The sequence below is a fragment of the [Flexibacter] sp. ATCC 35103 genome (assembly GCF_001975985.1).
Lineage (GTDB): Bacteria > Bacteroidota > Bacteroidia > Flavobacteriales > Flavobacteriaceae > Flavobacterium.
Window position 1 is genome coordinate 230,687 of sequence record NZ_MTQF01000010.1, and the last position, 57,671, is coordinate 288,357.

49 protein-coding genes (2 of these 49 running past the window's edge) are annotated in these 57,671 nt (G+C 31.4%); 27 read left to right on the forward strand and 22 right to left on the reverse strand.

From position 1 onward, the window contains the following. On the forward strand, window positions 1-729 hold the 3' portion of the coding sequence (gene arsB, locus BXU01_RS19550; protein WP_083694845.1) for an ACR3 family arsenite efflux transporter. The gene continues 342 nt to the left of window position 1, outside the view; the window shows 729 of its 1,071 coding nt (coding positions 343-1,071); the start codon falls outside the window, past its left edge; the stop codon is at window positions 727-729. A 505-nt stretch (window positions 730-1,234) separates the two neighbouring features. On the opposite strand, the gene ccsA is transcribed toward arsB, so the two are convergent. After that, window positions 1,235-4,447, reverse strand: a complete 3,213-nt coding sequence (gene ccsA, locus BXU01_RS19555; protein ID WP_083694846.1) for a cytochrome c biogenesis protein CcsA — start codon at window positions 4,445-4,447, stop codon at window positions 1,235-1,237. A 375-nt stretch (window positions 4,448-4,822) separates the two neighbouring features. Here ccsA and BXU01_RS19560 point away from each other — a divergent pair, with 375 nt between their 5' ends. The 12 genes from BXU01_RS19560 (at window position 4,823) to BXU01_RS19615 (ending at window position 18,151) form a co-directional block, all read left to right on the forward strand. Next, entirely contained in the window at window positions 4,823-5,584 is a 762-nt protein-coding gene (locus BXU01_RS19560) for a Rossmann-like and DUF2520 domain-containing protein (protein ID WP_083694847.1), read from the forward strand. Further along, window positions 5,568-6,095 carry an HAD family hydrolase gene (locus tag BXU01_RS19565; RefSeq protein ID WP_083694848.1) on the forward strand — a complete coding sequence of 176 codons (528 nt, stop codon included), beginning with the start codon at window positions 5,568-5,570 and terminating at the stop codon, window positions 6,093-6,095. Before BXU01_RS19560 ends, BXU01_RS19565 begins: the two co-directional genes overlap by 17 nt. A 111-nt stretch (window positions 6,096-6,206) precedes the next feature. After that, window positions 6,207-7,133 (forward strand): geranylgeranylglycerol-phosphate geranylgeranyltransferase, encoded by a 927-nt coding sequence (locus BXU01_RS19570; RefSeq protein ID WP_083694849.1) that lies wholly within the window; start codon window positions 6,207-6,209, stop codon window positions 7,131-7,133. Then, window positions 7,126-7,710 carry a Maf-like protein gene (locus BXU01_RS19575; RefSeq protein ID WP_083694850.1) on the forward strand — a complete coding sequence of 195 codons (585 nt, stop codon included), beginning with the start codon at window positions 7,126-7,128 and terminating at the stop codon, window positions 7,708-7,710. The genes BXU01_RS19570 and BXU01_RS19575 overlap by 8 nt, the downstream gene beginning before the upstream one ends. Before the next feature lie 10 nt (window positions 7,711-7,720). Continuing rightward, on the forward strand, window positions 7,721-8,251 hold the full coding sequence (locus BXU01_RS19580) for a mechanosensitive ion channel domain-containing protein (RefSeq protein ID WP_083694851.1): 531 nt from the start codon (window positions 7,721-7,723) through the stop codon (window positions 8,249-8,251). Between the two features lie 112 nt (window positions 8,252-8,363). Then, window positions 8,364-9,464, forward strand: coding sequence for an AI-2E family transporter (locus BXU01_RS19585; protein WP_083694852.1), 1,101 nt, complete (start codon window positions 8,364-8,366; stop codon window positions 9,462-9,464). 85 nt (window positions 9,465-9,549) lie between these two features. Then, complete coding sequence (locus BXU01_RS19590; RefSeq protein WP_083694853.1) at window positions 9,550-11,379, forward strand: hypothetical protein; 1,830 nt, start codon at window positions 9,550-9,552, stop codon at window positions 11,377-11,379. A 192-nt stretch (window positions 11,380-11,571) separates the two neighbouring features. Further along, complete coding sequence (locus BXU01_RS19595) at window positions 11,572-12,090, forward strand: hypothetical protein (RefSeq protein WP_083694854.1); 519 nt, start codon at window positions 11,572-11,574, stop codon at window positions 12,088-12,090. A 170-nt stretch (window positions 12,091-12,260) separates the two neighbouring features. Beyond that, a complete protein-coding gene (locus BXU01_RS19600; protein ID WP_083694855.1) occupies window positions 12,261-14,792 on the forward strand; it encodes a PIG-L family deacetylase in 2,532 nt (843 codons plus the stop codon). Between the two features lie 123 nt (window positions 14,793-14,915). Beyond that, complete coding sequence (locus BXU01_RS19605; RefSeq protein WP_083694856.1) at window positions 14,916-16,640, forward strand: sodium:solute symporter; 1,725 nt, start codon at window positions 14,916-14,918, stop codon at window positions 16,638-16,640. Between the two features lie 30 nt (window positions 16,641-16,670). Then, window positions 16,671-17,039, forward strand: coding sequence for a DUF805 domain-containing protein (locus BXU01_RS19610; protein ID WP_083694857.1), 369 nt, complete (start codon window positions 16,671-16,673; stop codon window positions 17,037-17,039). 482 nt (window positions 17,040-17,521) lie between these two features. After that, window positions 17,522-18,151 (forward strand): MCP four helix bundle domain-containing protein, encoded by a 630-nt coding sequence (locus BXU01_RS19615; protein ID WP_083694858.1) that lies wholly within the window; start codon window positions 17,522-17,524, stop codon window positions 18,149-18,151. Between the two features lie 6 nt (window positions 18,152-18,157). Here the strand turns inward: BXU01_RS19615 and BXU01_RS19620 are convergent, their stop codons facing one another. The 7 genes from BXU01_RS19620 to BXU01_RS19650 form a co-directional block, all read right to left on the reverse strand. Continuing rightward, complete coding sequence (locus BXU01_RS19620) at window positions 18,158-18,571, reverse strand: nuclear transport factor 2 family protein (RefSeq protein ID WP_056253655.1); 414 nt, start codon at window positions 18,569-18,571, stop codon at window positions 18,158-18,160. 2 nt (window positions 18,572-18,573) lie between these two features. Next, on the reverse strand, window positions 18,574-19,098 hold the full coding sequence (locus BXU01_RS19625) for a TetR/AcrR family transcriptional regulator (RefSeq protein ID WP_083694859.1): 525 nt from the start codon (window positions 19,096-19,098) through the stop codon (window positions 18,574-18,576). Window positions 19,099-19,407: 309 nt separating this feature from the next. Continuing rightward, window positions 19,408-20,250 carry a DUF2911 domain-containing protein gene (locus BXU01_RS19630; RefSeq protein WP_083694860.1) on the reverse strand — a complete coding sequence of 281 codons (843 nt, stop codon included), beginning with the start codon at window positions 20,248-20,250 and terminating at the stop codon, window positions 19,408-19,410. A gap of 70 nt (window positions 20,251-20,320) precedes the next feature. Continuing rightward, the gene (locus BXU01_RS19635; protein ID WP_083694861.1) at window positions 20,321-20,983 is read right to left on the reverse strand and encodes an HAD family phosphatase; all 663 of its coding nucleotides are present in this window, start codon (window positions 20,981-20,983) and stop codon (window positions 20,321-20,323) included. 125 nt (window positions 20,984-21,108) lie between these two features. Next, window positions 21,109-21,825 carry a ThiF family adenylyltransferase gene (locus tag BXU01_RS19640; protein ID WP_083694862.1) on the reverse strand — a complete coding sequence of 239 codons (717 nt, stop codon included), beginning with the start codon at window positions 21,823-21,825 and terminating at the stop codon, window positions 21,109-21,111. Window positions 21,826-21,993: 168 nt separating this feature from the next. After that, window positions 21,994-22,662 carry a TatD family hydrolase gene (locus BXU01_RS19645; RefSeq protein WP_083694863.1) on the reverse strand — a complete coding sequence of 223 codons (669 nt, stop codon included), beginning with the start codon at window positions 22,660-22,662 and terminating at the stop codon, window positions 21,994-21,996. Beyond that, window positions 22,662-23,261 carry a DUF1684 domain-containing protein gene (locus BXU01_RS19650; RefSeq protein WP_083694864.1) on the reverse strand — a complete coding sequence of 200 codons (600 nt, stop codon included), beginning with the start codon at window positions 23,259-23,261 and terminating at the stop codon, window positions 22,662-22,664. Before BXU01_RS19650 ends, BXU01_RS19645 begins: the two co-directional genes overlap by 1 nt. Window positions 23,262-23,358: 97 nt before the next feature. Here BXU01_RS19650 and BXU01_RS19655 point away from each other — a divergent pair, with 97 nt between their 5' ends. From BXU01_RS19655 to BXU01_RS19690, 8 genes are all read left to right on the forward strand, one after another. After that, window positions 23,359-24,576, forward strand: coding sequence for an MFS transporter (locus tag BXU01_RS19655; protein WP_083694865.1), 1,218 nt, complete (start codon window positions 23,359-23,361; stop codon window positions 24,574-24,576). 344 nt (window positions 24,577-24,920) lie between these two features. After that, complete coding sequence (locus BXU01_RS19660; protein WP_055092021.1) at window positions 24,921-25,289, forward strand: BlaI/MecI/CopY family transcriptional regulator; 369 nt, start codon at window positions 24,921-24,923, stop codon at window positions 25,287-25,289. A gap of 5 nt (window positions 25,290-25,294) precedes the next feature. Then, window positions 25,295-26,875 carry a M56 family metallopeptidase gene (locus tag BXU01_RS19665; protein WP_083694866.1) on the forward strand — a complete coding sequence of 527 codons (1,581 nt, stop codon included), beginning with the start codon at window positions 25,295-25,297 and terminating at the stop codon, window positions 26,873-26,875. Window positions 26,876-26,906: 31 nt separating this feature from the next. Beyond that, on the forward strand, window positions 26,907-27,275 hold the full coding sequence (locus BXU01_RS19670) for a BlaI/MecI/CopY family transcriptional regulator (protein ID WP_083694867.1): 369 nt from the start codon (window positions 26,907-26,909) through the stop codon (window positions 27,273-27,275). A 5-nt stretch (window positions 27,276-27,280) separates the two neighbouring features. Then, window positions 27,281-29,065, forward strand: a complete 1,785-nt coding sequence (locus tag BXU01_RS19675) for a M56 family metallopeptidase (RefSeq protein ID WP_083694868.1) — start codon at window positions 27,281-27,283, stop codon at window positions 29,063-29,065. Window positions 29,066-29,083: 18 nt separating this feature from the next. Beyond that, the gene (locus tag BXU01_RS19680; protein WP_083694869.1) at window positions 29,084-30,529 is read left to right on the forward strand and encodes a serine hydrolase domain-containing protein; all 1,446 of its coding nucleotides are present in this window, start codon (window positions 29,084-29,086) and stop codon (window positions 30,527-30,529) included. 152 nt (window positions 30,530-30,681) lie between these two features. Continuing rightward, a complete protein-coding gene (locus BXU01_RS19685; RefSeq protein WP_055092010.1) occupies window positions 30,682-30,822 on the forward strand; it encodes a hypothetical protein in 141 nt (46 codons plus the stop codon). A 103-nt stretch (window positions 30,823-30,925) separates the two neighbouring features. Then, entirely contained in the window at window positions 30,926-31,771 is an 846-nt protein-coding gene (locus tag BXU01_RS19690) for a DMT family transporter (RefSeq protein ID WP_083694870.1), read from the forward strand. Between the two features lie 76 nt (window positions 31,772-31,847). Here the strand turns inward: BXU01_RS19690 and BXU01_RS19695 are convergent, their stop codons facing one another. Next, window positions 31,848-32,402, reverse strand: coding sequence for a fasciclin domain-containing protein (locus BXU01_RS19695; protein ID WP_083694871.1), 555 nt, complete (start codon window positions 32,400-32,402; stop codon window positions 31,848-31,850). Between the two features lie 212 nt (window positions 32,403-32,614). Between BXU01_RS19695 and BXU01_RS19700 the strand changes: the two genes are divergently transcribed. The 3 genes from BXU01_RS19700 to BXU01_RS19710 are packed head-to-tail and all read left to right on the forward strand — an operon-like array spanning window position 32,615 to window position 34,235. Continuing rightward, window positions 32,615-33,142: a biopolymer transporter ExbD gene (locus BXU01_RS19700; RefSeq protein ID WP_083694872.1), complete on the forward strand. Its 528-nt coding sequence runs from the start codon at window positions 32,615-32,617 to the stop codon at window positions 33,140-33,142. Between the two features lie 30 nt (window positions 33,143-33,172). Beyond that, window positions 33,173-33,697, forward strand: a complete 525-nt coding sequence (locus BXU01_RS19705; protein WP_083694873.1) for a biopolymer transporter ExbD — start codon at window positions 33,173-33,175, stop codon at window positions 33,695-33,697. 13 nt (window positions 33,698-33,710) lie between these two features. Then, window positions 33,711-34,235: a biopolymer transporter ExbD gene (locus BXU01_RS19710; protein ID WP_083694874.1), complete on the forward strand. Its 525-nt coding sequence runs from the start codon at window positions 33,711-33,713 to the stop codon at window positions 34,233-34,235. Window positions 34,236-34,433: 198 nt separating this feature from the next. Here BXU01_RS19710 and BXU01_RS19715 read toward each other — a convergent pair whose 3' ends face one another. From BXU01_RS19715 to BXU01_RS19735, 5 genes are all read right to left on the reverse strand, one after another. Continuing rightward, entirely contained in the window at window positions 34,434-37,181 is a 2,748-nt protein-coding gene (locus tag BXU01_RS19715) for a leucine-rich repeat domain-containing protein (RefSeq protein WP_083694875.1), read from the reverse strand. 136 nt (window positions 37,182-37,317) lie between these two features. Beyond that, window positions 37,318-39,906, reverse strand: coding sequence for a T9SS type A sorting domain-containing protein (locus tag BXU01_RS19720; protein WP_083694876.1), 2,589 nt, complete (start codon window positions 39,904-39,906; stop codon window positions 37,318-37,320). A 138-nt stretch (window positions 39,907-40,044) separates the two neighbouring features. Continuing rightward, on the reverse strand, window positions 40,045-43,725 hold the full coding sequence (locus tag BXU01_RS19725; RefSeq protein ID WP_255373804.1) for a T9SS type A sorting domain-containing protein: 3,681 nt from the start codon (window positions 43,723-43,725) through the stop codon (window positions 40,045-40,047). A 138-nt stretch (window positions 43,726-43,863) separates the two neighbouring features. Continuing rightward, window positions 43,864-45,642 (reverse strand): 30S ribosomal protein S1, encoded by a 1,779-nt coding sequence (gene rpsA / locus BXU01_RS19730; protein ID WP_041518144.1) that lies wholly within the window; start codon window positions 45,640-45,642, stop codon window positions 43,864-43,866. A gap of 464 nt (window positions 45,643-46,106) precedes the next feature. After that, window positions 46,107-46,943, reverse strand: coding sequence for a hypothetical protein (locus BXU01_RS19735; RefSeq protein ID WP_083694877.1), 837 nt, complete (start codon window positions 46,941-46,943; stop codon window positions 46,107-46,109). A gap of 125 nt (window positions 46,944-47,068) precedes the next feature. Between BXU01_RS19735 and BXU01_RS19740 the strand changes: the two genes are divergently transcribed. After that, window positions 47,069-47,578 carry a hypothetical protein gene (locus BXU01_RS19740; RefSeq protein WP_083694908.1) on the forward strand — a complete coding sequence of 170 codons (510 nt, stop codon included), beginning with the start codon at window positions 47,069-47,071 and terminating at the stop codon, window positions 47,576-47,578. A gap of 13 nt (window positions 47,579-47,591) precedes the next feature. Here the strand turns inward: BXU01_RS19740 and BXU01_RS19745 are convergent, their stop codons facing one another. The 8 genes from BXU01_RS19745 to BXU01_RS19780 all read right to left on the reverse strand — a co-directional run bounded on the left by BXU01_RS19745 (window position 47,592) and on the right by BXU01_RS19780 (window position 56,615). Continuing rightward, entirely contained in the window at window positions 47,592-48,311 is a 720-nt protein-coding gene (locus tag BXU01_RS19745; RefSeq protein WP_083694878.1) for a hypothetical protein, read from the reverse strand. 102 nt (window positions 48,312-48,413) lie between these two features. Then, on the reverse strand, window positions 48,414-49,790 hold the full coding sequence (locus BXU01_RS19750) for a nucleoside permease (protein ID WP_083694879.1): 1,377 nt from the start codon (window positions 49,788-49,790) through the stop codon (window positions 48,414-48,416). Between the two features lie 70 nt (window positions 49,791-49,860). Further along, the gene (cmk, locus tag BXU01_RS19755; protein WP_083694880.1) at window positions 49,861-50,553 is read right to left on the reverse strand and encodes a (d)CMP kinase; all 693 of its coding nucleotides are present in this window, start codon (window positions 50,551-50,553) and stop codon (window positions 49,861-49,863) included. A 36-nt stretch (window positions 50,554-50,589) separates the two neighbouring features. Beyond that, window positions 50,590-51,192, reverse strand: coding sequence for a murein L,D-transpeptidase catalytic domain-containing protein (locus tag BXU01_RS19760; RefSeq protein WP_083694881.1), 603 nt, complete (start codon window positions 51,190-51,192; stop codon window positions 50,590-50,592). 108 nt (window positions 51,193-51,300) lie between these two features. Then, the gene (locus BXU01_RS19765) at window positions 51,301-51,903 is read right to left on the reverse strand and encodes a murein L,D-transpeptidase catalytic domain-containing protein (protein WP_083694882.1); all 603 of its coding nucleotides are present in this window, start codon (window positions 51,901-51,903) and stop codon (window positions 51,301-51,303) included. A 4-nt stretch (window positions 51,904-51,907) separates the two neighbouring features. After that, window positions 51,908-52,927 carry a type IX secretion system protein PorQ gene (porQ, locus tag BXU01_RS19770; RefSeq protein ID WP_083694883.1) on the reverse strand — a complete coding sequence of 340 codons (1,020 nt, stop codon included), beginning with the start codon at window positions 52,925-52,927 and terminating at the stop codon, window positions 51,908-51,910. 218 nt (window positions 52,928-53,145) lie between these two features. Next, window positions 53,146-55,599, reverse strand: coding sequence for an endopeptidase La (gene lon, locus BXU01_RS19775; protein ID WP_083694884.1), 2,454 nt, complete (start codon window positions 55,597-55,599; stop codon window positions 53,146-53,148). 257 nt (window positions 55,600-55,856) lie between these two features. Continuing rightward, window positions 55,857-56,615, reverse strand: coding sequence for a hypothetical protein (locus BXU01_RS19780; protein WP_083694885.1), 759 nt, complete (start codon window positions 56,613-56,615; stop codon window positions 55,857-55,859). 195 nt (window positions 56,616-56,810) lie between these two features. Here BXU01_RS19780 and BXU01_RS19785 point away from each other — a divergent pair, with 195 nt between their 5' ends. Further along, a complete protein-coding gene (locus BXU01_RS19785; RefSeq protein ID WP_083694886.1) occupies window positions 56,811-57,365 on the forward strand; it encodes an RNA polymerase sigma factor in 555 nt (184 codons plus the stop codon). Beyond that, window positions 57,362-57,671: the 5' portion of an anti-sigma factor gene (locus BXU01_RS19790; RefSeq protein WP_083694887.1), read on the forward strand. Its footprint extends 230 nt past the window's final position; the window shows 310 of its 540 coding nt (coding positions 1-310); the start codon lies at window positions 57,362-57,364; its stop codon lies beyond the right edge, outside the window. The genes BXU01_RS19785 and BXU01_RS19790 overlap by 4 nt, the downstream gene beginning before the upstream one ends.

A 57,671-nucleotide genomic window follows, 5' to 3' on the forward strand; every position in this document is an offset into this window, starting at 1 on the left:
TATCCTGAATATATGATTGGCTTGATCCTGATAGGTTTGGCACGTTGTATTGCAATGGTTATGGTCTGGAATGATCTTGCTGACGGAAATCGCGAATATGCTGCTGGTCTTATTGCGTTGAACAGTATATTTCAGGTTTTGCTTTACAGCGTTTATGCTTATATTTTTATCACGGTTTTACCTCCTTATTTTGGATATTCGGGTTTTACGGTCAATATCAGCATGATTCAGATTGCTGAAAGTGTTGCTGTTTATTTGGGAATTCCGTTTGCATTAGGAATTATATCCAGATATGGTTTGATAAAACTCAAAGGCGAAGAATGGTTTCAGCATACATACATTCCGTTCATTTCTCCTGTTACTTTGATTGCTTTGCTATTTACCATTGTTCTGATGTTTAGTTTAAAAGGGGAATTAATCGTTCAGATTCCTATGGATGTGGTTAGAATCGCAATTCCGCTTGCAATTTATTTCGGGTTAATGTTTGTGATTAGTTTTTTTACCGGAAAATATTTTGGTGCTGATTATTCTAAAAGTACTTCGATTGCTTTTACTGCTACTGGCAATAATTTTGAATTAGCAATTGCTGTTTCAATTGGTGTTTTTGGCATTAACAGCGGACAAGCTTTTACGGGCGTTATTGGTCCGTTGGTCGAAGTTCCTGCTTTGATTGCTTTGGTAAATGTGGCTTTCTGGTTTCGAAAGAGATATTTTTCTTTAAGTTGCTAAGATGCTAAGTTTTAGAATTTAATTCTTCTTATCAATTATTAGCCCAACATTTCAACCTTGGTTTTATCGTTACAATTTATCGTTATATATAAATCATTGATGTGTAGCATTGATTATCTGCTATTATTGGGTGCCATTGATTGTGTGTCATTGATTGTGTGTCATTGATTGCGTGTCATTGATTGCGTCCCAACGGTTGAAACCGTTGGCTATGTTTTATACTGAGTCATGTTTTAAATTTTTATTTCATCTTTTTCTTATATCTTTATTTTGATAGAATTATCTTGAAAACGAGTGCCCTGGCCCTGATAGAAGTGGAAATCCTTTTGTGCAGGTCCCGAGGCTTTGGGAGGCGCAAAAGATTGGAACTTACAGCATGAAATAGCTCCTAATTCTTTGATTAATTTGAATCCTAAAAAAAATTAAACTTCTAAATATATTGCATAAAAAAAGGTTCAACGTGATGTTGAACCTTTTTTGTGAATTAATAAAAACACTTTAGTTATTATTTTTTCTTTTTATAATACTTGCGGTATTTTGGATATGTCAGAATTCCGATAAGGGAAATTGTTCCTAATGAATACCAGATCCAGCTTAATGAATGTGCTTCTCCGCTTGCATATGAATGCAGACCAACCAAATGGAAGTTTACTCCGTAATAAGTAAACAAAATTGAAATAAAAGCGTACATACTCATTAAATTAAAGAACCATTGTCCTCTTAATGAAGGAACAAAACGAGCATGAATTACAAAGGCATAAACCATAATCGAAATTAAAGCCCAGGTTTCTTTCGGATCCCATCCCCAGTAACGTCCCCAACTTTCGTTAGCCCATTGTCCTCCAAGGAAGTTACCAATTGTTAACATAATTAAACCAATTGTTAGGGCCATTTCGTTGATATAGGTAATTTCTTTGATATTTAAGTCCATTTTGGCTTTGTTCTTTTCGTTGGTAAAAAAGATCAAAATCAATCCAACAAAACCTAGAATCATTCCAAGCGCAAAAGGACCATAACTTGCCACAATTACCGCTACGTGAATCATTAACCAATATGAATTAAGAACCGGTTGCAGGTTTGCGATTTCCGGATCGATCCAGTTTGCGTTTGCTGCCATGAAGATCATTGATGTTACAAAAGCTGCCGATGCAACAGTAAGTTTTGACTTTTTATCAAAAGCAAGACCAAAGAACATGGTTGCCCAGGCTACATAAACAATTGCTTCGTAAGCATTACTCCATGGTGCGTGACCTGAAATATACCAACGGGCGATTAAGGCAACGGTATGAAATGCAAATATTACTCCTATTAATATATGAAAACCATTTACAGTTATACGAAGCCATTTTTTATCAAAGAAGATACTGAAAAGTGTAAAAATCAACATGAAGATTCCGGCAAGAGAATACCAATAAAACATTTTTGGTAAAATGTTGTAGCTATTATAGGCGATCTCAAGATCAATTTTCTTATCGCTTGGACGTACTTTACTTCCAAATTTCTTCTGGAAACCATCTATACTTTCAACCAAATGATCTGCGGTTGAAAAATCCTTAGAAATTGATCCGTTGTTTAAAGCGCTAAAATACATTGGTAAAATTTGCTTTACATACGTAGAATCCATTCCTTTTAAACCAGCATTCTGAATTTCTAAATACGAAATCCATTTGTTGTTTGGATCATTAGGGATTGGGAAAATTTTCAGGATACTTCCGCTTAACGCAGATTCCATCAGGTTTACTTTTTTATCTGTTTCGATAAAATCTTTCTCAAAGCTATTTGGATTCCCTGCTTTGTAAGCTGCATCTAAATAAGGTGATAATTTATAATTTCCGTTTTCGTCAAAGAATTTTACAAACGGTACCAGTTTTGCTTTTCTGTCTACGCCAATGATTTTACGAATACTATCATCTTTTGTATTTAAATAAATAAGCGGAACCTGGATCCAAACCTGAGCATATTGTGTCATTGACAAAAATACCTGATCAGAATTCATTCCGTTGTAAGTGTCGCTCTGACTTACTTTTCTCAATAACTCTGATGAGAATGTATTGATAGGTTTCATTCTACCTCCGGCATCCTGAATAATCAAACGTCCGAATTTAGCGGCATGTGCTACCGGAGCTTTATAAATCGTTAATAACGAATCGATTTGTTTCTGACTTGGTGCAGCAGTTACGTGATTGGCATGATCGTTAGGATCTGCAGGTGCATGATTATGACCGTGATCATGACCATCTCCCTCTGTATGAACGTGAGGTGCCTGAGCGAAACCAGAGAAACTTAGCATTAAAACCAGAATCGTAATTAATTTTTTCTTTTTTACATTCTCTAATTTACGTTTTAGATCAGCAAAACGAGAATGTTTCGTAAACATAATCGCCATTAAACCAAAAAACAACATAAAATATCCTAAATATGTAATTGATGTTCCCCAGAAATCGTGGTTTACAGATAATACAGTTCCTTTTTCATCCGGATCGAATGACGATTGAAAAAATCTGTATCCTTTATAATCTAAAACGTTGTTCATAAAAATTCTGGCATCAAATGTTTCTGTAGAATCCTGAACGGTTACTTTACTTTCAAAAGCAGAATAACTTTTTTCTGTTCCCGGATATTTTGTAGCGATAAAATCGTTTAGTTTTACTTTAAATGGTAAAATGTAAGCCTTGCTTCCGTAGAATAAACTGTACTCAATTTTACCAATTTTAACTGTTTGAGGCTCTCCTACACTACCTTTTGATCCTAAAAGACGAACTTCTTTTTCCTGACCGTCTGCTTTAATTTTTACAATTAAGGCATCATGGTGTGATTTAGCTTTATAATCGTTATTCGATTCATAATCAACAATTCCTTTTATTGCCGGATCCGGAAAAACGATTCGGATATCACCAATACTATATAAGGAACGCATCATAAGAGGCTGAACATTATCTTTTGTTACGGTTCCTTTTAATTTATCTGCCATTCGCATAAACTCTCCTTCAAAAGGGGTTTGAATGGTATATTTATCACCGGTTGTATTAATGTTAATTGCGCCGTCTGTAGGTTTGTTTAAAGCAAACAATACATTGTGAATATTTTGAACTTCTCCTTCTTTCAGAAAATGTTCTTCACGTCCGCCTGCTCCTGCTTCAACCAGTTTAAGGTATAAAGTTCCGTTGGCAGTTGGTTTTATAGTTTCTTTAGCTCCCATAATATAATTGACATAAGAAACTTCAAAAGGAGTTTCATCAAATTTACCTGAAAGTGTAAAATCGTTATTAGTTACCGGCGAAAACAATAATGCTTTATCAAAAGACCTGCGTTTCATTTCGCCTTTGTATTCTCCGTCTGCAAAAACAGTTAAGAATGTTTTGTCTGAATAAATTTGATTTTCAGCAGCGCCTTCACGAATTGGCATCATTCCTTCATAACTGATATATCGTGTAATAAATGCTCCTAAAAGGATAAAAATAAACGCAATATGAAGTATCAATGTTGCCCATTTCTCTTTTTTGTGCAATTGGTAGCGTTTGATATTTCCGAAAAAATTGATCATAAAAAAGACCATTATTGCCTCAAACCACCAGGTATTATAAATTAGAATTCGAGCTGTATCTGTATTGTACTTACTCTCGATAAAAGTACCAACACCCATTGCTATAGCAAATGTTAAAAAAAGAACAGACATTAATCTTGTAGAAAACAAAAAAGAGAATATTTTTTTATCCATTTTTAAGGAATTACATTGTATAAAAGTGGCACAAAAGTACTTAAAAATGTTGAGTTCTAATATTTGTACTTTGTTAATAAAAACTAAAAAAAGAGGTTTTAATTAAATCAAATTCTTAAAAACGTACGCCTAATTTTACAAATTGGATAGTCTTTATATTACCAATAAATCGAATACTTGTTAGAGACCAAAAGGATCTTGGTTATTTTTGCTGATTATTAAACTGTTGCATTTCATTTTAAACCAATTTATCATAAATATTTGCCTTTATAAAAGCGTTTAAGTATCATTAACAAAATAAGTGTTCAGCAAAAATCCTTTTAATCTGTATAATCCGTGGTTAAACTTTAAAAAAAATAATGCTAATTTTGCGATATGATTCAAATAACGATAATTGGTTCCGGAAATGTTGCTCAGCATTTGATAAAAGCTTTCGCTAAAAGTGAACTTATAGAAATTGTACAGGTATATTCCAGAAAAAAAGAAACACTGTCGTCTATAATTGAATTTGATAAAATCACAAGTGATTTTGCAGAATTAAAAGAAGCTGATTTATACATCATAGCAGTTTCAGACAAGGCTATTGCAGATGTTTCGAGTCAGTTGCCTTTTCAAAACCGAATCGTTGTTCATACTTCCGGTGCAGCTTCGCTTGATGTTTTAGACTCTAAAAACAGGAAAGGTGTTTTTTATCCGCTTCAGACATTTTCTAAAAACAAAGAGATTGATTTTTCGACCGTTCCGCTTTGCTTAGAAGCCGAAAATACTTTTGATTTCCGTGTTTTAGAATCTGTAGCCAAAAGTGTTTCTACCGCTATTTTCCCTATTAATTCTGATCAGAGAAAAGCACTTCATGTTGCAGCTGTTTTTGTAAATAATTTTACAAATCATATGTATCAGATTGGTCAGGAAATTTGCGAAGAACATCAGGTTCCGTTTGAGATTTTAAGACCTTTAATACAGGAAACAGCCAATAAAATCAATACACTTGATGCAATTGATGCCCAAACCGGTCCCGCAAAACGAAATGATTCTACTACAATTCAGACGCATTTAGAGTATTTGACGAACGAAAATCAAAAGAATATTTATAAAATACTAACACAATCTATACAGAATAATGGCAAAAAGTTATAAAGAAATAATGAACGACATCACAACCTTTGTTTTTGATGTTGATGGCGTACTTACAGACAGTTCAGTTTTTGTAACCAGTGAAGGAGAAATTCTTCGCACAATGAACATTCGTGATGGTTATGCGATGAAAGCGGCTGTAGAAAGTGGTTATCATGTTTGCATTATTTCTGGCGGAAGCAACGAAGGTGTTCGTGTTCGCTTACATAATTTAGGAATTAAAGATATTCATTTAGGAACTCCTGATAAGGTTAAAACGTTTAAAGAATACACCGATACTTATAATATCAAGCCTGAACAGGTATTGTATATGGGAGATGATATTCCTGATTTTCATGTAATGAAATTAGTAGGATTGCCAACTTGTCCCCAAGATGCAAGTCCTGAAATCAAAAATATTTCCCGCTATATTTCGCATGTAAAAGGCGGAAAAGGTGCTGCACGTGATGTTATCGAACAAGTCATGAAGGTACAGGGAAAATGGATGGAATATTTTAATGGACAACATGATTAGAGGGCAGTTTTCAGTTTCAGTTTTCAGTTTAAATAAATAACCTTGCCAACCTTTGAACCTTTGAACCTTTGCCCCTTTTGAATCTTAAAAAAAACTCAGAACCTTAAAAAAATGAAATTCCTAAAACTCATTCGATACAAAAACCTTTTGATGCTTGCTTTTATGCAGGTATTATTTCGTTATGCATTTTTAAAACAACAGGATATTCCTTTGGCTTTAGCAGACTGGCAATACGGTTTATTAGTTTTAAGTACCGTTTTATTGGCCGCAGCTGGATATGTTATCAATAACATTTATGATGTTTTTACAGATACAATCAATAAGCCTGAGGATGTAGTAATTGGCAAAGGAATTTCTGAAACTGCGGCTTACAATATTTATATCGGACTTAATATTACCGGTGTTGCTATTGGATTTATTTTATCGAATATTATTTTAAGACCCGGTTTTGCGTCACTCTTTATATTGATTGCTTCGTTACTTTATTTTTACGCTACAACGCTAAAACAAATCATGATCCTGGGTAATTTTGTTGTTGCATTACTGCTTTCTGCAAGTGTTCTTATTATAGGTGTTTTTGACCTTTTTCCGGCAACAAATTCAGAGAATCAGGCTCAAATGGCAAGTCTTTTTTCTATATTAACAGATTATGCTTTGTTTGCTTTCATGATCAATTTTATTCGCGAAATCATTAAAGATATTGAGGATGTAAATGGTGATTATAATCAAGGAATGAACACATTACCAATTGCAATAGGTATTAGCCGTGCTGCAAAAGTAGCGGTGGCTTTTGCTATTATTCCTTTTATTTCCTGCTTATTTTACGTCAATAAATACTTTGTAGAGAATAATCTTTTTATCGCTACATTTTATGCCTTTGCTTTTGTACTGGCGCCTCTTTTATATTTTATTATCAAAATAGTTTCAGCAAAAACAAGTAAAGATTACCATCATTTGAGTAGTGTTTTAAAACTAATCTTATTTTTCGGAATTTTATCAATTCTGGTTATTACCTTAAATATTAAATACAATGCTTAAAGAAAAATTAAAAAAATACACTTTAATTCTTGCTTCGGGATCACCTCGCAGACAACAATTTTTTAAGGACCTTGATCTTGATTTCGAAATTCGATTAAAAGATATTGAAGAAATATATCCTCCGGAATTAAAAGCTGTCGAAATAACGGATTATTTAGCAGCGCTAAAAGCCAGTGCATTTGACGGGGAACTTAAAGAAAATGAGATTCTGGTAACCAGCGATACCATCGTTTGGCATAATAATAAAGCTTTAGGCAAACCTAAAAATGCCGAAGAAGCTTTTGAAATGATTAAATCGATGTCGAATACTACACACGAAGTTTTTACATCAGTTTGTTTTAGAACAAGCTTTACTTCTACTGTTATAAATGATGTTACTAAAGTTACTTTTAAAGATTTATCAGACGAGGCAATTTTATATTATATCGAAAACTATAAACCTTACGACAAAGCAGGCGCTTACGGAATTCAGGAATGGTTTGGTTTTATGGCAGTTGAAAAAGTTGAAGGTTCTTATACCAATGTTATGGGCTTGCCAACAGCCAAAGTTTACGAATATTTGAGTACTTTAGTGTAAAAAATTATTTATGTTTTCTTTTAAAGAATATAGTCAGGAAATTTTAAGCACCATTGTTCTCCTTTTTGCTTTAGTAGCGCTACGGGTTATTATTGCAAAACTTATACGCCGTTACGCCAGTACGAGTCATTTATTAGAGCACCGTACAAATTTGGTAATCAAATATATTCAGATATTAATGAATATACTGGTAACCATAAGCTTAATTGTTATTTGGGGTGTTGATACAAAAGATATTTTTATCACCGTTTCTTCAATTGCGACCGTGATTGGTGTGGCTATGTTTGCACAATGGTCTATTTTGAGTAATATAACGTCAGGAATGATATTGTTTTTTTCGTTTCCTTTCAGAATTGGCGATACCATCAAAATTCATGATAAAGATTTCCCTATCGAAGCAGAGATTGAAGATATTAGTGCATTTCATGTTAACTTAAGAACAAAAGAAGGCGAAAAAATTATTTTTCCAAACAATCTATTATTGCAAAAAGGAATCTCGATTATGCCTACACATTACGAAGACAAAGAATTCTTTGATTAAAATTATAATGGGAATTTTATAAACTAATACTAAAAAGCTAAAACGATATTTTTTAAATAAAATATAATATTTGTTTTACCAATTACTAGTTTTTACTAATTCACCAAATAAAATGATTCGTAACATAGAATTACCGTTTTATGCTAAACTTGCTTTTATACTTGTTAGCTTAATTTCTTTTGCTTTTATATTTTGCCTTGGCAAAGATATTATCACACCAGTATTAATGGCATTTTTATTTGCCGTATTATTAGTGCCCATTTTTACTTTTTTAAATTCCCGTTTAAAATTCCCCAGACATTTAGCCGCTGCTTGCTGTATTTTACTTTTTGCAGCTTGTATTGTGGGTATTTTGGTTTTTATTTCGTATCAGGTAAGTGATATTGCAAATGATTTTGACACTATAAAAAAGAATGCTAATAAGTTTATCACAGACATTCATAGATTTGTAAAAGATAATTTTCATGTAAGCATTGGCGAACAAAAAAAATACATTGATACCGTAGCCAAAGATTCTGTACAAAATGGAAAAGCAACTATAGGTTCTGCTATAGTTTCCATAACCGATTTACTTGTAGATTGCACCATTATTCCTATTTATACTTTTCTGTTCCTTTTATATAAAGATCATTTTATTTTGTTTTTAGCTAAATTGGTTAATAAAGAAGATCATGCAAACCTAAAAGCCATTTTAGGACAAATAAAAGTTTCTATTAATAATTACATTGTAAGTCTAATTTTAGAAATGATAGTCGTGTCTGTATTGACAGGTTTAGGGCTTTGGATTATTGGAATCAAATATTTTATCTTATTAGGATTAATAACTGGAATTCTAAACCTTATACCTTATATTGGTATTTTAATTGCTGGTATTATTACCCTTTTGGCATCATTAACAGGTTCTGGCGAAAGCTCCGTTATACTAGGGATTTTAATTGTAAACATCATCGTTCAATTGATAGACAATAATTTATTAGTGCCTTTAATTATCAATTCTAAAGTAGAAATTAATGCCTTTGTTTCTATCATGGGAATTATTATTGGTGGTGCAGCTGCCGGGATATCAGGTATGTTTTTAGCCATTCCTCTCTTAGCTATTCTAAAAATCATATTTGACAGAATTGAATCCTTAGAACCATGGGGTTATCTAATGGGCAATCATATGCCCAGAAAATTTACCTGGAGAATTCGAAAAGCAAAAATCGAAAACTAAATAGTACTTAGATTTTACAAAAAAGTCTTATTAATTTCTTATATTCATACTATATATCAACTTTAAGCCAGCCATCAATTATCTAATGTTTGTAAACAAAAAAATAGTCGTTTTTATTTTGTTATGCTTTTGCTTACAAGGCACCTATGCTCAGACTGATAAATCGAAAAAGGATACAAGCAATAAAAAAGACAGCACAGAAGTTTATACAAAAATTAAAAATTATTCAAAAAAGAATAAATTTACGCAAACCCTTCATAAACTATTTTTCAGAACAGCAAAAACCAAAAAAAAGGAACAAATTCTTGTACAAAATGACACTACCAATTTTAATGGTAAAATTATCAGGAACATTAATATCGTAACCCTTGATCCTTTTGGGCATTCTATTTCTGACACGACCCAAATGCCGAAAAATTGGGGAGAAAGAACAGGAAACAGACTGCATTTGAAAACAAAAAAAATCGCAATCTATAATCTGCTGTTATTTAAAAGAAATTCAGCTTATAATACTTATAAAGTACAGGAATCTGAGCGTTTGATACGTTCTCAGAAATATGTAACAGCAGTTAGAATAACGAACAAACTTGCAGGCGCAGCATCAGATTCTGTAGATGTTACGATTCGTGTTCTGGATTCCTGGAGTACAATACCAAAATTTTCGATCTCTAGTAATCGTGTTTCTCTCGGGTTTAAAGAAAAAGACTTTTTTGGCTCAGGACAGCAATTGGAATATCGTTTTACAAACAGGTTTGATGATGGACGAAATGCTAATGAAGTTACCTATACCGTTCCTAATATTAAAAATACTTATATCGGAACGACGCTTTATTATAATATGGATCTTGACAATAATTATACTAAAAGCATCAATATAGAACGGCTCTTTTATTCCCCGCTTACAAAATGGGCCGGAGGAGCTTATGTGGGGCAGATTTTTAGACGGGATACTTTACAGGCGCCGGATATGACTTATGCCTATCAGCCTTTTAAAAATAATTTTCAGGATTTATGGGCTGGACATGCTTCAAAAGTATTTGAAGATGAAAACGGTATAACAAACCTGGTTGCCAGCGGACGTTTTCTAAATGTTAATTATAGCGAAAGTCCGTCTGAACTTTATGATCCAACAAATTTTTATTCAGATGAGAAATTTATTTTTACAGGAATTGGGCTTAACAGGCGTAAATTTATAAAAGAAACTTACCTTTTTAGAAATGGACAAGTTGAAGATGTACCGATAGGCCGAATTTATGGGGTTACTTTTGGATATCAATACAAGAATGCATTTTGGAGGCCTTATGTTGGGGCACAATTTTCTTTTGGAAATTATTACAGATGGGGATTTCTAAGTATGAATTTTGAAGCCGGAACCTTCTTTCATCAATCAAAAACATATCAAACCGCTTTTTTGATGGAAACCAATTATTTTACAAAACTCTACAAAATAGGCAATTGGAAACTCAGACAATTTGTAAATCCAAAATTTGTTATAGGTGCAAATCGTGAAGCTATTATTGGTGATCAACTGAATATCAACGAACAAAATGGTTTAGCTGGATTCAACAGCGCAATATACGGAACAAATAAGATGGTTTTGTCACTGCAAACCCAAAGCTATTCTCCTCATGCGCTTTGGGGATTTCGTATGAACCCGTTTTTTAATTATTCGATTGCCGTATTAGGAAGTCCCAATAATGCTATGGGAAGAAATAAAGCATATCAAAAAATCACTTTAGGTTTATTGATCAGCAATGATTACCTGGTATTCAGTTCGTTTCAGCTTTCTATTTCCTACTACCCTACTATTCCATATCAGGGTGATAATGTATTTAAAACAAATACTTTTGAAACCACTGATTTTGGCTTGCAAAATTTTGAGCTTGCAAAACCAAGAGCTGTAGAATACAGATAATAATTTTACTTTTTTTTATAAAATTTAAACTTACGAAAACGTTTTCAAAATCAAAACTTTACGGAATAATCAAACAGATTACACTCGTTAAAATACATCATTAACCCGACCAACTACATTTTGTTTTTCATTTTTGGCACAGTATATGAATATCCCTAAACAGGAATAACATTAACATTAAAACTAGAAAAAATGAAAACAATAAAAATAGCAATCGTAGGTTTATTTCTTTTGGTTGCAAGTGCCACACAAGCTCAGGTATCTATAAATGTTAACATAGGATCTCCTCCGGCATGGGGACCACAGGGATATTCTGAAATGGAATACTACTATTTGCCAGACATTGAAGCCTATTATGATGTAAGAGCTTCGCAGTTTATTTATTTTGGAGGAGGAAGATGGGTTAGAACAACTTACTTACCAAGACAATATAGAAATTACGATTTATACGGAGGGTATAAAGTAGTTTTGACTGATTACCACGGAAGAACTCCTTATACTTACTTTGATCGTCACAGAGTAAGATATTACAAAGGGTATCACGGAGCTCCTCAAAGACCTTACAGACCAAGAGAAGTTTACGGATATAATGAACGTCCTCACAAAGAGTACAGACATGATAACAGACATCACGATAAGCATGATAAACATGACAGACATGATAGAGACGATAGACACGATCACGATGATCACCACGGAGGAAGAAGATAATTTTTCTAAATAAATTTTCAAAAGAGACTATCAATATTTTGATAGTCTCTTTTTTTATGAGTTTTATTAATGAAAAAGGAAATCAATAACCAAACATTAACATTTCATTTAATTAGTCTTCAAAAATATAATTAGTATTTTTGAAGCTCTTTCAAACATTTAACTATACTATGCGAAAAATTCAGATCCAGATTCTTCTTATTTTTTTAACAGGGATTTCCATTTCTTTTGCGCAACAACCACAAAAACCAAGTTCAGTAGAAATTTACAATCAAATCAAAAAATTAAATTTTTTAGGTTCAGTCTTATATGTTGCCGCCCATCCTGACGACGAAAATACACGTTTGATTGCGTGTATGGCAAATGAAATGAATGCCAGAACAGGTTATTTATCACTAACACGCGGTGATGGAGGCCAGAATTTGATTGGTCCGCAATTGCGCGAATTGTTAGGTGTTATAAGAACTCAGGAATTAATTGAAGCTAGAAAAATTGATGGCGGTGAACAGTTTTTTTCACGTGCGAATGATTTTGGTTACTCAAAAAATCCAGACGAAACCCTTGAAATCTGGGATAAAGATAAGGTTCTTGCTGATGTAATCTGGACCATTAGAAAATTTCAGCCGGATGTGATCATCAATAGATTTGATCATCGCTCTCCGGGTACAACACACGGACATCATACATCATCAGCAATGTTGAGTGTAGAAAGCTTTAAACTCACAAACGATCCCAAAATATATCCCGACCAATTAAAATATGTGAAACCATGGCAGGTAAAACGTCAGTTTTTTAATCCATCATGGTGGTTTTACGGAAGCCAGGAAAAATTTGATGCCGCTAATAAATCTAAATTCACCAAATTAGAAACCGGAGTTTATTATAACGGAATTGGAAAATCGAATCAGGAAATTGCTGCTTTAAGCAGAAGCCGTCATCAATCGCAAGGTTTTGGAAGTACTGGTGCAAGAGGTCAGGAAACCGAATATCTGGAACTTATAAATGGTGATAATCCTAAAGAACGTGATAATTTATTTGATGGAATTGACACTTCATGGAACCGTGTTAAAAACGGAAAACCAATTGGAGATTTAATTACCGCTATTATCTCAAAATATGATTTTAGTAATCCATCAGCGAGTATTCCGGATTTAGTAAAAGCCTATTCTATGATTGAAGCGCTTGAAGATGACCACTGGAAATCTTTAAAGTCTGCTGCAATAAAAAATATAATTGCATCTTGTTCAGGATTGTATCTTGAAGCTGTGGCAAGCGAACAGGAAGCAACTCCGGGAAGTACCATTAAATTAAGTCTTGAAGCCATTAACAGATCTCCTGTTGATATGCAATTGACAAGTGTAACGTCATTACCTGATAATAAAAACACTACTCAGAATATTGTATTAAAAAACAATAACGATCAAAAAATAAATTTACAAATTCAATTGCCCGGCAATATTGAATATACGCAGCCTTATTGGCTAAAAGAAAAAGCCAGCGTTGGGATGTATACGGTTTCAAATCAGGAAAATATTGGAATTCCGGATATTATAAGACAAGTAAAAGTACTTTTTAATATCAGCATAAATGGTATTGAAATTCCTTTTGAGCGTACCGTTGTTTATAAATACAATGATGGCGTAAAAGGCGAAATGTACAATTTTCTGGATATTGTGCCTGAAGTAACTACTTCGATCTTAGAAAGAGTATTGATTTTTGGAAACACAAAAAGCAAAATGATTCCTGTAAAAGTACGCGCAGGAAAAGATGGCATTAAAGGAAATTTACAATTAGAATTACCTAGAAGCTGGAGTGTTTCTCCTAAAGAAATTCCTTTTGTTTTAGAGAAAAAAGGAAACGAGCAAATCTTTTATTTTGAGGTTACGCCGCCTGTAAACCCTGAAGAAGCAGTTGCAAAAAGCATAGCAATAGTCGATAACAAACGCTTTGATAAAGATGAAACTATTATTGATTACGGCCATATAACCAAACAAATGGTCCTAAAACCAGCTGAATCAAAATGCATTAGAATAGACTTAAAAACAAATGGCGATGCTATTGCTTATATTATGGGTGCCGGTGATGAAGTCCCGGAAAGCCTGGCTCAAATGGGATATAAAGTCACAATCATAAAACCGGAAGAAATTACGCCAGAAAAACTGGATTCATTTAATGTAGTTATGACCGGAGTTCGTGCTTACAATACCGTAAATGCCTTGGCACACAAGCAAAATATCCTTTTTAATTTTGTAAAAAGCGGTAAAAATATGATTGTGCAATACAATACATATGGCAAAACCGTTACCGATCAAATTGCGCCATATCCTTTAAAAATTTCAAATGATCGTGTCACTGAAGAAAACGCCAAAGTTACTTTTCTCGCACCTAATCATCCTGTTTTAAATACACCAAACAAAATAAGCTCAAAAGATTTCGAAGGCTGGACACAAGAACAGGGTCTATATTATCCGGATCAATACGATTCTGCCTTCACTCCTATTATATCATCACACGATAAAGGTGAATCTCCAAAAAATGGTGCCTTATTGGTAGCGCCGTATGGAAAAGGATATTACATTTACACTGGTTTGAGCTTTTTTAGAGAATTGCCCGAAGGTGTTGCCGGAGCGTACCGATTATTATCGAACATGATCTCTTTAAAACAGCCAGTTGAAGCTCCAAAACAAGAAATTAAGAAATAAAATATTCAGATTATGGAAGCTAAAAAAACAAAAAAATGGAAAAAAAGCTACACTTACGTTTTGGTAGCTAACGCAATTTACATTGTGATTTTTTTCTTAATCATGCAATTATACTCATAACCTATGCAACTATTTGATTGGATCGTACTTATTGTTACACTTTTATTTATTGTTGGGTACGGCTCCTGGAAAACTAAAGGAAGTAAAAACGTCGAGGATTTTATTTTAGGAAACAATGAAACTCCATGGTATACTGTTGGGCTTTCCGTAATGGCGACACAAGCCAGTGCCATTACCTTTTTGTCAACTCCGGGACAAGCTTATCATGACGGAATGGGTTTTGTGCAATTCTATTTTGGGTTGCCAATTGCTATGATTGTTATTTGTTTGACCTTTATTCCGTTATATCATAAAAATAAAGTCTTTACCGCTTATGAATTTCTAGAGAAACGATTTGACCTTAAAACACGTTCTCTCGCAGCAATTCTGTTTCTGGTTCAAAGAGGTTTAGGAACCGGGCTTACCATTTATGCTCCGGCAATTATTCTATCAGCTCTTTTAGGCTGGAATTTGACTTTAATGAACATCATGATTGGTGTTCTGGTAATTATTTACACATTTTCAGGCGGAACAAAGGCGGTGAACGTGACTCAGAAACAACAAATGTTTGTGATTATGTCCGGAATGTTTATTACATTTTTCCTGATTTTGCATTATTTACCAAATGATATGACTTTTACAAGTGCATTGCATATTGCCGGTGCAAATGATAAAATGAATATTGTAGATTTCTCTTTTAATCCGGAAGAAAAATATACTTTCTGGAGCGGTATTACTGGTGGTTTTTTCCTTGCCCTCGCCTATTTTGGAACTGATCAGTCTCAGGTTGGGCGCTATTTATCAGGGAAATCAGTTCGCGAAAGCCAAATGGGTTTGATCATGAACGGACTTTTAAAAGTGCCAATGCAATTCTTTATTTTGTTAACCGGAGTTATGGTTTTTGTGTTTTTTCAGTTTAATCCTGTTCCGTTAAATTTTAATCCGAATAATAAGATTGTCATTGAAAAATCAGCTTATAAAGAAGAATATCATGCTTTAGAGAAAAAGCTAAGCACACTTTCAGAAGATAAAAAAGTAATTAATTTATTGTACATCGATCAGCTCAATCAGGATTTTGACAATCCTATTTTGCGAAAAGAATTAGTTACGCTGTCTAATAAAGAAAAAGACCTGCGTGATCGTGCGAAAGAAATTATATTAAAAGCAGATAGCAATAGCGAAACCAACGATAAAGATTATGTGTTTTTTCACTTTATCCTGCATTATTTACCTAAAGGGCTTATTGGTTTATTATTGGCGGTAATTCTTTCAGCTGCAATGTCATCAACAGCATCAGGATTAAATGCTTTGGCCTCTACAACGGCGATTGATATTTATAAAAGAAATCTAAAAACCATAAAATCTGAGAAACATTATCTAAACGCTACTAAATTTTTCACCTTATTCTGGGGAGTTGTAGCCATACTTTTTGCCTGTGTAGGTACTTTGTTTGAAAATTTAATTCAGTTGGTAAATATCATTGGGTCTATTTTCTACGGTACCGTTTTAGGAATTTTTTTAGTTGGTTTTTATCTGCGTCGTGTAAAAGCAAAAGCTATGTTTTACAGTGCTATAATTAGTCAAATGACTATATTTTTTATCTATTACTTTATGATTTACAAACAGGAAAAATTAGGTTATTTATGGCTTAATTTTATTGGAGCAATGCTGACAATTGTATTGTCATTATTAATGCAGTTTCTGTTTTTTAAAAAAGAACCCAATAATGATGAAGTTGTTTTAGAGTAATTTTAAAAAAAAATTAAATAAAAATATTCTGTGAAAAATTTAAAAAATATTTTATTTTTTTATTCTTCTTTTAAAACCAAATCAGGAAGAGTCGAATATGGTATTTATTTTTTAGTAAATGTTTTATTGACTCTTTTAGCTTTAGATTTATACCGTAACGTAAATTTAAACAATGAAAAAATTCTTAATATATTTTATAGTTGTCTAATTGTATTAGTTACGTTTGTTCCTATGCAAGCTGTTACAACGCGAAGATTAAGAGACTTGACCGCAAATCCCACTTTTGTTATTTTTAATTTCATCCCTATCCTCAATATAGCTTTCATTATATTTTTACTATTGGTGAAAAAAGCAATAACAAGCAAACCCCAGGCGATTAATAAAACAAAAAATTCTTAACTCGATTATCTTTTAAAAACAAGATTGGTTAGCCCAGATAGAAGCGTTATTCTTTTTCTTGCTTCTTTAGCAAGGAAAAGATACGAGCGTCCCGAGGCTACGGGAGCTGGAAATAGCTCCTGAAAATTCTAATTCAAAAATTTATTACTTTAACCTTGTCCTAAACCATCATTCTTAGATTATAAAATATATTTTTAATTATTCTACAGCTTTTTTTGTCATTTCGAGGAAGGAGAAATCTTCGTAAGAAGCTCGACAAAGATTGGGTTTTCGTTACGCAGTTACTCGCGAAGATTTCTCCTTCCTCGAAATGACAATGATTGTGGCTATTTTGTGTAAAAACCAAAATTTCTTAAGCACTTGATTTTAAACTTTGAGCATATCTTAAAAAAAGACTGCAAAATTTAAAAATTTAGATTCTACAGCAAAAGCTATATCTTTGAGAAAGTAACTATTTACAAATTAGCAAAATAAGCGTCATTATGAAGGACTTAAAAAAATATAGTAATAAAACAAAGGCCGCTTTTATTTTGCTGATTGTAATGCTTATCATTTTGCTGGGTAATTTTAATACGCTTCAAAATTCAAAAAATGTCAACGAAAATATTAATGCAATTTATAAAGACCGTTTGGTTGTTGCTCATTATATTTTTCAATATTCTAAGGAACTTCATTTTATAAAAGCTGAAGCTGAAAAACTGGATTTAAGCGACAATATAAAAAAAGAAGAGATTATTAATACTTTAGATGTGATTCATAATATTGATGATTTATACTCAAAAACCGTTTTAACGAATAAGGAAAAGCAATATTTTGACATTTTTTTAAGCTCCTGCAAAGAAATCAACAAACAAGTCGAAAACAAAAATTGGAATAAAATTGTTGTTTCAAGCACAGAAGCTTTAAAAACATTAGAATTGTTATCTCAAATCCAGATTCAGGAAGGGAAAGCAAAATTAGCAAGTGCAAATGCAATGTATAGTAAAAACAATAGTCTAGGACAATTGCAAATTGCATTGCTTATCATTTTGGGCGGAATTACTTTTTATCTCTTAATCGTAAAAAAAATTAAAAGAACTATCAAAATTCCTGAACCGCCAAGTATGAACTAAATAAAACTATTTTAGTTTTCTGTCTTGTTCTTTTATTGCGAGATCATTTATGCTGGCAAATCTTTTTTGCATAAGACCGTTTGCATCAAATTCCCAATTTTCATTTCCGTAAGCCCTAAACCAATTGCCTTCAGGGTTTTGATATTCATACTCAAATCGAACAGCAATTCGGTTTTCTGTATGTGCCCAATACTCTTTTTTTAGCTTATAATTTTTCTCTTTTTCCCATTTTTGAGATAGAAAGCGAACGATTTCTTCACGTCCGTTTACAAATTGATCTCTGTTTCTCCATTCGCTGTCCAGCGTGTAGGCTTTTGAAACTCTTTCCGGATCCTGGCTGTTCCAGGCATCTTCGGCTAACTGAATTTTTTCTAATGCCGTTTCATAAGTGAAAGGCGGCAACGGTAGTTTCTGTTCCATTTTTATGAAATTAAAGTTTGAATGATTTTTTTGGATTGTTCTATCAGTTCATTTGATTTAAATAACTGACTTTCGATTATACAGCTTTCAAATAATAAATAAATGTGATCTGCAACAAGATCGTTACTTGTAAACCCTGTAAAATACTGTCGTAAATCCTTTTTATGGCTTTGAATTACACTTAATATCTTTTGATTATCTGGCGGGATTTCAGAAAGGATATTTAGAAAACTACAACCTCTGAAATTCTCATTTTGATTTATATAAATCAGAAAATCAAAGGAAGCCAGAACTTTTGATTTGGAATCTGTTTCTTTTAATGTGAAATTTTCTAACGAATTGAACCAAAAAGCATGTCTTTCGTTTAAAAAAGCAACGCATAAATCTTCTTTAGATTTAAAGTGCTGATAAAAACTTGCTTTCGCTACTTTTGCCTCTTCAATAATTTGGTTAATGCCAGTTGCATTGTAGCCTTGCTTGTGAAATAAAACAGAGACAGTATCTAAGATTCGTTCTTTGGGTTGCATTGATAATAATTTACAAATGCAAATGTAAATAATTATTCATATAAACAGACAAGTCTGTCTATCTTATTTAGTATCTGCTTTTCTATACACAATCTTGTCATCTCGACGAAAGAGAGATCACACAAAAAATTCCTTTTCTAAAAAAACCGATCTTTGGCGAGTTACGAGTGAGATCTCTCCTCCGTCGAGATGACACAAATAACACATAAATAAAAAAAAATCCAAATTCCAATATTGAATTGGAATTTGGATTTTTATAGCGTCCCGAAGTTTCGGGATCTGATTGGAATTTAATAATTCAAAGAATTATTATCTGCTCCATTCAGCAATACTATCTTTATTTAATTTTACGTAATCCTGATTGTTAGCAGCTTCAGCAGCAGCAAGTGAAGCTTTTGCAGTTTCAACAGCTCCTTTTTTATCGCCTTGTTTTGCCTGGATTTGTGATTTTAATCTTAAAATGAAATATGGTTTTTCAGTACTCATATCCAAAGATTTATCTACATAAGTTCTGGCTGTTTCAATGTTTCCGTTTGATTGAAACAAATAAGTAGCAGCAGCAAAATAATCATTTGAAGTTGGTCCGTTTAAAGTTTTTTCAATGCTTGCAATAGCATTTTTAGCAGTTGGAACTTCAAATTTTAAAGCTATATGAGAGTTTTCCCAAGCCATTTCTAAATATCCAAAATTAGGATCTAAACCATTGATACCAATTGTAAAAGTCTCAACAGGAGTTGGTAAAGCATCTTCTTTTACAGTAGTTCTTAAAGCAACATAAGAATCACTCCAGTTTTCAGGTAATCCCCAGTTGTCTGTAGAAAGGTAAAAAATCACTTCCCAGCTTTCTATTTTAGGAATGGTATATATTGCATATTTCCCTTTTTTCAATGTTTTACCATCGATTACTACATCATCACTAAAATTAATGACTGTATTTTCGTTCGCGCCGGTTCTCCATAATTTACCAAACGGAACCAAATTTCCAAAAACTGCTCTGCCTCTGGCACCTGGTCTTGAATAGGTAACTTCAACATCCGTTAATCCCACGGTTTGTTTAATATATCCTTTAGGACTTGCTTGTGGCGTCTTTATTTGTGCTTCTGTAGCAAGAGGAGCCAAAATAATGGCTAATGCAATAAGTAGTTTTTTCATTTGTGAGTTTTGTTTTGTTTGTTCAAATTTACAAATTCAATTATCGAACAGATGTTAAATTTTCTATAATTCAACCCTTTAACTGTGATATTTTTTGCGCGTCTAATTCGTTAAAATGATTGATAATAATATCAGCTTCTGACAAATCCTGCATTATAGAATGATGGCTGTTATATCCTACACAATAAATTCCGGCTGCTTTTGCTGCTTTTACCCCATTTGTACTGTCTTCGATAATGATACATTCTTCTTTTGGAGCTACAGATAATGAAGCTGCATGAACGAAAATTGCCGGATTTGGTTTTGATTGCGGAAAATCTTCACCACTAACAACGTCTGTAAAATATTGATGTAGATTAAATCTTGTAAACACGCGCTCAATCGTTACTTTTGAAGCTGAAGAGGCTAAAATCAACTGTATTCCGTTCGTATACAAATCTTTAATTAAATCTTCAACCCCTTCCAGTAAATATAAATCTTCTTTAGTATCAAAAGCATCATTAAAAATACTTCTCTTTCTTTGAATTAAATCCTCTACTTCGTGTTCTATCGCAGGAAAAAATCCTTTAAGAGTCTGAAAAGTATTTCGGGTTGAGAATCCCGTAAATGAAGTATACATTTCTTGCGTTACTTCAATATTTAATTCAGAAAATTGTTTGTAATAAGCATAACGGTGAACAGGTTCAGTGTCTACAATTACACCATCCATATCAAAAATTACTGTTTTTATCATTTTTTTTTAGGTTCAAAGGTTCTGAGGAACAAAGGTTCAAAGGTTTTTCTGTAGAGACGCACAGCAGTGCGTCTTTTATTTAAGGTTCTTAGTAACTTAGAGCCTTAGCATCTTAGTAACTTTTGCTACTCTTTTTTCAACAAATGTCTGATTACGGTTTCGGCTATGTGTAAGCCAAATAAACCTGGCATGTAGCTGTTAGTTCCGTAAAATGACTTTTTAAAGTTTTTACCGTCGGTTAGTTTTAGACTTTTTTCGTCTTGGATTTCAGAAGAGAAAACCACTTTTAATTTATTTATTTTTTCTGCTTTTAAGCGTTTTCTAATTGCTTTAGAGAAGTAACAGTTTATCGTTTTAGAAATATCGGTTACTTTTACTTTCGAAGCCAGCATTTTTCCGCCAGCGCCCATACTGCTTATTATTTTTACCCTTTTGCGTTTGGCTGCAATAATCAGATTTAATTTTGGAGTAATACTATCAATACAATCCAATACATAATCAAATTCTGGAGCAACGATTTCAAAAGCTCTTTCAGGAGATAAAAATTCCTGTACACGAGTTAGTTTCAATTCAGGATTAATATCCATTAAGCGATCTCCTACAATAGTAATTTTTGGCTGACCTACTGTTGAGTGCAAAGCTGGTAATTGTCTGTTAATGTTGGTTATATCTACAACATCTCCGTCTACAATAGTCATGCTGCCCACTCCTGCCCTTGCCAAAAATTCAGCTGCAAATGATCCCACTCCTCCTAAACCTACAACCAAAACATTAGAGTTTTGTAAATTTTGTAATCCTTCTTTTGTAAATAAAAGCTCGGCTCTTTCTGTCCACTCTGCCATATATCTTTTTTTGTTGTTTTTTATTTGTTCTAAAATTTTGTTTCAAGTTTAAAGTTTCAGATTCGCCAGCTTTCAAAAGCCCAACACCCAATCTAATCTTATTAGTTAATCTTGCTTCTATATTCTTTATTCTTTATTCTATATTCTTTATTCTATATTCTATATTCTTTATTCTATATTTTTCATTCTTTCTCCTCCAAACACATTCTCAAAATTACTTGAAATAACCTCTTGTAATTCACTAATTGTTATACTTTTATATTCTGATGCCAACTCATAAACCTGTTCAATACTTTCTTCGATTGTATCTGTTTCCAGAAAAAAACGATCGTTTGGGATATTCTGAAATACCGTTTTTAAATCCGGATTTTTTAGTAAATATTTTCCAAATGAAAGATAAAATCCCGCTGCAATTAGTTGAGTCGCTACCTGATTATTTTTGGAAAAACCATGAATAATCATCGGAACTGAGATATTCATTTTCTTTTTTATTACAATCACCTCCTGAAAAGCGGCAACGCAATGTATGACAACCGGCTTTTTATATTTTTCGGCCAAAGCCAATTGTTTTTCAAAAATTATAATTTGCTGATCAAAGGAAATTTCAATTCGTTTGTCTAACCCGCATTCGCCAATAGCAAGACAATTTTTAATTTGCAATTTTTCTTCGATAATTTTCAAATCTTCCTCAATTCGATCTTCCTGAATATACCACGGATGAATACCAATCGAATAAAACGGGATAGACGCGTCAAACTCCTGCGGATATTGATTTACCAATTCTAAAATAGTAGATTGATTTGTAAATTGATGTGTATGAAAATTGAAAAATTTCATTAATGAAACGTTTTAACTCCTGCTTTAATCTCTACATTTAAATCATTTTCCAGCGGAACTAAAGGGCAAGAATACTTATGATTATAAGCACAATACGGATTATAAGCCTGATTAAAATCGACTGCAATTGTATTTCCTTTTGGAACTTTTAAATCGATATACCTTCCTCCTATATAACTTTCCTTACCGGAAGTTAAATCTGAAAACGGTAAAAACAAATGATCTTTGTATTCCTTAGTTTTCGAAAGTTCTATATTTCGATATACATTTAGCTTCAGGTCAACACCATCTATCGTAAAATATAATGTTCCGTATTTAATATACTTTGGTGTTCTGGTTCCGGTAGTTTTCATTTCGAAAACTTTTTCGTTTTTTGCTTTTTCAAATTTTGCATTCACAAAATATTTTGCATTTATGGGATAAAAATCCAAACTTTTAAAAGTTTTCAAATCTTCTTCCATCAACGGACTTGTCTTAGGATCAGCATATTCACCATTAATTGTCTTTTGGAATTTTTCAGCTTCGTTCTGATCAAATTTATTCTGACCAAAACAAAAATTTACCAACAGTAATACCAGAAAAGCGATAATATTTTTCATCTTCTAAATTTTGAGCAAAAATAGTTTAAAAGTAACAAAGCACCAACCCATGATCTCTACAAAGTTTCTTAACTTTGTTGCAAATAACTTATTCATAATGCTCAAGAACGCTTTTAGCCACTACATTAATAATTTTAAAGGATTTTCAAGAGAAATTTGGATACTTACAATTGTTACTTTTATCAATCGTGCCGGAACAATGGTACTGCCTTTTTTATCCAAATATTTAAAAGAGGATCTTCAGTTTAGTTACAATCAGGTAGGTTGGATCATGGTAGCTTTTGGTTTGGGCTCGATGTTGGGTTCGTGGCTGGGCGGAAAACTTTCTGATAAAATTGGTTTTTACAAAATCATGGTTTTTAGCTTATTTACGAGTGGTGTTTCTCTTTTCTTTATACAATATATTACTACTTTCTGGTCATTATGTATTGCAATGTTTGTTTTAATGACTATTGCAGATATGTTCAGACCTGCGATGTTTGTTTCTCTTGGCGCTTATGCCAAGCCCGAAAACAGAACCCGTGCTTTAACTTTAGTACGTTTAGCGGTAAATCTTGGTTTTGCTGCCGGGCCTGCTTTAGGAGGTTTGATTATTATGGGAATCGGATATTCAGGCTTATTCTGGGTTGACGGTGCTTCGTGTATTATTTCGATTACTATTTTTGCTTTATTGGTTAAAGAAAAAAAGAAAGTAGAACATGGAGATAAAACGGAAACTGCAGCCGAAATAAAATCGGTTTTTCATGATAAAATCTTTTGGGTTTTCTTATTTGTGAGCTTTGTAACGGCTATGATTTTCTTTCAGCTTTTTACAACGTTACCTTTATATCATAATGAAAAATTTGGTTTAAGTGAATTTCAGACTGGTTTATTAATGACTTTAAACGGACTTCTGATTTTTGCGCTCGAAATGCCAACAGTTGGTTTTATGGAGAGAAGAGGTTTTCCTAAAATCAGGATTATTATTCTTGGATCGTTTATTATGGCATTGAGTTTCTTTTTGTTATTAATTAATATGTGGGCTGGAGTTCTTGTTATTAGTATGATTTGCATTTCGATTGGTGAGATTCTTACTTTCCCATTTTCAAATGCTTTCGCGCTGAGTCGTGCGCCACGTGGTCAGGAAGGGCGTTATATGGCTCTATATACCATGAGTTTTAGTTTGGCACACATTATTAGCTCAAAAGTTGGTTTCGAAATAATTTCTCGCCTCGGATATCAGATTAATTGGTTTTTTATGGCTTCTATAGGAGTTTTTGCAACACTTTGCTGCTTCTGGATTAGAAAAGCTTTGCTTGAAGAGAAAAGTAGTTAATTTTTAAATTGGATTCGAAATTTTACCGCAAAGTGCGCAAAGATTTACGCAAAGTTCACTAAGTTATTTTTAAAGTAGTATCTTCAGACACATAAAGTTCGCAAAGCTTTTTCAACACAAAGCTTTGCGAACTTTTTGTATTTTATAAAAATCACACTCAGATAAAAAAACTTTGCGCATTTTGCGGTAAAATTCAGACCCTATTTTAAACACTGATTATCAAATAGTTAAAAGCATAGTTGTATAACTTCAAAAACGAATCAACGTGTTTTTTAGTTAAATAACTATTTTTATAGTTGCGTAACTAGAAAAATAGTTGTAGGTTTGAATTAAAATTAGAAAACATGCAAAAGTTAACCAATAAAGAAGAGGAAATCATGCACATTTTATGGAAACTTAAAAAAGCTTTCGTAAAAGAAGTTCAGGCAGAGATTACAGAAGATCAGCCACATTATAATACGTTATCGACTATTGTGCGTAATCTAGAAGAGAAAGGTTTTGTAGCGCATAATGCTTTTGGAAACACGCATCAATATTATCCGATTATTACTTTAGAAGCGTACAGCAAAAAGTATATGAAAACAGCAATCGACAACTATTTTAATAGTTCGTATAAAAATATGGTATCGTTTTTTGCTAAAGAAGAAAAAATTTCGGCAGCTGAATTACGTGAAATCCTTGCTATGATAGAAAATCCAAATGTAGAAAAATAAGCATCATGGAAGCACTTTTTACCTTTATACTTAAATCAGGCGCATTATTGATATTGTTTTATTGTGCTTATTATTTTTTATTGCGCAAAGAGACTTTCTTTAATAGCAACAGATGGTTTTTATTGGCTGGTTTATTTACCTCAGTAATTTTGCCTTTTATAGTTTATACTAAAATTATTTGGGTTGATGCCAGTCCGCTTTCAGGTAATAATTATCAAATTAATGCCTTGCAAACTCCTGAAAAAGCCAGTTTTACTGTCGATTGGAATCTTGCTTTATTTGCCATTTACAGTATTGGTTTCTTATCCTTATTAATAAAATTTGTTCTTGATTTTTATAGTTTAAATTCGGTTTTAAAAGGAAAAAAAGTAAAACAACAAGCTGATTTTAAATTTGTAGATGTTAACGAAAACATTGCTCCATTCTCTTATTTTGATTATATCGTATACAACTCATCACTGTATACGGCCTCAGAATTAGAAAGTATTCTTGAGCATGAAAAAGTGCACAGCGAGCAAAATCATACTATAGATGTTCTGGTATCAAGAGTTTTTTGTGTGCTATTTTGGTTTAATCCAATAATGTGGCTGTATAAAAAAGCGATTCAGCAAAATCTTGAATTTATTGCAGACAATCAAGCTGCACAAAAAATATCCGATAAAAAGGCATATCAGTATACCCTTTTAAAAATAACAACACATGAAAATTGTGTCGCCATTACCAATCATTTTTATCAATCATTAATCAAAAAACGAATCATTATGTTAAACAAAAATCAATCAAAAAAACGAAATCTATGGAAATTTTGTATTGTAATTCCGGTACTTGTTGCTTTTGTACTTTTATTTCAAATTAAAACTGAAGCAAAAGAAAAACAACAGGCAATAAAAGAAAAAACAGGAGAAATTAAATCTGTAGATGTTTACAAAATCCAGAAGAGTTCTACTGATGCAGAATTAAAAGAAATTAAGGAAAAATTAAAAGCAATTCATAATATTGACTTTGAAACTTCTGAAATCAAAAGAAATGCTGAAAACGATTTGACATCAATTAAAATCGACATCAAAAATGGAAATCAGCAAGCACAATCTATTCAAACAGCAGGAAATCAAACCATAAAAGATTTCGGAATTATTGTTACAACAGATAAGGATGGCAGCAAAAAAGTAGGCATTCAAACCACTGATGAAACAAGTAAGGATTCAAAAATAGTAACCGAAAAAAAACAAAAAACTAAACTAAATACTAATGATAACACTACTTCTAATGTTAGTACAAAAACTTATACTAATAGCAACACAAATTCTGGGGTTATTATAACGACAAACTCAGATGATAATGCTACTACAAAAATAATAACAAGTGACGGAGGTACTCAAATTATTGTTTCGAATTCCGGAAAAAATAATTCAAATGAAAAAAAACTTGTAATTATTGATGGAGTCGAAATGCCTTCAAGTTTCAGCTTTGATGACTATAAATCCGGTGATATTAAAACCATGAACGTCTTAAAAGGAGAAATGGCAATAGCCAAATATGGAGATAAAGGAAAAAATGGCGTTATTATAATCGAAACCCGTAAATAAGCTGTTTGTTTAAATTTCAAAAAACCTGAAAATGCAAAAGTTAACCAATAAAGAAGAGGAAATCATGCACATTTTATGGAAGCTTAAAAAAGCTTTCGTAAAAGAGATCCAGGCTGAGATTACAGAAGATCAGCCACATTATAATACCTTATCGACTATTGTGCGTAATCTTGAAGAAAAAGGTTTTGTAGCGCATAATGCTTTTGGAAACACGCATCAGTATTACCCGATCATTAGTTTAGAAGCGTACAGTAAAAAGTATATGAATACTGCAATCGACAACTATTTTAATAGTTCGTATAAAAATATGGTTTCATTTTTTGCTAAAGAAGAAAAAATTTCGGCAGCAGAATTACGTGAAATACTGGCTATGATCGAAAACCCAAAAGAAGAAAAATAATTATTATGGAAACACTTTTCATTTTTATCGCAAAATCAAGCGGATTGTTAGCCATGTTTTATTGTGCATACTATTTTTTATTGCGCAAAGAAACTTTCTTTAATAGCAGCAGATGGTTTTTATTGGCGGGTTTAGTTACGTCATTAGTTTTACCATTTCTGGTTTACACTAAAATTGTATGGATTGAGCCTGCCCCGATTCAAAATTCAGTTTCAAATTTAGTTTCAAATTCAGTTGTAAAGTATTCACAAGGATATGTCCCGCATATTGTTGAGAATGAAACCTTCGAAATTAACTGGAATTATGTAATGCTTGCCATTTATACTATTGGTTTCCTGGCTTTACTCATAAAATTCGCTATAGATTTTTACAGTCTGAATTCGGTTTTAAAAGGTAAAAAAATACAACAGCAAGCTGATTTTAAATTTGTAGATATTAACGAAAACATCGCTCCATTTTCTTATTTTGATTATATCGTATACAATTCATCCATGTTTACGGCCGCAGAACTAGAGAATATTATCGAACACGAAAAAGTACACAGCGATCAAAATCATACTATTGACGTTTTAGTAGCAAGGATATTTTGTGTGCTTTTCTGGTTTAATCCTATTATTTGGCTGTATAAAAAAGCTATTCTGCAAAACTTAGAATTTATTGCAGATAATGAAGCTGCCAAAAAAATATCAGATAAAAAAGCGTATCAGTACACGCTTTTAAAAATAACAACACATGAAAGCTGTGTTGCAATCACCAATCATTTTTATCAATCATTAATCAAAAAACGAATTGTCATGTTAAACAAAAATCAATCAAAAAAACGAAATTACTGGAAGTATTATGCTGTTATTCCAGCACTTGTAGCATTTGTGCTTTTATTTCAGATTGAAACAATCGCACAGGAAAAAGAGAGAAAAGAAAATCAGGAAGCTGTTGAGAAAACAGATCAAATTTATGTTTTAAAATTTCAGAAAAATACAACCGATAAGGAGCTAAAAGAAATTGCTGAAAAATTAAAAAGAGAACATAATATTGATATGGAAGTATCAAATGTGAAAAGAAACTCTAAAAATGAGCTAACAGCAATTAAAGTTGATATTCAAAAAGGAACTGGAGAAGCTCAAACCATTCAGATAGAAGGAGATAATCCTATAAAAAGCTGCGGAATTGTTATTACAACAAAAGATAATGGTTCTAAAAAAATCGACGTTGTTACAGATGGCGCAATTGATAAACCTATGGTAATAGGAGATCGTATGGTAGAGGTAAACGAAACAAATGGCACCAATGTAAGTGTATTGCCTGTAGTTCCTCCTACTCCTCCAACTCCTCCTTCGTTTCCTGGAGGACCAATGCCTGAGGCACCGCCTGTTGATATGTCGAAAATGCCAAAACCTCCTGTTGCTCCTTCAAATCATAAAGATAAAGTTGCAATGGCAAAATTTGAAAAAGAAATGGCTGAGTTTGAGAAAAAAATGGAAGCATTTGAACCAGACATGTCAGCTTTTGAAAAACAAGTAGAAGAAATTATGGCTCAAAGAGAAGCTATATACGAAAAGGAAATGGAGAAATACGAAGTTGCCATGGAGAAATTTAGTGTTGATATGGATAAATATACTCAAGACATGGAACAAAAATATGGCAAGGATTCCAGAGAATATAATCTAAACATGAAGCAATATGAAAAAGACATGAAACTGTATGAGAGAGATATGAAACTTCAGGAAAAAGAAATGAAACTTCGTGAAAAAGAAATGAAGAGAATAGAAAAAGAAAGCAAAAAATCTTAATCAATCTAAATCTCTTAAATGAAAAAATCTTTTCTTATAACATTATTATTACTCGTTTTCGGTTTAACTTTTAGTCAAAAAAAGGAAGAAAAATTAATCGAACAAAAAATTGATGACTATATTAAAGAAGTTATAGCAATAAATGAAATTCCCGGTGTCGCTTTAAGTGTTATCAAAGACGGAAAAGTTATTTATGAAAAATATTACGGAGAGGCATCTCTTGAAGAAAATAAAGCAGTGGATAAAAACACTGCTTTTAAAATTTTCTCCACAACAAAATTGATTACTAATGTGGGAATTTTTCAACTTATAGAACAAGGTAAATTGTCATTGGAAGATTCTATTTCTAAATATCTAAATAATCTGCCTAAAGAATGGCAGGAAATTAAAGTTAAAAATTTATTATCGCATTCTTCCGGATTACCCGACATTGTAATGTTTGAGGATATTCCGAACACCTTGCCTTATGACGAAAAAATTGCGATATTATCTAAAAAGCCAATGCAATTTGTCACCGGAAATGAATACAGGTACAATCAAACCAATTATTTGTTTTTGGCCAAAATCATCGAAAAAATCAATGGATTAACTTTTGATGATTATATTTTGAAGAATCAATTTCCTGATATAAAATCCGAAGTTTATTTTTCATCAAACTTTGGTAAAGCCGTACCCAATAGTGCTTTTAGATATAATTATAATAGTGAGACTAAAAAATATATAAAAAGCACCTCAGACTTTGGGTTTGATTCCCACTCAGCAAATGGTTTAAATATTTCTTTACCGGAATTTATTCGATGGAATCAAAATTTGGATAAAGATGTTTATCTCAAAAAAGAAACAAAATATTCGATGTGGGAGCCTTTTAAATTTGCTAATAACACGGATCGTTTTGCATATGGCTGGGAAATTGTTCCTGTCAATAAAATTCTGTCGTATGGTTTTACCGGAGGAAATGAAACGGCTTTTAGAAAATTCCCTGAAAATAAGTTAACAATTATATTTTTATCAAACGGACATAAATATTCCGGTTTGTATGTTCAGAGTCAGGTAATAAATCATGTTGCTTCGATTGTAGACCAAACGCTTAAAGATGATTACTATCTTGCCGGTGAAAAAATAAATCAGACTTTCTTAAAACTCGAAATCAATAAGGCTAAGCAAAATTATTTAGATATAAAAAAGAGTCATCCGGATTGGAATTTTGAATATCGATTAAACGTTATTGGCTACACGCTGATGGAACACGGAAGGCTAAATGATGGACTTAAAGTTCTAGAATTAAATACAATAGAAAATCCTAAATCCGGAAATGCATTTGATAGTCTGGCTGATGGTTATTTCAGGAACAATCAAGTCGAAAATGCAAAAGAGAGTTACAAAAAAGCATTAGAATTATCTCCGGACAACAAAAATGCTGCAGAAATGCTGGAGAAAATTGAAAAGATTTTAACTAAAAAATAATAGTGTTATAAGAATCGATACGTTATTTTGATTCTTATATTATTCCAGAATTGTAATATATACTTACTCTGTATATTTTTGAATATACCCTAAAAAAGACTTTGCCCAAACGCAAAGTCTTTTTTTATATCTTTGAGAAAAATTAACCTGCGATGTATAAAATTTTAGCCAAAATAAACAAACTCCTTTTACCAAGTTTTACCAAACAAGGTCTGGATATTTCGAAAGCAAAAAAATGGCAAATGGCTATTATTGGTTATCGTGCGTATGTAACCAAGCGTGCTTTAGAATAAAATTATTTTGCAGCCTAATGGTTGATCCCAGTTTCAACAATCTTGTTAAGAAATGAGAACCTCTTTTTTCTTATAACATTTCTTATCTCATCAATTATTTCCCATGAAAAATAAAGAATTCAACATACCTCCTGTTTACGCGGTACTTCTTGCCATTATTAGCGTACAATGCGGAGCAGCAATTGCTAAAACTTTATTTCCTGCAATTGGAGCAGCAGGAACAGCTTCGATTCGAATTGGAGTATCTGCATTAATTCTATTAGTAGCATATCGACCAAATCTAAAGGAAATTACTCCACAACAATGGAAAATAGTTGCGCCTTATGGTTTGTCATTAGGTGCCATGAATTTGATTTTTTATCTGGCGATAGAAAGAATTCCAATTGGGTTAGCGGTAACACTTGAATTTATAGGTCCGTTATTAGTTGCCATTATTGGCTCAAAACGTCTGATAGATTATTGTTGGGTTCTGCTCGCAGCTGTTGGAATTGCTTTGATTGCTCCCTGGACAAATGATCGGGTAGATATCTTAGGAGTTGTTTTCGCTCTTTTAGCCGGTGGATTTTGGGCTGCTTATATTGTTTTGGGTGGTAAGATTTCCCAAATTATGAATGGTGGTCAGGCAGTATCAACCGGAATGTTATTTGCTGCATTGTTAATCCTTCCTTTTGGTTTTTACGAAAACGGATTGGCTAATCTAACTCCAAAACTTTTTGGTATGGGAATCGCTTTGGCTCTTTTATCCAGTGCTATTCCGTTTACATTAGAAATGAAAGCCTTAGGTCAGCTTCCGCCTCGTACTTTTAGTATATTAATGAGCCTGGAACCTGCTGCTGCATCTATTTGCGCCTTTATATTCTTGCAGGAAAAATTGATTTTCACTGAAATTTTAGCCGTAGTTTGCGTTGTTATTGCTTCTGCAGGATCAACCTTAACTGCTAAAAAATAGATTTTATAATTCTCATAAAGCAAAAAAAGTCCTGCATAACGCAGGACTTTTTTTTGATCGTTGAAATTTAGTTTTATTATTTTTTTGGTAATAAAACACTATCAACTACGTGAATCACACCATTAGATTGATTTACATCTGCAATAGTAACTTTTGCTTTGTTTCCGCTTTCGTCACTGATGTATAGATCTTTTCCTTTCATCCATGCAGTAAGAGTACCACCGCTAACAGTTTTGAAAGTAGCTTTTCCTTTTCCGTCTTTAATTGCTTTAGCAATATCAGATGCATTTAACTTACCTGCAACAACATGATAGGTTAAGATCGTTTGTAACATTTTTTTGTTTTCAGGTTTCAATAACGTTTCAACAGTTCCTGCTGGCAATTTAGCAAATGCTGCATTTGTTGGGGCAAAAACGGTAAATGGTCCTTTACCTTGTAAAGTTTCTACTAAGTCTGCAGCTTTTACAGCAGCTACAAGTGTAGTGTGGTCTTTTGAATTTACCGCATTTTCAATAATATTTTTATTTGGGTACATTGCTGCTCCACCAACCATTACAGTTTTTTGTGCAAATGATGTAAATCCAAATCCTAATGCTAAGATTGCTGCGGCTAAAAATTTTCTAGTTTTCATAATTAATATTTTAAGTTATAAGCTCATTTACGGGGTAACTTTCGATTTGGTTTTATTAAATTTCTAAAAAAGATTAAAAAAAAGTGAAATATCCTCAAATAGAGCTGAAAAACAAGCGTTTAATCGTAAAATTTATTTTCAAATAATTTTAATTTTAGTCTCCTCTATATGTTAAATTTATTGTTAACTTTAGTAAATCTAAATTCATTCTTATGGAAAATCTACCTAAAAAAGTCAGAAGTAAAAAGCTAAGCACAAGAGTTGATTTAACCGCTATGGTAAGTGTCTCTTTTTTGTTGATTGTCTTTTTTATGGTCACAATTGAATTGGCGAAACCAAAAGCGGTTGATTTGAGTTTGCCTGATTACGGAGATATAACATGTGGCTGGGGAGGATGTTTTAAGGAAAATCGTTCAGTGACAATTCTATTAGGCAAAAATGATAAGTTAGTTTCATATATGGGATATGTAGAAAACCCAATGATTTCTCCTAAGGAAACTAGTTATGGAAAAGATGGTATTAGAAAAGAACTGTTTTTAAGAAACAAAAATATGCTTGAGTATTCTGCTAAATTAGGAAAAACAGGAAGAGGAATTACCGTAATTATTAAACCTGGTAAGGAAAGTAATTATAAAAACCTGATTGACATTCTGGATGAAATGGCTATCGCAAAAATCGATACTTATACTATTATAAATGATTTTACACCAGAAGAATCAAAGTTAATAGCAGCCCAATAATATCCTTTTACTAATATAATTTAATTTTATATGGAAAATCTACCCAAAAAAGTCAGAAGTAAAAAGCTAAGCACAAGAGTTGATTTAACCGCTATGGTAAGTGTATCTTTTTTATTGATTATATTTTTTATGGTCGCAATTGAATTAGCTAAACCGAAAGGAATGGACTTATCTTTACCTGATAGAGACCCAAGTTGTGGTCCAATAGGATGTGTTGATGAAAATCGAATTTATACAATTTTACTTGATGACAACAATAAAATTATAACCTATTCAGGCTTATTATCATATCCAGTTGAAACTCCAAAAGAAATTAATTATAGCCTAGAAGGTATACGAAAAGAATTAGTAAATAAAAAGATGTCTATTTTGAAATACTCAACCAATATTGGAAAACCAAAGAATGGTCCAATAGTAATTATAAAGCCAAGTGAAAAAAGCAACTTTAAAAATTTGGTTGACATTTTAGACGAAATGCGAATTGCTAACATTGATGCGTTTGCTATTGTAAATGAATTCACTCCTGAAGAATCAAAATTATTAGCTTCAAAATAAAACATTTCAAACTATGGAAAATCTACCCAAAAAAGTCAGAAGCAAAAAGTTAAATACAAGAGTCGATTTAACCGCAATGGTAAGTGTTTCTTTCTTATTGATTATATTTTTTATGGTCACAATTGAATTAGCTAAACCGAAACTCATTGAGTATGACAGCGGGCAAGATAGAGGCTGTTGTGACTGTCAACCACGTCACTATGGGGAGAATAGATCTATAACCGTAATGTTAGGTGAGAATAATAAACTGATATATTACATAGGTCTTTTGAGTTCTCCTATTGTTTCTCCAAAAGAAATCAAATATGGAAAAGAGGGAATTCGTAGAGAATTACTGAAAAGAAAAAATAATTTGCTCGGATATTCTTCTAAAAATAGAAAACCTGAAAGTCTAATTGTAATTATAAAACCTAGTAAAAAATCTAATTACAAAAATTTAGTAGATATTTTGGATGAAATGGCAATTGCTGAAATTGGTACTTATGCAATCGTACCTGAATTTACTCCAGAAGAATCTAAATTACTAGCGTCTAAATAAATTTATAAAAAAAACTATCATCCCTAGCCCTGATGGAAGCGGCATCCTTTTTCTGGCTTCTTTAGACAGAAAAAGATACAGCGAACAGCAGGAAATAGCTCCTGAAACTCTAATAATGAATCTCAAATTAAATTAAACCAATCATAAAAAAGTCCCACAGCAATGTGGGACTTTTTTAGCTTTAAGAAAATCTAAGAATTATTTTTTGATAAACTTCATACTTGAACTTCCTTTATCAGATTTTACTTTTATAAAGTAATTACCAGATCTAAGTCTCGAAACATCAATATTAGATACTGATTTTGCATTAGGAACTGCAATTAACAATTGCCCTAAAATATCATAAATAGCTAACGATTGTATTTCTACATTACTTGAAGCATTAATATTTAAAATATCAGTCGCAGGATTTGGGTAAAGTGTAAAATAATTAGAAAACTCAAAATCAGACGTTTCTAATGTAGTTTCAAATTTTGAAGTAGCTTTATTGGTTAAAATCGGAAAATTATAATCAAAATAAATATTTGCCTCGTTTGCAAAAGTGTCCCCTACTTTTAATGTTGGTTTTGTTTTAATTTTAAAAGCTACATAACCATCATTATTGGCATCATCAAAAGGAAGATTGATATTCTCAAAAATGAATTCTACTTTGTTTCCATCTGAAATTTTAGTTACAAATGAATGACTTGAGCTTATTGGAATTAAAGTAGAAATATCAAACTTAGCTAAATCAATCATGTCTTTTACTACAATATTTCTTGCGCGAGAGGTTCCTGTGTTTTCAAAGCGGATCATATAATGCACATACTCGCCTATTAGATTTGGTGTTACAATTGTACCTTCCAGACAAGTTTTATCATTTGGATCATAAGAACCCACAACTGTTTGTTTTAATTCAAATAGATTATTTAATGGAGTCTCATCCAAACTTAGTGAAGAAATATTTGTACTAAATTTTAAAATATCTCCTATGTTGGCCGCAGGTTTATCTGTTGCTCTGTTTAAATATAAGGTAAAAGTAATATTACCGCTTTCAAAAGGTTTTAAATTATTAAAATCCCATTTTAATTCATTACCGGATTTATATATTAAATCTTTATCTGAAGAAACATAGTGCAAAACGGTGTCATCAAATTTAACTGTAATAAAACCAGACTGAGTTGTGTTTCCATTATTTTTATAAACAATATTATAGGTACTTTCAAAGCCCGGCTCAGCTGCTATTCCCGGAACTAAAATAATCTCTAAATCGCTGCGACTGTCAACAGCAGTAATACAAAAATTTTCTACACGCGGACTTGCATCGTTGGGAAAAGAAACCGTTATTTCTTTTGGTGATATATTAAAATATTCTGGATATTGCAGAACTGGTATTATTTTATAATTTCCTTGTTGAAGTTCAATAGAAGGAATTTTTGAGTTATTAGAAACCAGAACCCCAGTTTTTAAATTACTTGTTACATTATATTTTATATCATAAACCACTACATCATTTAAATCACATCCATTATTATTTTGATCAAATTTATTTAATGCCTGAATAGTGTAAAAATCCCCTCCTGGCGTAAAAGAACAATATGTATTTAAATTAACTTTAGGCATATTATTATTTGATAAATAATATTCTATCTGTTCTATATCAGTATCATCCGCGCAAATGTATTTTAAATTAGGATTGTTATAATAACTAAAACTGTCATATAAACCTAATCCTTCCTGTTTACCATTTTTTACAAATAAATAGACCAGATTATTATTATTACACGTAATTTGTGAAATCTTTTTAGCGCTATTAAAATCCAACGCCTCAATTTGATTGTAACTGCAATTTACCTCTAGAAGCTTTGGCAAATTTTCTAAATTTAATATTTTAATCTGATTATTAGAACAAGATAAAGTTTGAAGATTAGGCGAAGATTGAACATCAAGACTGGTAAATTTATTTATACCGCAATACAGGATTTCTAATTTTGACAAATTATTAGTTTCTAATGAACTAATTTTATTGGTTTCACAATTTAAAAATTTTAACTCGTTAAAAGCACTAATATCCAAATTACTGATATTATTATTGCCGCAACTTAACCATTCAAGTTTACTTGTATTGGTAACATCAAAATCAGTAATGTTATTATAAAAACATTCCAACCTTTTCAGATTTGGCAAATTTGATATCTTTATTGATGTTAATGTTCCCCATCTACTTAGAACATTCTCTAATTTTGGAAAACCATTCAAAGTTAGAGTTGTTAAATTAGTATAATCACATTCTAGAAATTGTAGATTATCTAATCCTTGTAAATTCAAATCAGTGATAGGATTATTACTGCAAACGAGATTATTGAGTTTACTTAGACCAGCAATACTTAATGAGGTAAATAAATTGTAACTACAATTTAGTGTTTTCAAATTAAATGAATCACTTACGTCAATATTGGTTAATCTACAACCAGTGCAATCAAGATTTTCAAGATTGGACAAAGTACTTAAATCTAGCGTCGTAAGCTTGCAGCCATATAGATCTAATATTTTAAGATTATTTAAACCACTTAAGTTAATAGACTTTAGTTGTTGGTTTCCCTCAATTGATAAAGTTTCCAGCTTATCTAATCCAGCTAAATCAAGTGTAGAAAGATTACCATATTCTAATGTTATTTTCTTTAAATTTTTAAAATATAAAATACCAGTTAATGAAGCTATTCTTTTAATGACTACATTTTCGTTTAAATAAAGTTCACTTATCTTTTCAGCTTCATTAATTTCAATTTCGCCATTGCCATTAGAATCAATTTTTATCTTATTGCCATTGAGATCTTTTGCAATATCTGAATAAAGTGCCGATGATAACAATTTATCTTTAAAATTAGTATCTGGAATACTAATTATTTGCGCATACAAACCATTAAAAAAGCTTAAAGCCAGAACCAAAAAGTAGATTTTCTTCATATAAGTAATTTTTCATGCAAAAATAACTTTTTAAGATAATAACACAACTTTATTTGTTAAATTTTCTTAAAATTAAAAATATAAAGCAAAAAAAGTCCCACTTTCAATGGGACTTTATATTAAATAAAACTAAAAGTTATTTCTTTATAAACTTCTTACTTGAATTTCCTTTGTCTGATTTTACTGTTATAAAATAATTACCAGTTCTGAGCTTTGATACATCAATGCTGGAAACCGTTTGCGCATTAGGAACTGCTATTACAACTTGACCTAAAATATCATAAATCATCAAAGATTGTATTGTTATGTCTTCTTTTGTATTGAAATTTAAAATATTACTTACAGGATTTGGATACAAAGTAAAATAATTAGAAAACTCGAAATCAGAGGTTTTTAATGTAGTTTCGAATTTTGAAGTAGCTTTATTGGTTAAAATTGGAAAATTATAATCAAAATAAATATTTGCCTCGTTTGCAAAAGTATCTCCTGCTTTTAATGTTGGATTTGTTTTTATTTTAAAAGCGATATACCCATCATTATTGGCATCATCAAAAGGAAGATTGATATTCTCGAAAATGAATTCTACTTTGTTTCCATCTGAAATTTTAGTTACAAATGAATGACTTGAGCTTGTTGGAACTAAAGTTGAAATATCAAACTTAGAAAAATCAATTAGATCTTTTACAACAACATTTTGAGCCTGATATGTTCCTGTATTTTCAAAACGAATGATATAATGAACATACTCGCCTATTAAATTTGACGTAATAACAGAACCTTCAAGACAAGTTTTATCATTTGGATCATAAGAACCTACAACGGTTTGATCAAAAGTAAATGTATTATCTGATGCATTTTCATCTGTATTTGTAGATGTTATGGTTGCGAGATACGACACAATATTTCCGATATTTAGCGCAGGAACTTCTGTTGGAGAATTTAATTTAAAGGTGACATTAATTTCTTTAGATTCAAAAGGTTTCAAGGATGTAAAATTCCATGACAAACTATTTGTTGTTTGAGTGGCAACAACCGGATTTGCAGTAATTAAATCTAAAACTGAATCATGAAAAGCTAGATTTACAACGCCAGATTGCGTTGTATTTCCTTTGTTTTTATAAATAATTTTGAAAACAGAATTAAATCCTGGTCTTCCCGGAACAATTTGCAAAATTGCAATCTCTAAATCAGAATGAACACCATTTGCTGTTATACAAAAATCCTGATTCACCGGACTTGCCTGTGTTGGAAAGGTAACACTTACATTCGATGGAAAAATATTAAAATACGCTGGATTTTCTAAAACCGGTGTTATTGTATGAGTACCGGCTGGAAAAAAAATAGAATGATTTCCGTTTGTATTCGATATAAAACTTGCAGTATTTGTACCGTCAGATAAGTTAAATTTTAAATTTGGCGAACTTGAATCTAAAACATCACACCCGTTATTATTAGCATCTACTTTGTTAATTCCCTGAAAAGTATAATAAGTACCAGCTGGTTTAAACGAACAATATGCATTTACATTACAATTGGTATAACCATATTTTGTAACTAATTGCTGCACTTGATCTATCTGACTTTCGTCAGCACAAACGTATTCAAGATTAGGGTTTTGTGAAAAGTCAAGTAGTTTTGTTTCATTACTTCCGTTTCTAATAAATAAAGTTGTAAGCTTATTTTGGTAACAACTAAATTGTTCAATATTTTTTAAATCACTTAAATCTAATGTTTTAAACTCGTTGTGATAACATTCTAAATTTGTTAGACTGGTTAAACCCGTTAAATTTATTGAGGCTAATTTATTATAACCGCATTTTATACTTTTAAGATTTGTTAACCCGTTTACGTTTAATTCTGTTAATTGATTATTAGTACAATTTAAGAAATCAAGACTTACTAAACCGGCTAAATTCAATGAAGGAATAAAATTTCCGTCACAATAAAGCTCATTTAATTTTACTAATCCATTCACGTTCAAGCCTGTTAATTGATTAGAATAGCAAAGTAAACTAACTAAATTAACTAAACCGCTCACATTTAAATTAGGTAATTTATTCATTTGACATGATAAACTCGTAATATTTGTTGATCCGGTAACGTTCAATGACGTTAATAAATTTCCGCCACAACCCAAACCTTTAAGATTTGGTAACCCACTCGCATCCAACGTTTGCAATTGATTGCTGTTGCATTGCAAATTTTTAAGACTAACTAATCCAGCTACATTTATTGAGGTTAGTTTGTTATTAGTACAAAAAAGATCTGTTAGATTTATTGCGCCAACTGTACTTAATGAAGTTAGATTCTTATTACCTGTAACGTAAAGTTCTTTTAGATTTGTCGATCCATCAAGTACTAATGTAGTAAGATTTGAATTGTCAATGTTAAAATAAGTATTACTTTGAATATTAGAATAATTTAGATAAGTAAGTTTCTTTAATAAATTAAAATCAATTCTGTTAAATATTGGATTGTTGCTACAATTTAAATACTCTAAATTGGTAAAATTTTCTAATCCGCTCAAAGAGCTAATGTTTGAATTGCTAAGATCTAAAAAAGGCACATTTAATGCTTCATTAATTTCAATTTCGAAATTTGAGTTTTTGTCAATATTCATAGATATCAACTTCATTTTAAGATTAATATCAGGAATGCTAATAACCTGAGCGCTTAAAACATTAAAAAAGAACAGAATAGGAACTAAAAAGTAGATTTTCTTCATATGGATTAATTTTACTACAAAAATAACTTTTTAAGAGAATAATACAACTTTTTTTGTTAAATTTTGTTAAAACTAAAACTATAAAGCATAAAAAAGTCCCAGAGTAATTGGGACTTTCTTTTTAAATGAAACTAAAGGCTATTTCTTGATAAACTTTATACTTGAACTTCCTTTATCTGATTTTACTTTTATAAAATAATTACCAGTTCTAAGCTTTGATACATCAATGCTGGAAACCGTTTGCGCATTAGGAACTGCAATAACAACTTGTCCCAAAATGTCATAAATATTCAACGATTTTATCTCTATATCTTTTGTCGCATTGATATTTAAAATATCACTTGTAGGATTTGGATACAAAATGAAATAATTAGAAAACTCAAAATCCTGCGTTCCTAATGTAGTTTCAAATTTTGAAGTAGCTTTATTGGTTAAAATTGGAAAATTATAATCAAAATAAATATTTGCTTCGTTTTCAAACGTATCTCCCACTTTTAATGTTGGTTTTGTCTTGATTTTAAAAGCTATATAACCATCATTATTTGCATCATCAAAAGGAAGATTGATATTCTCAAAAATGAATTCTACTTTATTTCCTTCTGATATTTTAATTACAAAGGGATGGCTTGAACTGGTTGGAATTAAACTTGAAATATCAAATTTAGATAAATCAATCATGTCTTTTACAACGATGTTTTGTGCAGCATAGGTTCCTGTATTCTCAAAGCGGATCATGTAATGAACATACTCGCCTATTAAACTCGGCGTGATAACAGTTCCTTCCAGACAAGTTTTATCGTTTGGATCATAAGAACCAACAACAGTTTGATTTAAAGTAAATGTATTATCAATTGGAGTTTCGTCTGTTACAGCGCCTGCTATTGTTGTTTTAAATTTTAATATATCCCCAATATTTAATGCTGGTCTTTCTATTGGAGAATTTGCATTTACAGTAAATTTAATTTCGCGAGTTTCATATGGCAATAAATTAACAAAATTCCAAGATAAATTATTAAAGGAATTAGTCACCGGTATTGGTTTTGCTGTAACGAAATCTAAAACAGCATCATCAAAACTTAAATTAACTGAGCCAGATTGCGTAGTATTTCCTTTATTTTTATAGATAATTTTATATGTAGCATTAAAACCCGGTCTCGCAGGATCTAATGGTAATAAAACAACTTCTAAATCTGGATGAACACCGTTTGCAGTAATACAAAAATCTTGAGTAAATGGACTGGATTCTGTTGGAAAAGTAACTTTAGTAGTTGTTGGATAAACATTAAAATACGCCGGGTTTTCTAGTATTGGAGTAACATCATAAGATCCCGATTTAACATAATAATTGTAATCACCATTTTCATCAGATGCAGAACTGTTTGTTATAGTCTGATTTGCAATATTAACTTTCATATTTTGAAATTTAATATCTCCATTGTCACATCCATTATTATTTAAATCTAATCTATTATTTCCTTTAATTGCATAAAACTTACCTCCTGGTTTAAATGTACAATACGAATTAACATTACAATCTTTCATATTTGCTGATAAAAGTTGTGACTGTATAGCTGCGATTTGAGATTCGTCAGCACAAATGTATTTTAAATTGGGATTTGGAGTAATATAAAGTCGGTCTTCATCTATTCCATTTTTTATCATTAATGATGACAATTGGTTTGCTGAACAGTCAAGATGCGTTAATTCGGTTAAATTGCTAAGATCCAAAGATGTTAGACTATTTGAAGAACAAATAAGTCGTTGAATTTTTGTTAAACCACTTATATTTAATGAAGTTAAACCATTTCCCTGACATTGTATATAAGCTAATTTTGATAAATTACTAACATTAAGTAATTTAATCTTATTAAAATAACAATCTAATACTCCCACATTTACAAAATACTCAATTCCAAGTAAAGAAGAAATATTACTTTCATTTAAAGTCAAAGAATAAACATTAAATGCTTCGCTTAATTGTATTTCTTTGTCATTATTGGCATCAATTTTAAAATAAGAACCAGATAAATTCCTTGCCACATAATTTTGATTAGTTGCAGATAATAATTTTGCTTTAAAAATTGGATCTGGAATATTAATAATTGCATCACTGCAAGCACCTACGCAGCTACAACTAGAATCTAATAAAACATTATTTAAACCACTTAAATCTATGCTTTTTTGAATAACATTAAAATCTATAATATCTGCACAAATATGTTTAAGATTTAAATTTCCAATTATGTTTAATGCTATCAAATCCTGATTAGGATTATTATTTTTAATAAAAATATCAGTTAAAATATTATTATATCCACAATTTAATTCTTTTAGATTAGGTAAATAGGAAACATCTACTTTTGAAAGCTTTGCACTTTGACATTCAAGTTTTTGTAAATTATTTAATCCCGTTAAATCAAAAATTGATATTGGATTTGCAGAAAAATTAAGCGTTTGCAAATTTACAAATGGTAAAAAATTAAAAGCGGTAATTTTATTTCCGGAAAAATTTAAATCAATTAAATTTGTTGTAGATCCAGTGTTTAAATAAGTTATATTATTATTACTGCATTTAATGGATTTTATGTTTGTACCGTTTAATAAATCCAAAGATGTAATAGCATTGTTTGAGCAATCAATAGTTAATAAATTAGAGGCGTTTTTCATTTGAAAAACAGATAAATATTGATTTATATTACATTTAACACTGCTAAGATTTGTAAGTCCATTTGCATACAAACCGAACAAATTATGATTATTATTAATATTTAAAGTCTTTAAGTTAACTAAATTATCTATTTTTAATGTTGAAAGACTACTGTTCCATTCTACAGTCAAATCTTCTAAATTAACCAAACTGGTTAAATCTATTGTTTCTCCAATTTGTGTACTAACAATAGTTAAACTTTTTAGGTTGGTAAAATACTTAATTGTATTAATTGACTTCACATTTGAAGCTATGCTCATTTTAGTTACTTGTAATGCTTCAGAAAATTGAATTTCACCATCAAAGTTTAAATCAATAGTTGTATTACTTAAAATAGAATTTTTAAAATTTTCATCATCAAAACATATGGTTCCTGCTGCACATGGAGGTAAAGCACAAGAATTTACTACTGTAACATTAGAAATTCCATATTCTGCTAATTTATTTTGAATTAATGAAATATCACTTTGGTATGCACAAATAGAGTTTAAATTTAAATTATTATTAAACTCCAGAGAACTAAAAACGTTATATAGACGATTTAAAAATAAAGTTGAAATGTTATTATTTGAGCAGTTTAAATTAGTTAATGCGTTTGTATCTGAAAAATATAGTGTAGTCAAATTATTATAACTACAATTAACGTTAGCAATATTATTGGTATTATCTCTTTTTATAAAATTCAATTGATTATTAGAACAATCAAGAGTTGATAAAGAAGTCAGATAAGTTAAAAGCAAAGATTTTAATTGTGAATTATTATTTATTTTTAAAATCTTTAATGAACCAAAATAGGAAAGGCTTATTTTAGTTAAAGAAGTATTTTTAATACTCAAGTTTTTCAATCCTGAAAAAAAATTAGAATCAAAACCTTCTAAAGAGCTAATATTTCCATCCAAATATAGATTGTTAATTACACTAGCTTCATTATAATCAATCTCATTATCATTATTTGTATCAGCATCACTATCGGCTATACCATCATTATTATTGTCGACACAATTTGTAGAAATCAAAATATTTTTTAAAACTGCATCAGGAAAATTAATAACCTGCGCACTCAAAACGTTAACAAAGCATAAAGCTGTAACTAAAAAGTAAAGTTTCTTCATATATCATATTTTTATACAAAAATAACTTTTTAACAGAATAACACAACTTTATTTGTTAAAACATCTTAAAACAAAAAATATAAACTAAAAAAAAGTCCCACATTGCTGTAGGACTTTCTATTTAGAGGAAACTAAAAATTATTTTTTCTCAGTTTTTTCCATTTTAGCTTTCAATGCAGCTAATACATCATTGTTATCTCCTAAAGTTGCAGCTGGTGCATTTGTAGAAGAGTTAGATGAAGTATTTTCAGTTGCAGCTTTCACGTTTTTCTCTTCTTCTTCACGGAAGATAGCAGTGTGAGAAGCAACTACTCTTTTGAATTCTTTGTTAAATTCGATTACTTTGAAATCAGCAGTATCGCCTTTTTTCAATTTCTTTCCGTCTTCTTTTTCAAGGTGACGAGTAGGAATGAAAGCAACGATATCATCTCCGAATTCTACAGTAGCTCCTTTGTCAACGATTTCAGAAATTTCACCATTGTGGATAGTTCCTACAGCGAAAGAGTCTTCGTATTGATCCCAAGGATTAGCAGTAGTTTGTTTGTGACCTAAAGATAATTTACGTCCTTCAACATCTAATTCTAATACAACTACATCAAGTTTCTCACCAACATTTACAAATTCAGATGGGTGTTTGATTTTCTTAGTCCAAGAAAGGTCAGAAATGTAGATTAATCCATCAATTCCTTCTTCTAATTCTACGAAAATACCAAAGTTTGTAAAGTTTCTAACGATACCTGTATGTTTAGAACCTACTGGGTATTTAGAAGTGATATCAGTCCATGGATCTTGAGTCAATTGTTTGATACCTAATGACATTTTACGGTCATCTCTATCTAAAGTTAAGATAACAGCTTCAACAACATCTCCAACTTTTACGAAATCCTGAGCAGAACGTAAATGAGTAGACCATGACATTTCAGAAACGTGGATTAAACCTTCAACACCTTCTGCAACTTCGATAAATGCACCGTAATCAGCGATTACAACTACTTTACCTTTTACTTTATCACCAATTGTTAAATTAGCATCTAAAGCATCCCATGGGTGAGCGTTTAATTGTTTCAATCCTAATTGAATTCTTGTTTTCTCATCATCGAAATCAAGGATTACAACGTTTAATTTTTGGTCTAATTCAAGAACTTCACTTGGGTGGTTGATTCTGCTCCAAGAAAGGTCAGTAATGTGAATTAATCCATCAACACCACCTAAGTCAATGAACACACCATAAGAAGTAATGTTTTTAACAACACCTTCTAATACTTGTCCTTTTTGTAATTGACCGATGATTTCTTTTTTCTGTACTTCGATATCAGCTTCGATAAGCGCTTTATGAGATACAACAACGTTTTTGAATTCGTGGTTAATTTTTACCACTTTGAATTCCATCATTTTGTTTACATATACATCGTAGTCTCTAATTGGCTTAACGTCAATTTGAGATCCAGGTAAGAAAGCTTCAATTCCGAAAACGTCAACGATCATACCACCTTTAGTTCTGCATTTTACAAAACCATTAACGATTTCTCCTGTTTCGTTTGCAGAAATAACTCTATCCCATGATTTAATAGTACGTGCTTTTCTGTGAGATAATACTAATTGACCTGTTTTGTCCTCACGGATGTCGATTAATACTTCTACTTTGTCACCTACTTTTAAGTTTGGGTTGTAACGGAACTCGTTTAAAGAAATAACACCTTCAGATTTAGCATTGATATCAACGATAACGTCTCTATCTGTAATTCTAACAACAACTCCTTCAACTACTTCTTCTTGATCTGTAGCGATGAAAGTTTTAGATACTAGTTCTTCAAACTCTTGTAAGTTTTTCTCATCAACTGCATCAATTCCTTCTTGGAAGTTATGCCAGTTAAAATTTGCTAAAAACTCTTCTTGTGATTTTAATTGTTCAGACATGCTGATAAAAAATTTGTATTCTGTTTTTCTTGAGTTTCTTAATGCGATAGAAAAAACAGAAGTTGTTTTACATAAATAGTTGATACCTAATGGAAACTCTTCTCTGCCAAAAGGTTTGCAAAATTAATACATTTTTTTGTAATAGCAAAACAATTCTAAATGATTATCAGCTAATTGCTCAGGAGTAGCAAATTTAAGGTTTTCAAGACCTGAAGTCCCGCTTTCTCTACTATTTTTTATCCTCAGCGGCGGACATAAAAGGATAACCGCTCTATCGGGGCTAGATTAGAAATTTTATCATTTTCAACAACCCTATCTGTCAGGCTGAGCGAAGTCGAAGCTCTTTTTACTATACGGAGCTATCTTTTATTTAAGTCTGAAACTTCGACGAAGATTAATCCGTAATCAGAGCAAACCCGACAGGTTTTAAAAACCTGTCGGGTTTAACCATTCATTTCTAATCTTTAAAATTCTATTACACTTCTAAGTTTTACAAACAAATCATGAATCATTTTCTGAATGTTTTCCTTCTCAAAAGGTGTTGAACTATCGTAAAACAAAAACAAAATAAACAACATCAACAATACATAAAACAGCACTAAAAGCAGATCAGAAAATACTGATTTGGGATAAAAAGTATAATCCTTAATATTGATTGAGTTTGCAATAAAAATCCAGGGATTTATGGTAAGATCAGGTCTGTAATGCGCTAGCCCCAATAAAAATCCCCGAATCAAATCTGCTCGATTAATATAAATACCACCAAAAAGATGACTCGAAGTAAAATATTCACTATGAATAATTTCCTTTTCATTTACTATAACTCTCCAAAAAAGCTTCGTTACACTACCTCCATCAGACTTGGCTCCTCTTGAATTATAGCTCAAACAATCAATATCAAATTTTGCGATATAAATTCCTTTTTGTTTTCCTAAAGGTCTTTCAGTAAATTGACTCCAGAGTAATTCATTGACAACAGTATTATTAAACCGATTATAATAATGAACTCCTTTTTCATCTATGATAGTAGTGGTATATCGTTTTCTTCTTTCATAGACTACCTTATATATAAAAAAGCCAATTGCAGCGGCAATTGATACTACCAAAACAATTAAACCTAAAACCTCTTTTCCGGACATTAAAGGCTCTGTAAATAATTCTGCTATTAAATAAATCATCAGACCAACTCCTACTAATGCCAGTACTAGAACAAAAATACCAGTTGTAAATCCCCAAAATATATTAGAAATTGAACGAACAGTGCGAAACGGAGGAAGAGAATTCTTATATTGAGATAACATATTGCAGTTTTATAGGCAAATGTACAATCTTTAAATTGTAAACAAAAACCTATAAAAAATATCAGTTCATAAATATAAATGTAAATTTATAAGAAACTTTAATCGCATATTTTAATTTTATGGCTATGAGACTTGACGAAATAAAACTAAAAATAGACACTTTCCATAAAAACGGACAAGTTATCAATGCTGTTTATTGGTTATTAAAAAAGTATAATCTCAAAAATACTAATTTAAAAGGATTTGAGTTTAGAGAAAATGCTAAACCGGATTTTATCCTCATGACAACTGAAGGAGATTTTGGCAAACCTCAAATTATACGTATACCTAAAAACACTTTCGAGTTTCCGCTAGAATTAATGCTTGTTTTAATTGCTCACGAAATGGTTCACGTTAATCAAAAAACAATAAAACCTTATGTCTTAGATAAAAACGAGCGAGAATGGCAGGGTTATTTCGAAATGAACTTTCATATTCAGTTTCCGCAAATTCCTGAAATATCCAACTTTCATAAAAAATTCTTCGCTAATAAAGGTCTTGAATATTACAAACGAATGGGAGAAGGCTCTGAGCTTCAACAAAAATATGCAGAACAAAAAAGACAAGTAGAAGATTTGATTACGTCTTTAAAATAAGTGTTATAAATCATCAATTTACAAAATAATAAATCAATCCTAAAACAACAATACAAAACACAGCAGACATAATTCTAACCCGTTTTTGTTGACGATAATCAATACTATAGTTCTCCGGATTGATATAATGATTTGTAAAAATGATGGGGTCAACAGTAATATCAGGTCTATAATGAGCAACACCTAATAAAAATGTCCTAATCAACTCTAATCTATTTACATAAAACATTACAAAAAAATGCCTTCCTAAAAAAGCATCATTATGAACTGTTACCTTATTATCAATTAAAACAGGCCAATAAAACTGATCAAAAAGTGACTTCATTGGCATTTGCGAACTAACATCAAATTTTGGAACTTCAAAAACATATTCAAGCTTTTCTCTTTTAGCAAAACTATTCCAGGGCAATTCTTTGACAATTTTGTTATTGAATTTATTCAAATACCGAATTCCTTTTTCGTCAATTACAGTTGTAGTATATATTTTTTTTCTTGAATAAATTAACAATACAACTATACCAGCTAAAGCAATAAAAAAAATCAAAAACAAAAAAACGTAAGCTATTACATCTAGCCCAATTTCTTCATGGGAGCTAAAAAGTAAAAAGACAATTCCTGCAACGAAAAAAAGGACAAAACACACCCAAAATAAACCAAAGACAAAATTCAGCCATAATATTGGTTTTGAACTGACAGCCTTAAAAGGTGGAATTGATTTTTGTTGATTTTGCATAGTATTACCTAAAGATGAATAATCAAATATACATATAAACAGAAAAAGAAAAACCCGCTTTCAATAAATAGAAAGCGGGTTTTAAATATAATTTGTAAAATCTTAATGACTCAAATTTTCTATTTCCTTAGGATCATGTTTGTGCTTGAACAAAACTGCAAAAGCAATTGCTATAACCAAAGCATAAGCTGCAAAAGACAACCAGATCGTATGCCAGTCTTTCATTAAAATTGGATTTGTAAAAATTCCATCTGTAGAAATTGAATTTCCCTGACCTTTTACAAAATCTAACATTTTAGAATTCGTAGCGTCTGTTTGCAAAAATCCAGCTAATTCAGTTGTATTATGAAATGATTTTGTAAAGAAACGATCAATTGCCCAACCTGAAGTTAAGCTTCCTAAAACTGCTCCTACTCCATTTGTCATCATCATAAATAAACCTTGTGCTGATGAACGTATTTTAGAATCGGTGTTGCTTTCTACAAATAATGAACCTGAGATATTAAAGAAGTCAAATGCCATTCCATAAACGATACAAGACAAAATAATCATCCATAATCCTCCAACAGGATCTCCAAAAGCAAATAATCCGAAACGTAATACCCAAGCCAACATACTAATCAACATAACTTGTTTGATTCCAAAACGTCTTAAGAAAAACGGAATAGCCAAAATAAACAAGGTTTCAGATACCTGAGAAATCGACATAATAATAGTCGAATATTTGATTACGAAAGAATCTGCATATTTAGGAAAATGCTTAAATTCATCTAAGAATACATCTCCATAAGCATTTGTTAATTGTAATGCACCTCCTAAAAACATAGAAAACACAAAAAACAAAGCCATTTTATAATTTCCAAATAATTTAAAAGCCTCTAATCCTAAAGTTTCAACTAACGAAGCATCTTCTTTAGTTAAACGCTGTGGCTCACATTTTGGTAATGTAAAAGCATAAATTCCAAGAATTAAGGCTCCAACTCCGGCAATATAAAATTGATATTCAGTTGCTTTACTTCCGCTTAAATTAGTAATCCACATCGCGGCGATAAAACCAATAGTTCCCCAAACACGAATAGGCGGAAAATCTTTTACTATATTTTTGTTATTCAGTTTTAATGAAGTATACGAAATTGAATTACTTAGTGCAATTGTTGGCATATAACAACACATTGCTGCAAACATTACGTATATAAAATTATCCGGTGTAGTTACCTGTGCAATACCAAATAAAACGACTGCATAAAATATATGTAACAAACCATATAATTTTTCAGCATTTACCCATCTGTCAGCAATGATTCCTGTTAGAGTCGGCATGAATAAAGAAGCAATTCCCATAGTTCCGAAAACAAGACCAAATTGGGTTCCTTCCCAATTTTTTGTTCCAAACCAATAATTTCCAATTGTTATAAGCCAGGCTCCCCAAACAAAAAATTGAAGAAAGCTCATTATAATCAACCTGTTTTTAATTCCCATATGATGAAATTGTCTTTAAAATAATAAATGAAGCGGTAAAACTACCATTAAAATAAATATCTACAAAAATTTAATTCGTTTTTACAACATCATTTATTAATTCTAAAACAGCTGAGAACTGTTCTTCTCTGCTTAAATAAGAATTATCTATTTCAATTGCGTCATCTGCAATCACTAAAGGAGAATCTTCACGGTGTGTATCTATGTAATCTCTTTCGACAACATTTTTCAAAACTTCTTCATAAGATACATCGTCACCTTTTTGCTGCAGTTCGTCAAAACGTCTTTGAGCACGTGTTTCTGCACTGGCTGTCATAAAAACTTTAAGTTCTGCGTTAGGAAAAACAACCGTTCCTATATCTCTGCCATCCATAACAATAGCTTTGTTTTTCCCCATTTCCTGTTGTTGTTCAACCAACTTAGAACGAACTTCAGAAACTTCTGCTACTTTACTTACAAAGTTAGAAACTTCAATAGTTCTAATTTGTTTTTCGACGTTTTCACCATTTAAATACATTTCGGCAAAACCCAGATCAGCGTTAAATTTAAATTCTAACTGAATATTTGGCAAAGCCTCAATTAGTGCTTTTTTATCAAAAAAATCAGCTTTTATAAGCTGATTTTGCATTGCAAAATAGGCAACTGCACGATACATTGCTCCGGTGTCTACATAAACATAATGCAGCTCTTTTGCTAATTGTTTTGCTAAAGTGCTTTTTCCTGTTGATGAGAACCCATCAATTGCAATGGTGATTTTTTTCAATTTTTTATATTTTAAAGTTTAATACAATTAAGGTTTTTAATAATAAATACTCATAACAATATTTGATTTTGAGCTATCTATTATTGCAGCCATTCGGTCAAAATATCTTTTATTAACCATAGGGCAGCCGTAACTATTGCAAATATAGTTATCCTGTTCTTTATATGGAACATCAAAATAATAATGAAATACAATATCGCGAATAAAGGCATTACTATTAGTTGTATCTAATCCGTACAACTTATAAGCTTTTCCAAACTTACCTATATAATAGTTTCCAATTGAATATTTTCCCAGTGAAGTACTTAATGAATTTGGGACATTACTAAATTTTAGCCTCCCTTTTATTTTAGTCTCAGACCCAGAGCCATGCGCAACTAATCCTCTATCAATAATCTTATTTAGCTTTAAATCATAAACAAAAAAACGATTTTGACCCGAAGGTATTTTCATATCAATAAAAAAAGCAATTCTACTATTGTATTTTGAATTGCTATTTATCAATTTTTTTACTGCATTGATTTGTGCGATATCAATACTCTTATCATTTTTTGATAAAAAAGTATTCGTACTAAAAATAATTTTATACCCAAAAAGAACAACTAGCATTAAAAGAAAAACAAAAAAGATCTTCTTCATACTAATATAAAGGATTAAAAAAGTAATTTAAAATTAAAGACAAAATAAGAATAACCATTGATACCAAATCAATAGAATTAAATAAAAAGCTGTATTCAATAAAGGATTCTAATAATAAATATCCAGGATAATATTTGATTTTGAAGTATCAATATATTTTTCTATTCTCTTAAAAAATTGCTCGTTAACCATTGGACATCCATGACTATTACTAATATAATAATCTTGTTCATCATAAGGAACTGCTGAATAGTAATGTAAAACGATAGCTCTTGATAAAGCATTGTTATTGGTTTCATCTAAACCGCTTAATCTATACGCTTTTCCAAATCCGCCTTTATAGCATTTACCTATAGCATATCTTCCTAATGCCGTGCAATTAGAGTTTGGAGTGTTACTAAATTTCAAGCTTCCCTTAACTCCAGTTTCAGATCCGGAACCGTGTGCCACTAATCCCTGATCTAATATTTTATTGTTTACTAAGTCATAAACAAAAAAACGATTTTTACCCGAAGGTATTCTCATGTCAACAAAAAAAGCAATTTTAGTATTGTATTTAGGATCAATACTAATCATGTTTCTTATTTCGGTTACTCTAGTATTTATCCTTTCTATTTCTAGACTGGTAATAGTAGTTTCATTTTTGTAATAGTGTTTTGAACCCGTTAAAACACCTAAAGTCATAAACAACAATAAACTAAATATTTTCATATAATTATTGAAAATTTAAAATTAGACCAAAAAGACTTGTATTAGCTGCCAATGTATATCTCGAATACGAATAATTAAACTTTAACTTATTTATTTTTAAACCAAATCCTAATGAAATTCCTGAAAAATTACGTTGTTCATCAATCCTTAATTCTTCAGCTCTTCTAAAATTATATCCTAAACGCAAATTAAATGCTTTCTGTGGAAAAAGTTCTACTCCAAAAATAACATGCCTCAAAGCATTATTTACGAATGAAACTTTTTCCTCACTTGTTGACCCATCAATATTGGTTTCGCTACGAACGGGGTTCGAAAAAGAAATATTCCATTGTTGCAAATTATCTAAAGTAAGATGCCAACGAATAGGTACATGTTCTAATTCCTGCGAAACACCGGCAATGATTTCAAAGGGCAAATTCTCTTGTATTCCTGAATAAGTAGTAAATTGTGTACCAATATTTCTAAATACCAGGGCCAAATTTACATTATTTTTTTCAATTTCATACATAATTCCCACATCAATTGCACCACCTATAGAATTATAACTTTCTAAAGTTGAAGTTATTAACTTCGCATTTGCTCCTACATGTATATCTGTATAAGGAATATTATAAGCATAACCTAATGATAATGCGCCTTCACTCCCTGTAAAATTTGACGTTGCCTGACCGTTTTCATCATAACCTTCAAAGGATCCGTAGTTTACATAACTTACTCCTGCATAAAAAGTTTGCACGTGCCTGTCGTATGTATAGGCGTAAGAAGCTGTACCATAAGACGCTTCTCCGTAGTAACTACCATAATTCATTGCCAGGTGGTTGTCCATATCTTCATTTAATGCTGCAGGATTCGACATCACTTGATTGACATCTTCATCATAAATTGTTATCGTTTTCCCTCCTAACGCTGCCTGCCTTGGTGAAGTCGTTAAATTAAGAAACTGATAGGTGTAACGTCCTCCAACTTGTCCGAAAGAAATCGAACAAACTAATATAAAAAAAAGTAAAACAAATCGTTTTAACATGCTTTCGGGGCGATTCCTATATGGGAATAACGCAAATACAAATATAAAATTATATAACTTATAAAATAATTTTATTAACTATTTGAAAACCAACAATTATACCAAATTTTAAAGGTCAAAATCCTAAAAAAACAATTTAAATTAAATTAAAAATTCCAAATTCTCATCTTAAATCTAAGATTAGAATTTGGAATTTAAATATGAGAACTTAATTAAGTTTATTTAAGGACTTTTGCATTTTTAGCATTTTGATCAGTCAAAGCCAAAGCAAGAACTTCGCTCATTTCTTTCACATAATGAAAAGTCAAACCTTCTAAATATTCAGCTTTGATTTCATCAATATCACTTTTATTTTCATGACATAAAATAATCTCTTTAATATTGGCTCTTTTTGCTGCTAAGATTTTTTCTTTTATACCTCCAACTGGTAAAACTTTTCCACGAAGTGTAATTTCACCTGTCATAGCCAGGCTTTTCTTAACTTTCTTTTGAGTTAATAAAGAAACTAATGAGGTCAGCATTGCAATACCGGCACTTGGCCCGTCTTTTGGCGTTGCTCCTTCAGGAACGTGTAAATGAATGTTATATTTTTGAAATAACTCGACACTAAGTCCTAACTTTTTAGCATTTGCCTTAATGTATTCTAAAGCAATTGTAGCTGATTCCTTCATTACATTACCTAAATTTCCAGTAATGGTCAACGAACCTTTTCCTTCAGATATTAAGGATTCAATAAATAATATATCACCACCAACACTTGTCCAGGCTAAACCTGTAACAACCCCTGCAACATCATTATTTTCATATTTATCGCGTTCTAATCTTGGTACACCTAAAACTTTGACAATATCTTCGTCAGTTACTTTTTTGTTATACTCCTCTTCCATCGCAACTGATTTTGCAGCGTTACGAATTACCTGAGCAATTTTAGTTTCTAAATTACGAACACCGGATTCTCGTGTATATCCTTCTACGATTTTCTCTAATTGTTTTTTACCAATTGTCAAATCTTTGGCTGTTAAACCATGCGCTTCTAATTGTTTTGGAAAAAGATGTCTTTTTGCAATTTCTACTTTTTCTTCAATCGTATATCCTGACATTTTAATCACTTCCATTCTGTCACGCAAAGCTGGCTGGATTGTAGACATATTATTAGATGTAGCAATAAACATCACTTTAGACAAATCATATCCCATCTCGAGGAAATTATCATAAAAAGCATTGTTTTGCTCCGGATCTAAAACTTCTAATAACGCAGAAGACGGATCTCCGCTATTTCCGCTTGAAAGTTTATCAATTTCATCCAGAATAAAAACTGGATTTGATGTTCCGGCTTTCTTTAAACTCTGGATAATTCTTCCCGGCATTGCACCAATATATGTTTTTCTATGTCCGCGAATCTCTGCTTCGTCGCGTAAACCACCTAGCGAAATACGCACGTATTCACGACCTAAAGCTTCAGCAACTGAGCGTCCAATTGATGTTTTACCAACTCCCGGAGGTCCTGTCAAACATATAATTGGTGATTTCATATCGTTACGAAGTTTTAAAACAGCCAAGTGTTCAATCATTCTTTTCTTAACTTCTTCAAGTCCAAAATGATCTTTATCTAATATTTTCTGAGCGTGTTTTAAATCGAATTTATCTTTTGAATATTCGCCCCATGGCAATTCTAAAAACAATTCTAAATAGTTACGCTGAATTCCAAAATCAGGTGATTGGGGGTTCATTCTGCGCATTTTAGACAATTCTTTTTCGAAATGTTTTTGCGTTTTTTCGTCCCATTTTTTGGTTTTCGCTTTCAGCCCCATTTCGTCCATTTCTTCCTCTTGCGAAACGCCTCCCAATTCTTCCTGAATGGTTTTCATTTGCTGGTGAAGAAAATACTCGCGTTGTTGCTGGTCTAAATCAAAACGAACTTTTGACTGAATGTCATTTTTTAATTCTAATTTTTGCAGCTCAACGTTCATATAACGTAAGGTTTCAAGAGCTCTTTCCTTTAATCCGTTTATAGATAAAAGACCTTGTTTCTCTTTTACCGATAAATTCATATTAGAAGAAACAAAATTGATCAAAAACGATTGACTTTCAATATTTTTAATCGCAAAAGTAGCCTCTGAAGGAATATTTGGACTTTCTTTAATAATCTGAATAGCCAATTCTTTTACAGAATCTAAAATAGCTGTAAATTCTGTATCATTTTCTTCCGGACGTTCTTCTGAAACTTCTTTAATCGTTGCCGTAATATAAGGTTCTTCTGAAACGACTTCGTCTATTTCGAAACGTTTTTTTCCCTGTAAAATAACGGTAACGTTTCCGTCAGGCATTTTTAAAACACGTAGAATTCTTGCAACCGTTCCTATTTTATGAATATCATCTTTTGATGGATCTTCGTCTTCTTCATTAATTTGAGAAACTACTCCAATGATTTTTCCGCCGGCATTAGCGTCGTTTATTAATTTAATCGATTTATCTCTTCCTGCAGAAATTGGAATAACTACTCCGGGAAATAAAACCGTATTGCGTAAAGGTAAAATTGGTAACGAAAGCGGAAGCTCTTCATTGTTCATTTCCTCTTCGTCTTCTGGAGTTAATAATGGAATCAATTCTGCTTCTGAATCAAATTCTTGAAGTGACAGATTGTCAATTGTGAGTATTTTATGGTTTGACATAATAGTATATAAGTCGTTTTGTCATTAATTTTTTAATCCTAAATGCAAATTTACCCAAACGCTCTGTAGTTTTTAGTACAAATTCATTAAGTGTTTGGTTTACATGATAGGCCGTAAAAATAGACAATCATTATGCCAAAACCAAAAAAGAAAGTTTTCAAATGTTACTTTTGGTATTTTAAATTATCAAACAACATTAATTATAAAGAATAAGAAAACCCGAAATCACTTTCGGATTTTCTTTGATCAATTATTTTTTACTTTTTAACATCATACGTTTTTAAGGAACTTACAATTCCATTGGCTGTAAATTTTATAACGCCAACATCTTTTGCTATCCAATATTCAGCATCAGTGGTTGTCGCTAGCTGACCTAATATTTTTGCTTCCTGATGGAATTTAAATTTTATAACATCATTATAAGTACTTGTTCCTATAGTAACTGAAGAACCTTTTTCTAAAATAGTTCCTGTATAACTTATATTCATGGTTACAGATGGCAAACCTGCAATATTAAAAGAAGTTGTTTGTATAAAGTTCCCTGTCCAGGTTTTATCTATTTCTAAATAGTCTTTAAAGAAAATAAATTCATAGCCTGACATCTTCCCGGACATGCCTTCTCCATAATCTACCGTTAGCTCATCAATTTTAATAAAATAATCGCCTTTTACTTTTTTTAACCAAACTGATCCTGTACCTGAAATTCCATCTCCTATTCCGGAAAATTGATTAAATTTATAATAATCACCTTGTTTTGAAATCATTTTCATTGAAACTTCAGATCCATTCTCATCTAAAATCCATTGATTTCCAACAGCTGATGGCCAATAATCACTCGTGTTTTCTATTATATTGCCATCCCCGGAACCACCATCATTCCCTCCAATACCATCATTACCTCCAATACCGTTATTAATACCATTATAATCCCCACCATCCTCAAAATCTTTCGTGCAAGATGTAAAAGACTGACCTAGAACAAAAAACAAAAGAAATAAAACATTAATTTTTTTCATATTATCAATTTTAATCTGCAAATATAGACTTAATAAATTGAAATAAAAATCTTACATAAAATAAAGAGTAATTGATTTTAGAATTTAGCATTGTGCGATTTTTAAAGTTATTGTCAATAAAAAATTAATTATTTTTATAAAAAGTGTAACAAACCAAAAAAAGCAAAGTCCTTATATAAAACTAGCAACCATTACTTGAGTATCACAAACCAAAATATCGAAGAATTAATCACGCTTTGTAAAGAGAATAACCAAAAGGCCCAATTCGAAGTTTACAATCGTTACAGTAAAGCAATGTACAATGTGGCGTACCGTATTGTTAAGGATGAACATTTTGCACAAGACGTCATGCAGGAAGGATTTCTAAAAGCTTTTATGAAAATTAACGATTACAAACAAGAAGTTGCCTTTGGAGCGTGGCTAAAAAAAATAATCGTCAATTATAGTATTGACTTTTATAAAAAGAATAACGCTTTTCAGGTCGAAGATTTGAGTAAAACATTATATAAAATAGAAGAAAATGATACTTTTTTTTCTGAAAGCATCGATTTCAACTCCCTTAAAGTGAAACAAGTTTTAGATACGATTTTAAGTCTAAAAGACAATTATCGTATGGTTTTGACACTATTTTATATAGAAGGTTATGATCAGGAAGAGATTAGCGAAATTTTGAATATCAGTTATGCCAATTGCAGAACAACATTAAGCAGGGCTAAAGAAAGTTTAAGAAAAAAATTAGAGGAAATATGAAAAAGGAAAATGACGATTTAGATCAATTATTTGAAAGATTTGAAAATCAATGGGATGTTAAAGGAATGAATTCTGATCATCAGCTTGATTTCTTAAACAAATTGAATAAAAAACAGCCGAAGAAAAAAAATTACGCTGTTTGGGCAATTGCGGCTTCTATAGTTGTGTTGTTGGGATTATCAGTGTTTTTTAATACTTATAATGAAAAGCCTAAGGAATTTAAATTTGCATCTAAAGAAACAAAACGAACTGATTCGATATTCAGTATTTTAATTGACAATGAGCTAGTTAAATTAAAAGAAAAAA

Bases quoted from the DNA above. Each gene is read 5' to 3' on its own strand.
- ccsA (WP_083694846.1), bottom strand. From the start codon at position 4,447: ATGGATAAAAAAATATTCTCTTTTTTGTTTTCTACAAGATTAATGTCT.
- BXU01_RS19560 (WP_083694847.1), top strand. From the start codon at position 4,823: ATGATTCAAATAACGATAATTGGTTCCGGAAATGTTGCTCAGCATTTG.
- BXU01_RS19565 (WP_083694848.1), top strand. From the start codon at position 5,568: ATGGCAAAAAGTTATAAAGAAATAATGAACGACATCACAACCTTTGTT.
- BXU01_RS19570 (WP_083694849.1), top strand. From the start codon at position 6,207: ATGAAATTCCTAAAACTCATTCGATACAAAAACCTTTTGATGCTTGCT.
- BXU01_RS19575 (WP_083694850.1), top strand. From the start codon at position 7,126: ATGCTTAAAGAAAAATTAAAAAAATACACTTTAATTCTTGCTTCGGGA.
- BXU01_RS19580 (WP_083694851.1), top strand. From the start codon at position 7,721: ATGTTTTCTTTTAAAGAATATAGTCAGGAAATTTTAAGCACCATTGTT.
- BXU01_RS19585 (WP_083694852.1), top strand. From the start codon at position 8,364: ATGATTCGTAACATAGAATTACCGTTTTATGCTAAACTTGCTTTTATA.
- BXU01_RS19590 (WP_083694853.1), top strand. From the start codon at position 9,550: ATGTTTGTAAACAAAAAAATAGTCGTTTTTATTTTGTTATGCTTTTGC.
- BXU01_RS19595 (WP_083694854.1), top strand. From the start codon at position 11,572: ATGAAAACAATAAAAATAGCAATCGTAGGTTTATTTCTTTTGGTTGCA.
- BXU01_RS19600 (WP_083694855.1), top strand. From the start codon at position 12,261: ATGCGAAAAATTCAGATCCAGATTCTTCTTATTTTTTTAACAGGGATT.
- BXU01_RS19605 (WP_083694856.1), top strand. From the start codon at position 14,916: ATGCAACTATTTGATTGGATCGTACTTATTGTTACACTTTTATTTATT.
- BXU01_RS19615 (WP_083694858.1), top strand. From the start codon at position 17,522: ATGAAGGACTTAAAAAAATATAGTAATAAAACAAAGGCCGCTTTTATT.
- BXU01_RS19620 (WP_056253655.1), bottom strand. From the start codon at position 18,571: ATGGAACAGAAACTACCGTTGCCGCCTTTCACTTATGAAACGGCATTA.
- BXU01_RS19625 (WP_083694859.1), bottom strand. From the start codon at position 19,098: ATGCAACCCAAAGAACGAATCTTAGATACTGTCTCTGTTTTATTTCAC.
- BXU01_RS19630 (WP_083694860.1), bottom strand. From the start codon at position 20,250: ATGAAAAAACTACTTATTGCATTAGCCATTATTTTGGCTCCTCTTGCT.
- BXU01_RS19635 (WP_083694861.1), bottom strand. From the start codon at position 20,983: ATGATAAAAACAGTAATTTTTGATATGGATGGTGTAATTGTAGACACT.
- BXU01_RS19640 (WP_083694862.1), bottom strand. From the start codon at position 21,825: ATGGCAGAGTGGACAGAAAGAGCCGAGCTTTTATTTACAAAAGAAGGA.
- BXU01_RS19645 (WP_083694863.1), bottom strand. From the start codon at position 22,662: ATGAAATTTTTCAATTTTCATACACATCAATTTACAAATCAATCTACT.
- BXU01_RS19650 (WP_083694864.1), bottom strand. From the start codon at position 23,261: ATGAAAAATATTATCGCTTTTCTGGTATTACTGTTGGTAAATTTTTGT.
- BXU01_RS19655 (WP_083694865.1), top strand. From the start codon at position 23,359: ATGCTCAAGAACGCTTTTAGCCACTACATTAATAATTTTAAAGGATTT.
- BXU01_RS19660 (WP_055092021.1), top strand. From the start codon at position 24,921: ATGCAAAAGTTAACCAATAAAGAAGAGGAAATCATGCACATTTTATGG.
- BXU01_RS19665 (WP_083694866.1), top strand. From the start codon at position 25,295: ATGGAAGCACTTTTTACCTTTATACTTAAATCAGGCGCATTATTGATA.
- BXU01_RS19670 (WP_083694867.1), top strand. From the start codon at position 26,907: ATGCAAAAGTTAACCAATAAAGAAGAGGAAATCATGCACATTTTATGG.
- BXU01_RS19675 (WP_083694868.1), top strand. From the start codon at position 27,281: ATGGAAACACTTTTCATTTTTATCGCAAAATCAAGCGGATTGTTAGCC.
- BXU01_RS19680 (WP_083694869.1), top strand. From the start codon at position 29,084: ATGAAAAAATCTTTTCTTATAACATTATTATTACTCGTTTTCGGTTTA.
- BXU01_RS19685 (WP_055092010.1), top strand. From the start codon at position 30,682: ATGTATAAAATTTTAGCCAAAATAAACAAACTCCTTTTACCAAGTTTT.
- BXU01_RS19690 (WP_083694870.1), top strand. From the start codon at position 30,926: ATGAAAAATAAAGAATTCAACATACCTCCTGTTTACGCGGTACTTCTT.
- BXU01_RS19695 (WP_083694871.1), bottom strand. From the start codon at position 32,402: ATGAAAACTAGAAAATTTTTAGCCGCAGCAATCTTAGCATTAGGATTT.
- BXU01_RS19700 (WP_083694872.1), top strand. From the start codon at position 32,615: ATGGAAAATCTACCTAAAAAAGTCAGAAGTAAAAAGCTAAGCACAAGA.
- BXU01_RS19705 (WP_083694873.1), top strand. From the start codon at position 33,173: ATGGAAAATCTACCCAAAAAAGTCAGAAGTAAAAAGCTAAGCACAAGA.
- BXU01_RS19710 (WP_083694874.1), top strand. From the start codon at position 33,711: ATGGAAAATCTACCCAAAAAAGTCAGAAGCAAAAAGTTAAATACAAGA.
- BXU01_RS19715 (WP_083694875.1), bottom strand. From the start codon at position 37,181: ATGAAGAAAATCTACTTTTTGGTTCTGGCTTTAAGCTTTTTTAATGGT.
- BXU01_RS19720 (WP_083694876.1), bottom strand. From the start codon at position 39,906: ATGAAGAAAATCTACTTTTTAGTTCCTATTCTGTTCTTTTTTAATGTT.
- BXU01_RS19725 (WP_255373804.1), bottom strand. From the start codon at position 43,725: ATGAAGAAACTTTACTTTTTAGTTACAGCTTTATGCTTTGTTAACGTT.
- rpsA (WP_041518144.1), bottom strand. From the start codon at position 45,642: ATGTCTGAACAATTAAAATCACAAGAAGAGTTTTTAGCAAATTTTAAC.
- BXU01_RS19735 (WP_083694877.1), bottom strand. From the start codon at position 46,943: ATGTTATCTCAATATAAGAATTCTCTTCCTCCGTTTCGCACTGTTCGT.
- BXU01_RS19740 (WP_083694908.1), top strand. From the start codon at position 47,069: ATGAGACTTGACGAAATAAAACTAAAAATAGACACTTTCCATAAAAAC.
- BXU01_RS19745 (WP_083694878.1), bottom strand. From the start codon at position 48,311: ATGCAAAATCAACAAAAATCAATTCCACCTTTTAAGGCTGTCAGTTCA.
- BXU01_RS19750 (WP_083694879.1), bottom strand. From the start codon at position 49,790: ATGGGAATTAAAAACAGGTTGATTATAATGAGCTTTCTTCAATTTTTT.
- BXU01_RS19760 (WP_083694881.1), bottom strand. From the start codon at position 51,192: ATGAAGAAGATCTTTTTTGTTTTTCTTTTAATGCTAGTTGTTCTTTTT.
- BXU01_RS19765 (WP_083694882.1), bottom strand. From the start codon at position 51,903: ATGAAAATATTTAGTTTATTGTTGTTTATGACTTTAGGTGTTTTAACG.
- porQ (WP_083694883.1), bottom strand. From the start codon at position 52,927: ATGTTAAAACGATTTGTTTTACTTTTTTTTATATTAGTTTGTTCGATT.
- lon (WP_083694884.1), bottom strand. From the start codon at position 55,599: ATGTCAAACCATAAAATACTCACAATTGACAATCTGTCACTTCAAGAA.
- BXU01_RS19780 (WP_083694885.1), bottom strand. From the start codon at position 56,615: ATGAAAAAAATTAATGTTTTATTTCTTTTGTTTTTTGTTCTAGGTCAG.